Origin of the sequence: Streptococcus urinalis 2285-97, from assembly GCF_000188055.2 — a bacterium.
Taxonomy (GTDB): Bacteria; Bacillota; Bacilli; order Lactobacillales; family Streptococcaceae; genus Streptococcus; species Streptococcus urinalis.
The window spans coordinates 1,605,758-1,663,428 of sequence record NZ_AEUZ02000001.1; the positions used below are offsets into that span (position 1 = coordinate 1,605,758).

Annotated in this window: 58 protein-coding genes, 6 pseudogenes and 1 riboswitch (2 of these 65 running past the window's edge); of the genes and pseudogenes, 7 read left to right on the top strand and 57 right to left on the bottom strand. The window is 34.0% G+C overall.

What is annotated here, in order from left to right; genetic code table 11:
- Both STRUR_RS08195 and serC read right to left on the bottom strand, forming a co-directional pair.
- Nucleotides 1–376 carry the 5' portion of a GNAT family N-acetyltransferase gene (locus STRUR_RS08195; protein ID WP_006739342.1) on the bottom strand. It extends 164 nt beyond the left edge of the window, so only the first 376 of its 540 coding nucleotides appear in the window; its start codon is at nucleotides 374–376; the stop codon falls past the left edge of the window.
- 9 nt (nucleotides 377–385) lie between these two features.
- Nucleotides 386–1,477: pseudogene (gene serC / locus STRUR_RS08200) on the bottom strand (3-phosphoserine/phosphohydroxythreonine transaminase).
- A 124-nt stretch (nucleotides 1,478–1,601) separates the two neighbouring features.
- Here serC and STRUR_RS08205 point away from each other — a divergent pair.
- Nucleotides 1,602–2,234 carry a copper homeostasis protein CutC gene (locus STRUR_RS08205; RefSeq protein ID WP_006738872.1) on the top strand — a complete coding sequence of 211 codons (633 nt, stop codon included), beginning with the start codon at nucleotides 1,602–1,604 and terminating at the stop codon, nucleotides 2,232–2,234.
- Nucleotides 2,235–2,261: 27 nt separating this feature from the next.
- Here the strand turns inward: STRUR_RS08205 and rsmI are convergent, their stop codons facing one another.
- From rsmI to STRUR_RS08300, 18 genes and pseudogenes are all read right to left on the bottom strand, one after another.
- Nucleotides 2,262–3,134, bottom strand: a complete 873-nt coding sequence (rsmI, locus tag STRUR_RS08210; RefSeq protein ID WP_006739726.1) for a 16S rRNA (cytidine(1402)-2'-O)-methyltransferase — start codon at nucleotides 3,132–3,134, stop codon at nucleotides 2,262–2,264.
- Nucleotides 3,135–3,137: 3 nt separating this feature from the next.
- On the bottom strand, nucleotides 3,138–3,446 hold the full coding sequence (yabA, locus tag STRUR_RS08215) for a DNA replication initiation control protein YabA (protein ID WP_406874641.1): 309 nt from the start codon (nucleotides 3,444–3,446) through the stop codon (nucleotides 3,138–3,140).
- Nucleotides 3,447–3,534: 88 nt separating this feature from the next.
- Entirely contained in the window at nucleotides 3,535–4,407 is an 873-nt protein-coding gene (locus STRUR_RS08220; protein ID WP_196792588.1) for a DNA polymerase III subunit delta', read from the bottom strand.
- A 3-nt stretch (nucleotides 4,408–4,410) separates the two neighbouring features.
- Entirely contained in the window at nucleotides 4,411–5,055 is a 645-nt protein-coding gene (gene tmk / locus STRUR_RS08225) for a dTMP kinase (RefSeq protein WP_006739355.1), read from the bottom strand.
- 92 nt (nucleotides 5,056–5,147) lie between these two features.
- On the bottom strand, nucleotides 5,148–5,807 hold the full coding sequence (locus tag STRUR_RS08230) for a CBS domain-containing protein (RefSeq protein WP_006739671.1): 660 nt from the start codon (nucleotides 5,805–5,807) through the stop codon (nucleotides 5,148–5,150).
- Nucleotides 5,808–5,830: 23 nt separating this feature from the next.
- Entirely contained in the window at nucleotides 5,831–6,541 is a 711-nt protein-coding gene (locus STRUR_RS08235; protein ID WP_006740276.1) for an ABC transporter ATP-binding protein, read from the bottom strand.
- A gap of 2 nt (nucleotides 6,542–6,543) precedes the next feature.
- On the bottom strand, nucleotides 6,544–7,305 hold the full coding sequence (locus STRUR_RS08240; RefSeq protein ID WP_006739567.1) for an ABC transporter ATP-binding protein: 762 nt from the start codon (nucleotides 7,303–7,305) through the stop codon (nucleotides 6,544–6,546).
- Nucleotides 7,306–8,259: a branched-chain amino acid ABC transporter permease gene (locus tag STRUR_RS08245; protein WP_006740171.1), complete on the bottom strand. Its 954-nt coding sequence runs from the start codon at nucleotides 8,257–8,259 to the stop codon at nucleotides 7,306–7,308.
- Between the two features lie 3 nt (nucleotides 8,260–8,262).
- Nucleotides 8,263–9,132, bottom strand: a complete 870-nt coding sequence (locus STRUR_RS08250) for a branched-chain amino acid ABC transporter permease (RefSeq protein ID WP_006740055.1) — start codon at nucleotides 9,130–9,132, stop codon at nucleotides 8,263–8,265.
- 66 nt (nucleotides 9,133–9,198) lie between these two features.
- Nucleotides 9,199–10,365, bottom strand: coding sequence for an ABC transporter substrate-binding protein (locus STRUR_RS08255; RefSeq protein WP_006738514.1), 1,167 nt, complete (start codon nucleotides 10,363–10,365; stop codon nucleotides 9,199–9,201).
- A 151-nt stretch (nucleotides 10,366–10,516) separates the two neighbouring features.
- Nucleotides 10,517–10,765 (bottom strand): DUF2129 domain-containing protein, encoded by a 249-nt coding sequence (locus STRUR_RS08260; protein ID WP_006739380.1) that lies wholly within the window; start codon nucleotides 10,763–10,765, stop codon nucleotides 10,517–10,519.
- A gap of 114 nt (nucleotides 10,766–10,879) precedes the next feature.
- Entirely contained in the window at nucleotides 10,880–11,515 is a 636-nt protein-coding gene (locus STRUR_RS08265) for a hypothetical protein (protein ID WP_006739846.1), read from the bottom strand.
- A 291-nt stretch (nucleotides 11,516–11,806) separates the two neighbouring features.
- Nucleotides 11,807–12,604, bottom strand: a complete 798-nt coding sequence (locus STRUR_RS08270) for a hypothetical protein (protein WP_006739760.1) — start codon at nucleotides 12,602–12,604, stop codon at nucleotides 11,807–11,809.
- Nucleotides 12,605–12,728: 124 nt separating this feature from the next.
- Nucleotides 12,729–13,319, bottom strand: coding sequence for an ATP-dependent Clp protease proteolytic subunit (locus STRUR_RS08275; RefSeq protein ID WP_006738636.1), 591 nt, complete (start codon nucleotides 13,317–13,319; stop codon nucleotides 12,729–12,731).
- Nucleotides 13,320–13,419: 100 nt separating this feature from the next.
- Nucleotides 13,420–14,049 (bottom strand): uracil phosphoribosyltransferase, encoded by a 630-nt coding sequence (upp, locus tag STRUR_RS08280; protein WP_006739076.1) that lies wholly within the window; start codon nucleotides 14,047–14,049, stop codon nucleotides 13,420–13,422.
- Between the two features lie 69 nt (nucleotides 14,050–14,118).
- Nucleotides 14,119–15,294 (bottom strand): annotated as a pseudogene (locus tag STRUR_RS11355) (MalY/PatB family protein).
- A gap of 10 nt (nucleotides 15,295–15,304) precedes the next feature.
- A pseudogene (locus STRUR_RS08295) lies at nucleotides 15,305–16,399 on the bottom strand (cystathionine gamma-synthase).
- A 136-nt stretch (nucleotides 16,400–16,535) separates the two neighbouring features.
- Nucleotides 16,536–18,170 (bottom strand): putative polysaccharide biosynthesis protein, encoded by a 1,635-nt coding sequence (locus STRUR_RS08300; protein WP_006740234.1) that lies wholly within the window; start codon nucleotides 18,168–18,170, stop codon nucleotides 16,536–16,538.
- Nucleotides 18,171–18,256: 86 nt separating this feature from the next.
- Here STRUR_RS08300 and STRUR_RS08305 point away from each other — a divergent pair, with 86 nt between their 5' ends.
- The 5 genes from STRUR_RS08305 to STRUR_RS08325 all read left to right on the top strand — a co-directional run bounded on the left by STRUR_RS08305 (nucleotide 18,257) and on the right by STRUR_RS08325 (nucleotide 23,687).
- The gene (locus STRUR_RS08305) at nucleotides 18,257–19,723 is read left to right on the top strand and encodes a UDP-N-acetylmuramoyl-L-alanyl-D-glutamate--L-lysine ligase (RefSeq protein ID WP_006739649.1); all 1,467 of its coding nucleotides are present in this window, start codon (nucleotides 18,257–18,259) and stop codon (nucleotides 19,721–19,723) included.
- Between the two features lie 188 nt (nucleotides 19,724–19,911).
- On the top strand, nucleotides 19,912–20,694 hold the full coding sequence (locus STRUR_RS08310; RefSeq protein WP_006739293.1) for an ABC transporter ATP-binding protein: 783 nt from the start codon (nucleotides 19,912–19,914) through the stop codon (nucleotides 20,692–20,694).
- A gap of 20 nt (nucleotides 20,695–20,714) precedes the next feature.
- Complete coding sequence (locus STRUR_RS08315; protein WP_006738884.1) at nucleotides 20,715–21,644, top strand: iron-hydroxamate ABC transporter substrate-binding protein; 930 nt, start codon at nucleotides 20,715–20,717, stop codon at nucleotides 21,642–21,644.
- 16 nt (nucleotides 21,645–21,660) lie between these two features.
- Nucleotides 21,661–22,677: a FecCD family ABC transporter permease gene (locus tag STRUR_RS08320; protein WP_006740434.1), complete on the top strand. Its 1,017-nt coding sequence runs from the start codon at nucleotides 21,661–21,663 to the stop codon at nucleotides 22,675–22,677.
- Nucleotides 22,674–23,687, top strand: coding sequence for a FecCD family ABC transporter permease (locus STRUR_RS08325; protein WP_006738993.1), 1,014 nt, complete (start codon nucleotides 22,674–22,676; stop codon nucleotides 23,685–23,687). The genes STRUR_RS08320 and STRUR_RS08325 overlap by 4 nt, the downstream gene beginning before the upstream one ends.
- Nucleotides 23,688–23,770: 83 nt before the next feature.
- On the opposite strand, the gene STRUR_RS11360 is transcribed toward STRUR_RS08325, so the two are convergent.
- The 17 genes and pseudogenes from STRUR_RS11360 to STRUR_RS11550 all read right to left on the bottom strand — a co-directional run bounded on the left by STRUR_RS11360 (nucleotide 23,771) and on the right by STRUR_RS11550 (nucleotide 38,373).
- On the bottom strand, nucleotides 23,771–23,995 hold the full coding sequence (locus STRUR_RS11360; protein WP_006740756.1) for a hypothetical protein: 225 nt from the start codon (nucleotides 23,993–23,995) through the stop codon (nucleotides 23,771–23,773).
- Between the two features lie 32 nt (nucleotides 23,996–24,027).
- On the bottom strand, nucleotides 24,028–24,678 hold the full coding sequence (locus tag STRUR_RS08330) for a DUF1803 domain-containing protein (protein WP_006739062.1): 651 nt from the start codon (nucleotides 24,676–24,678) through the stop codon (nucleotides 24,028–24,030).
- A 71-nt stretch (nucleotides 24,679–24,749) separates the two neighbouring features.
- The gene (locus STRUR_RS08335) at nucleotides 24,750–25,685 is read right to left on the bottom strand and encodes a manganese-dependent inorganic pyrophosphatase (RefSeq protein ID WP_006738618.1); all 936 of its coding nucleotides are present in this window, start codon (nucleotides 25,683–25,685) and stop codon (nucleotides 24,750–24,752) included.
- Nucleotides 25,686–25,776: 91 nt separating this feature from the next.
- Nucleotides 25,777–26,565: a pyruvate formate-lyase-activating protein gene (gene pflA / locus STRUR_RS08340; protein WP_006740142.1), complete on the bottom strand. Its 789-nt coding sequence runs from the start codon at nucleotides 26,563–26,565 to the stop codon at nucleotides 25,777–25,779.
- Nucleotides 26,566–26,641: 76 nt separating this feature from the next.
- Nucleotides 26,642–27,976 carry a hemolysin family protein gene (locus STRUR_RS08345; RefSeq protein ID WP_006739612.1) on the bottom strand — a complete coding sequence of 445 codons (1,335 nt, stop codon included), beginning with the start codon at nucleotides 27,974–27,976 and terminating at the stop codon, nucleotides 26,642–26,644.
- Between the two features lie 82 nt (nucleotides 27,977–28,058).
- Nucleotides 28,059–30,106, bottom strand: a pseudogene (locus STRUR_RS08350) (cation:proton antiporter).
- Nucleotides 30,106–30,366, bottom strand: a complete 261-nt coding sequence (locus STRUR_RS08360) for a hypothetical protein (RefSeq protein WP_006740090.1) — start codon at nucleotides 30,364–30,366, stop codon at nucleotides 30,106–30,108. The pseudogene STRUR_RS08350 and the gene STRUR_RS08360 overlap by 1 nt, the downstream one beginning before the upstream one ends.
- A gap of 11 nt (nucleotides 30,367–30,377) precedes the next feature.
- Nucleotides 30,378–30,923, bottom strand: a complete 546-nt coding sequence (mnmM, locus tag STRUR_RS08365; RefSeq protein ID WP_006739832.1) for a tRNA 5-(aminomethyl)-2-thiouridylate-methyltransferase MnmM — start codon at nucleotides 30,921–30,923, stop codon at nucleotides 30,378–30,380.
- Nucleotides 30,924–30,935: 12 nt separating this feature from the next.
- A complete protein-coding gene (mnmL, locus tag STRUR_RS08370) occupies nucleotides 30,936–31,874 on the bottom strand; it encodes a tRNA modification radical SAM protein MnmL/YtqA (RefSeq protein ID WP_006739211.1) in 939 nt (312 codons plus the stop codon).
- Between the two features lie 54 nt (nucleotides 31,875–31,928).
- Complete coding sequence (locus tag STRUR_RS08375) at nucleotides 31,929–32,579, bottom strand: phosphatase PAP2 family protein (protein ID WP_006739125.1); 651 nt, start codon at nucleotides 32,577–32,579, stop codon at nucleotides 31,929–31,931.
- A 6-nt stretch (nucleotides 32,580–32,585) separates the two neighbouring features.
- Nucleotides 32,586–33,146, bottom strand: a complete 561-nt coding sequence (locus tag STRUR_RS08380; protein ID WP_006739292.1) for an ECF transporter S component — start codon at nucleotides 33,144–33,146, stop codon at nucleotides 32,586–32,588.
- A 77-nt stretch (nucleotides 33,147–33,223) separates the two neighbouring features.
- Nucleotides 33,224–33,355, bottom strand: a riboswitch (FMN riboswitch).
- A gap of 86 nt (nucleotides 33,356–33,441) precedes the next feature.
- Complete coding sequence (locus STRUR_RS08385) at nucleotides 33,442–34,218, bottom strand: serine hydrolase (protein ID WP_126430496.1); 777 nt, start codon at nucleotides 34,216–34,218, stop codon at nucleotides 33,442–33,444.
- A 6-nt stretch (nucleotides 34,219–34,224) separates the two neighbouring features.
- Nucleotides 34,225–34,605, bottom strand: coding sequence for a GBS Bsp-like repeat-containing protein (locus STRUR_RS08390; RefSeq protein WP_006740045.1), 381 nt, complete (start codon nucleotides 34,603–34,605; stop codon nucleotides 34,225–34,227).
- 42 nt (nucleotides 34,606–34,647) lie between these two features.
- A pseudogene (locus tag STRUR_RS12130) lies at nucleotides 34,648–34,713 on the bottom strand (hypothetical protein); the annotation flags it as partial.
- The gene (locus STRUR_RS08395; RefSeq protein WP_231288904.1) at nucleotides 34,686–36,485 is read right to left on the bottom strand and encodes a GBS Bsp-like repeat-containing protein; all 1,800 of its coding nucleotides are present in this window, start codon (nucleotides 36,483–36,485) and stop codon (nucleotides 34,686–34,688) included. The pseudogene STRUR_RS12130 and the gene STRUR_RS08395, both read right to left, overlap by 28 nt.
- A 101-nt stretch (nucleotides 36,486–36,586) precedes the next feature.
- Nucleotides 36,587–37,111 (bottom strand): tRNA (cytidine(34)-2'-O)-methyltransferase, encoded by a 525-nt coding sequence (locus STRUR_RS08400; protein ID WP_006739383.1) that lies wholly within the window; start codon nucleotides 37,109–37,111, stop codon nucleotides 36,587–36,589.
- A 197-nt stretch (nucleotides 37,112–37,308) separates the two neighbouring features.
- Nucleotides 37,309–38,373 (bottom strand): annotated as a pseudogene (locus STRUR_RS11550) (acyltransferase).
- A 286-nt stretch (nucleotides 38,374–38,659) separates the two neighbouring features.
- Here STRUR_RS11550 and serS point away from each other — a divergent pair.
- Nucleotides 38,660–39,937 (top strand): serine--tRNA ligase, encoded by a 1,278-nt coding sequence (gene serS / locus STRUR_RS08410; RefSeq protein WP_006740128.1) that lies wholly within the window; start codon nucleotides 38,660–38,662, stop codon nucleotides 39,935–39,937.
- Nucleotides 39,938–39,973: 36 nt separating this feature from the next.
- Here the strand turns inward: serS and ldcB are convergent, their stop codons facing one another.
- The 20 genes from ldcB to STRUR_RS08510 form a co-directional block, all read right to left on the bottom strand.
- On the bottom strand, nucleotides 39,974–40,666 hold the full coding sequence (gene ldcB, locus STRUR_RS08415; RefSeq protein WP_006739847.1) for an LD-carboxypeptidase LdcB/DacB: 693 nt from the start codon (nucleotides 40,664–40,666) through the stop codon (nucleotides 39,974–39,976).
- A gap of 95 nt (nucleotides 40,667–40,761) precedes the next feature.
- Nucleotides 40,762–41,532: an acetyl-CoA carboxylase carboxyl transferase subunit alpha gene (locus STRUR_RS08420; protein WP_006739078.1), complete on the bottom strand. Its 771-nt coding sequence runs from the start codon at nucleotides 41,530–41,532 to the stop codon at nucleotides 40,762–40,764.
- Entirely contained in the window at nucleotides 41,529–42,395 is an 867-nt protein-coding gene (accD, locus tag STRUR_RS08425) for an acetyl-CoA carboxylase, carboxyltransferase subunit beta (protein WP_006739659.1), read from the bottom strand. The genes STRUR_RS08420 and accD overlap by 4 nt, the downstream gene beginning before the upstream one ends.
- A gap of 8 nt (nucleotides 42,396–42,403) precedes the next feature.
- Complete coding sequence (locus tag STRUR_RS08430) at nucleotides 42,404–43,771, bottom strand: acetyl-CoA carboxylase biotin carboxylase subunit (protein WP_006739862.1); 1,368 nt, start codon at nucleotides 43,769–43,771, stop codon at nucleotides 42,404–42,406.
- A gap of 33 nt (nucleotides 43,772–43,804) precedes the next feature.
- Nucleotides 43,805–44,227 (bottom strand): 3-hydroxyacyl-ACP dehydratase FabZ, encoded by a 423-nt coding sequence (gene fabZ / locus STRUR_RS08435; RefSeq protein WP_006739746.1) that lies wholly within the window; start codon nucleotides 44,225–44,227, stop codon nucleotides 43,805–43,807.
- Nucleotides 44,224–44,703: an acetyl-CoA carboxylase biotin carboxyl carrier protein gene (gene accB, locus STRUR_RS08440; protein ID WP_006740350.1), complete on the bottom strand. Its 480-nt coding sequence runs from the start codon at nucleotides 44,701–44,703 to the stop codon at nucleotides 44,224–44,226. The genes fabZ and accB overlap by 4 nt, the downstream gene beginning before the upstream one ends.
- A 1-nt stretch (nucleotide 44,704) precedes the next feature.
- Nucleotides 44,705–45,937 (bottom strand): beta-ketoacyl-ACP synthase II, encoded by a 1,233-nt coding sequence (gene fabF, locus STRUR_RS08445; protein ID WP_006738813.1) that lies wholly within the window; start codon nucleotides 45,935–45,937, stop codon nucleotides 44,705–44,707.
- Nucleotides 45,938–45,977: 40 nt separating this feature from the next.
- Entirely contained in the window at nucleotides 45,978–46,712 is a 735-nt protein-coding gene (gene fabG, locus STRUR_RS08450; RefSeq protein ID WP_006739333.1) for a 3-oxoacyl-[acyl-carrier-protein] reductase, read from the bottom strand.
- Nucleotides 46,703–47,647: an ACP S-malonyltransferase gene (fabD, locus tag STRUR_RS08455; RefSeq protein WP_006739432.1), complete on the bottom strand. Its 945-nt coding sequence runs from the start codon at nucleotides 47,645–47,647 to the stop codon at nucleotides 46,703–46,705. Before fabD ends, fabG begins: the two co-directional genes overlap by 10 nt.
- Entirely contained in the window at nucleotides 47,634–48,608 is a 975-nt protein-coding gene (gene fabK / locus STRUR_RS08460; protein WP_006739497.1) for an enoyl-[acyl-carrier-protein] reductase FabK, read from the bottom strand. Before fabK ends, fabD begins: the two co-directional genes overlap by 14 nt.
- A 105-nt stretch (nucleotides 48,609–48,713) precedes the next feature.
- Nucleotides 48,714–48,938: an acyl carrier protein gene (locus tag STRUR_RS08465; protein ID WP_006740169.1), complete on the bottom strand. Its 225-nt coding sequence runs from the start codon at nucleotides 48,936–48,938 to the stop codon at nucleotides 48,714–48,716.
- A 59-nt stretch (nucleotides 48,939–48,997) separates the two neighbouring features.
- Nucleotides 48,998–49,969 carry a beta-ketoacyl-ACP synthase III gene (locus tag STRUR_RS08470; RefSeq protein WP_006738493.1) on the bottom strand — a complete coding sequence of 324 codons (972 nt, stop codon included), beginning with the start codon at nucleotides 49,967–49,969 and terminating at the stop codon, nucleotides 48,998–49,000.
- The gene (gene fabT, locus STRUR_RS08475; protein WP_006739777.1) at nucleotides 49,969–50,403 is read right to left on the bottom strand and encodes a fatty acid biosynthesis transcriptional regulator FabT; all 435 of its coding nucleotides are present in this window, start codon (nucleotides 50,401–50,403) and stop codon (nucleotides 49,969–49,971) included. Before fabT ends, STRUR_RS08470 begins: the two co-directional genes overlap by 1 nt.
- Before the next feature lie 76 nt (nucleotides 50,404–50,479).
- Nucleotides 50,480–51,271, bottom strand: coding sequence for a trans-2-decenoyl-ACP isomerase (gene fabM, locus STRUR_RS08480; protein ID WP_006739446.1), 792 nt, complete (start codon nucleotides 51,269–51,271; stop codon nucleotides 50,480–50,482).
- A 140-nt stretch (nucleotides 51,272–51,411) separates the two neighbouring features.
- The gene (gene dnaJ / locus STRUR_RS08485) at nucleotides 51,412–52,563 is read right to left on the bottom strand and encodes a molecular chaperone DnaJ (protein WP_006738761.1); all 1,152 of its coding nucleotides are present in this window, start codon (nucleotides 52,561–52,563) and stop codon (nucleotides 51,412–51,414) included.
- A gap of 129 nt (nucleotides 52,564–52,692) precedes the next feature.
- On the bottom strand, nucleotides 52,693–54,522 hold the full coding sequence (dnaK, locus tag STRUR_RS08490) for a molecular chaperone DnaK (RefSeq protein ID WP_006740173.1): 1,830 nt from the start codon (nucleotides 54,520–54,522) through the stop codon (nucleotides 52,693–52,695).
- A gap of 65 nt (nucleotides 54,523–54,587) precedes the next feature.
- Nucleotides 54,588–55,130 (bottom strand): nucleotide exchange factor GrpE, encoded by a 543-nt coding sequence (gene grpE, locus STRUR_RS08495; RefSeq protein ID WP_006739104.1) that lies wholly within the window; start codon nucleotides 55,128–55,130, stop codon nucleotides 54,588–54,590.
- 24 nt (nucleotides 55,131–55,154) lie between these two features.
- Nucleotides 55,155–56,189 carry a heat-inducible transcriptional repressor HrcA gene (gene hrcA / locus STRUR_RS08500; RefSeq protein ID WP_006740370.1) on the bottom strand — a complete coding sequence of 345 codons (1,035 nt, stop codon included), beginning with the start codon at nucleotides 56,187–56,189 and terminating at the stop codon, nucleotides 55,155–55,157.
- Between the two features lie 133 nt (nucleotides 56,190–56,322).
- Nucleotides 56,323–56,910: a glycoside hydrolase family 73 protein gene (locus tag STRUR_RS08505; RefSeq protein WP_006740392.1), complete on the bottom strand. Its 588-nt coding sequence runs from the start codon at nucleotides 56,908–56,910 to the stop codon at nucleotides 56,323–56,325.
- A gap of 57 nt (nucleotides 56,911–56,967) precedes the next feature.
- Nucleotides 56,968–57,671: the 3' portion of a histidine phosphatase family protein gene (locus tag STRUR_RS08510; RefSeq protein WP_006739958.1), read on the bottom strand. It continues 4 nt past the right edge of the window; only the last 704 of its 708 coding nucleotides appear in the window; the start codon falls outside the window, past its right edge; it ends in the stop codon at nucleotides 56,968–56,970.

Genomic DNA, 57,671 nt, shown 5'->3' on the forward strand with positions numbered 1-57,671 from the left:
ATCTAAAATCATCAAAGTCCAGACTTTCTATCAAACCTTGTAAAAAGGTTAGTGCAATATGCTTACCTTGCCACTTTTGTGAAACAGCTATTCTATGAAAAGTTAGGTATTCTTTATTACCTGTTTGCCACTTCCCATCATAAATATGATTATAAGCTTCTTCATTACCAAAAATAGCAGCACAGTAAGCAACAATTGTTTCTTCAACAATGGCAACATAGCCTTGGCCTTTTAAGATATCTTCTTCAATGACTTGAGCATTAGGATAACCATCTTGCCATTGGTCACTGCCATAGGCTGCAATAGTCTGTCTAGCTTCTTCAATAATTTCCATTATCTGGTTAATTTCATTTGGAAATGCTAATCTTATTTCCATTGTAGTCTCCTATTTGTTTTTAGATTCAAATGATTGCATAAAATTAATGAGATCAAGGACACCTTGTCTTGGAAAGGCATTGTATAAGCTTGCTCTCATACCACCGACACTTCTATGTCCTTTGATATTTTTGAAGCCATGTTGGTCTGCTTCCTCAACAAATTTAATATCTAATTCCTTTGAAGGCGTTACAAATGGAATATTTGCAAGAGAACGATCTTTGAGGTCGACAACTGGATTTGAATAAAAGTCAGATTGATCAATATAATCATAAAGTAAATGAGATTTCTCACGATTATAGTCTTCCATTTTATCTAGACCACCAAGTTCTTTAACCCACTCAAAGACTAATTTTGCAATATAAATACTATATGCAGGTGGTGTATTGTAAAGAGACTGCGCATCAGCTTGAATCTTATAATCTAGCATACTTGATAAAGTGGGTTCTTGATTTAACAAATCATCTCTAATAATAACAACTGTAACACCTGCAGGACCAATGTTCTTTTGAGCACCAGCATAAATCATGCCAAATTGTTCAACTTGATACCTTACCGCTAAAATATTTGAAGACATATCAGCTACAATAGGTACCCCATTAGTATCTGGTAAATCATAAATTGCTGTTCCTTCAATAGTGTTATTCGTCGTTATATGCACATAAGCAGCTTCTGGATCTATCTGAGAAGCTTCAAATTTTGGTATGTGATTAAAGTGATTTTCTTCAGATGAAGCTAATAGAATAGGTTCAAATGAAACTGTTTTAGATAACTTTACAGCTTCTGTATAGGCTTTTTTACCTCAAGAACCTGCAACGCAATAATAAGCTTTTTTTCCTTTTGCAAGGTTTAGTGGTATCATCGTAAATTGAGTTGAAGCACCGCCTTGTAAAAATAAAACTTTATAATTATTAGGGATAGCCATCAATTCTCTTAATAATGATTCAGCAGATTTTATAATATCATCAAAAGCTTTGGATCGGTGCGACATTTCTAGTACACTCATGCCAGTTGATTGGTAATCAAGTAATTCACTTTGTGCCTGTAATAGCACAGGTTTTGGCAATACTGCAGGACCTGCAGAGAAATTATAAATTGTCATATCAACACCTCCGTATAATTATAGAGATTATACAAGATATTATTCTTTTTGTAAAGAATTTTCAGGTAATTCAGTCAATCAAATTCGTTTTTCATGTTACAATAGATTTAATAAAGGAGACAATATGTTTATCAAAGAATTTTGTGCTGAAAACTTAACCGAACTTTTTTCCCTAACTTCTGAAAAAGTTCAACGTGTGGAACTATGTGATAACTTAGCTGTTGGTGGAACCACACCTTCTTACGGTGTTATTAAAGAAGCAGCACGACACTTACATGAAAAGAATATCACCGTGGCAACTATGATTAGACCCCGTGGTGGCAATTTTGTTTATAATGATCTTGAATTAAGAGTTATGGAAGAAGATATCCTTCAAGCTGTGGAACTTGAAACTGATTACCTTGTACTAGGCTTACTAACGAAAGAAAATTTACTAGATCATGATGGTATTCAATTTTTATTACCAGCTACTAAAGGATTGCCTTTAGTCTTTCACATGGCATTTGATTCTATTCCAAAAACTCATCAAAAAGAAGCAATTGATGAATTGATTGAATACGGATTTACGCGTATTCTATTGCATGGATCAGATGAAAAAAATGACATTTTTAATAACATTGATCATTTAAATGACCTTATTAATTATGCAGATGGTCGCATTGAACTCATGCTTGGTGGTGGCGTAACTGCTGAAAATTGTAATGATTTAGTAAAAAAAACAAAAGTTACTGCTGTTCATGGCACTAAAATAAACTAAAAAAGATTGTGAAAAACACAATCTTTTTTAGTTTATGTCATGAAAGATAGTATACACATCTTGTCTGTTAAGTTTATAGTTTTTTGCAACTTGCTTAATTGCTTGATTTGGTTTTAGACCCTGATCAATCAAATCACTGACCAAATCTTTTATGTCTATTTCTGATAATAATTCTTTGTCATCAACTTCTTGTTTTGTAAATCCCTCAACAATAATAAGGCATTCACCTTTCAGAGTATTTTCATGCAGATAAGTAATCAGTTCTGAAATGGAGCCTCTTTGATACTCTTCGAAGACTTTCGTTAATTCCCTAACCAAACATATTTGACGATCACCGTAAACTGAGATCATATTTTCTAAAGTGTCTAGAACTCTAAATGGTGATTCATAGAAAATCTGTGTTTCTTCATAATGTTTCTTTGACGTAAAAAAATCTATTTGTTGTCCTTTTTTTCGTGGCAAAAAACCATAAAAAATATGTGGCTGTGGCATAATACCACTGGCAATTAAACCTGTAATGCCAGCTGATGCTCCTGGTAATGCGACTACAGAAATAGCTTCTTTAACTGCTTCTTTCACTAAATCTTGTCCAGGATCTGAAATAGAGGGCATTCCTGCATCTGATACTTGTGCTAAATCAAATCCTTGCTTTAACAAATCTATTAAATCTGGAATCTTACTTTTTGAATTGTGTTCATGAAAACTAATTTGTTTTGTTTTAATATCAAAATGTTTGAGTAATATACCTGTATTTCTAGTATCTTCAGCACAAATAAAATCAACTGACTTTAATGTCTCAACACTTCTAAAAGTCATGTCCTGAAGATTCCCAATTGGAGTAGGTATTAAATAGAGACAACCACTTGTCTTTTCGTCTTTAAAGCTTTTTTGGATTTGCATGATTTACTTTCTATCTAATAATTCCCTGCAGAATATACAGTCTTCATCGTTCTCACGGCGTTGCCCATAAAAATCGTTGCAAATATGAAAACCTTCGTCATAGATGCCCTCTAAGTGAACCTTACCCTGACCCGGTGAGACCTTAACATGATTTTCATGATCATGACGACTAAGTCGATCTCTTAATTTCATGTTTTCAAGTCGAAGTGTCGTATTTTCCTCTACTAAAGATTGCACTTGTTTTTTTAATGCTTCAATGTCTGCTAAAGTAACTAATAAATTTTGAGATAAACCATCAAATGCATCAAACATATCTCTTTTATCCAAAGGTCTCAACCTCCTTTTTATTTTATAGGGTAGCTTCTAAATTAATTGATTGAAAATCATACTGATATAATAGTCAAGATAAAATCATATATTCAAGTGCATTTTGAAAACTCACATAGTTCATCCACATTTGTTGAGCATTGTAAATTTTTTCTATCCAAATCAAATCTTCGTTTCCTTCTATCTGCTTAGAAAAAATAATCATTAAAATCTGAAACACCATTTCTTGTTCAAACTTATCTGTTGCTTGTTGAACTAGTTTTGAAATTTCTAAGTATGCTTGATCTGAGTCTCTTTTTAGAAGTGCTACCCATTTTTGACAAGTTTGAATTAATTGTGATGCCTTTGAATCTAATTTTTTTTCTAAATCTTTAGGATCTTTAGAGATTTCAACTAAAATATCAGCTTGAGTTTTTAAAAGTCCTTTTTGTAATGCATATTCAAGTAAGACTGATCTGTTTTTGGGGAAATGAAAAACTTGTGTTCTACTTTTTATTGTTGGAAGAACTTTATTGTCATCACTTGTCAATAAAAAAATATAAGACTGACTTTGAGGTTCTTCGATGTATTTTAAGAGACTGTTGGCAGCATTGATATGCATTTTGTCACAATCACGTATAATAAAAACTTGTTTCTCACCCTCAAGTCCAGTTTTTGTGAAGTCTTTCATGACTTCTTTGATAACTTCAGTTTTAATAATTTGTCCTGAAGGTTCAATTATTTTTAAATCAGGAAACTCCCCTTTATCAATAAGCCTACACACTCGACAAGTCTGACACGGTAAATCATTAAGTTTGGACTGACAAAAAATGCTTTTAGCAATATATATAGCCATATCTAAACTAGCAAAATCACCTGAGAAAAGATAAGCATGATTTAAGCGTCCAGATTGGATAATATTAGTAAATGTCTCAAAAAGCTTTGGTTGTAGTTCTTGAATCGTCATCATCTAAATTTTATTACTTTCTAAATAGGGAAGTAATATATCAAGAACATCTTGAATGACCTGTTCAAAAGGTTTCGTAGCATCAATTTTCTTTATCCGTTGACTTTCTTTTTGAGCAAGTTCTTGATAACCTTCTCTAACTTTTTGGTGCATTTCTAATTTTTCAAGGTCAAGACGATTCACTTCTCTATCATCACTTAACGAAATCCGTTTTAAACCAATTTCTGAGGGAACATCAAAGAAAAAAGTTAAATCAGGTTTTCGATTATCAGTAGCATATTGATTTAACCAATTAATTGCTTCAACATCTAAACCTCTACCAAATCCTTGGTAAGCAACTGAACTATCAATAAAACGATCCATGAAGACTAATTGTCCTTTATCTAATGCTGGAAATACTTTTTCCACCATATGCTGACGTCTAGCTGCGATATAAAGTAAGAGTTCTGTCTTGTCATCCATTTGTGTGTGATGAATATCTAAAATAATATCTCTAATTTTTTCAGAGATTTGAACACCACCAGGTTCTCGACTGATAACAATATCTTGTTTCTGATGTTGTGAAATAATTGGGATTATGGCTTCTAAAACACTTGTCTTTCCTGCACCATCTGGCCCCTCAAAGGTAATCAATTTCCCTAAACGCATCGTTACTTCCAAACTTTTTTTTAATATATACTTCTTTATTTTACCAAAAATTCACTAAAAAAACACGACTAAATCTCTTTAGTCATGTTCTTTTATAAGTCTGCTTTTGCTTCTGTTTGTTCTATAGATTCTACTAAGATATGTTCTTGTTCAAGTTTTTCTCTTAACTGTTTTGGTTCAACTTTACCATCCAATTGAATCTCGATAACAACCTTACCTGTTTTTCGAGTTGCGACAACTGTTCTATAAATATTGACATTTTCTTTAGAAATAATATCTGCGACTTTTGCTAAGACCCCTATGGTGTCTTCTGTTTCAACGATAACACGTGTCCCTTCTTCACCATATCCAGAAACTTGTAAAAAGACTTTAAAAACATCTCTATCAGTGATAATACCATAGACTTGGTCATTTTCAACTACTGGTAAAACACCAACTTTATGTTTCATCATTTTATAGATAGCATCTTCTAATCGAGCATAAGGTGAAATGGTGATAACTTCACGAATCATAATATTTCTAATTTTCGTTTTATTGAGAAGATAATTCATTTCATAAATCGAAAGTCTAGTTGCTTTTGATGGTGTTGCATCCGCCATTGTTCCTTCAGTAACTAGACCAACCAAATGATCATTTTCAACTACTGGTAACCGTCTTAATCCTTGATCTCTCATAATATCAGCCGCATGTGCAACACTAGTTTCCGGTGAAACATAAACAACCTTTTTAGTCATAAAATCTTTTACTGCCATTTTGACTCCTTTTACAAGACTTTTTAACCACCTAAATAAGCTTTACGAACTTCATCTGAAGCTAGTAAGTCACTACCACTACCAGATAAAACAATTTTACCAGTCTCAAGAACATAACCTCTATCAGCTATAGATAAGGCCTTATTCGCATTTTGTTCAATCAGCAAAACCGTAGTGCCTTGTTTTTGAATGTCTTGAATAATATCAAAAATCTCCTGAATGAAAATAGGCGCTAGACCCATTGAAGGCTCATCCAGCAAAAGTAATTTTGGTTTACTCATTAAGGCGCGTCTCATTGCCAGCATTTGCTGTTCTCCGCCTGATAAAGTTGCAGCACCTTGATTTTTACGTTCTTCAAGTCTTGGGAAACGACTAAAAATATGAGATAACATTTTTTGATTCTCATCTCTATCTTTTTGTAAAAATGCTCCCATTTCAAGATTTTCTAATACTGATAAGCCTGAAAAAACATGTCGTCCTTCGAGAACTTGAGATAAGCCTTTTGAAACAATTTTCCTCGCAGGTACTTTTTGAATCTCCTGATCTAAAAAGGAAATAGTTCCACTACTTGGTTTAACTAAGCCAGAAATTGTTCTAAGAATTGACGTTTTTCCAGCACCATTTGCACCAATAAGCGTAACAACTTCACCTTGATTAACTTCAAACGAAACGTTTCGGACAGCCTCTATGGCACCATAAGAAATGGATAAATTTTCAACTTTTAACATACTCATCCCTACTCACCTCCAAGATAGGCTTCAATTACACGTTTATTCGTTTTAATTTCTTTTGGAGTCCCATGCGCAATGAGACGACCATACTCAAGAACGTAAATACGCTCTGTTACTTCCATAACAAGACTCATATCATGCTCAATTAGAATAACTGTGATGCCAAAATCTTCTTTAATTTGACGAATTAGTGCTGTCAATTCTGCTGTTTCTTGCGGATTCATTCCAGCTGCTGGCTCATCTAAAAAGAGAATTTTGGGTTCTGTAGCAAGTGCACGAACAATCTCTAAACGACGCTGCTTTCCATAAGGTAAATTTTTGACCAAAGTATCTGCATATTGATCAAGATCAAAGATTTTTAAAAGTTCTAGAGCTTTTTTTACAAGTTCATCTTCACTTTTATAATGATTCGGTAACCTAAGTAAGCTTGAAAAAACATGCATTTTATGATGATTATTCATGCCTAACAAAACATTATCTAACACTGACATTGATTTGAAAAGGCGAATGTTTTGGAATGTTCTAGAAAGTCCTAGTGCAGCAATTTTATAAGGTGATTTTCCATTTAAAACTGTTCCATCTAGAGTAATCGTTCCTTCCGTAGGAACATAAACACCAGTTAAAAGATTGAAAAGAGTTGTTTTACCTGCACCATTTGGTCCGATAAGTCCAACTAATTCACCAGGATTCAACTCCATAGTGACATCACCAACTGCTGTTAGTCCACCAAAATTTTTGGTTACATTTTTGACTTCAAGAAGTGCCATTTAGTTGACCTCCTTTGTTTTTTTCTCAAATAATTTACTTAATGATAATTCTTTTGTTCCTAACAAGCCACCTGGTTTAAATACCATCACTAAAATCAATGCTAATGAATAGATTATCATACGCACTTCTGAGAAGTTTTGAAGGTACATATTTAGACCACCCAGTACGAGTGCAGCAACAATCGTACCAGTCATTGATCCTAAACCACCTAATACTGCAATAATGAGATAATCAATTGAGCGCATGATGGTAAAATCCTTTGGCACGACAGTCCCAATATAGCCAACATAGAGTGATCCTGCAACACTTGCTGTCATCCCTGCAAAAGCAAAAGTTGCTACCTTAATAACAGTTGTATTCACTCCCATTGATTCTGCGGCAATTTCATCTTCACGAATTGAAATAACTTGTCTACCGACTGGACTATTTAAGAAATTTAACATCATAATAGCAATAAAAACAACAAATGCATATACGACAGGCCAGGTTGTATATTGAAGGACACCTGTTAATCCTGCTGCTCCATTTGTTAAATCACCACCATTTACAATCGCTATACGAATAATTTCAGCAATTCCAAGGGTTGCAATTGCAAGATAGTCTCCTTTTAATCTTAGGGTTGGAAAACCAACAATAATTGCAATAATACCTGCAATCAAAATACCTAGTACCATGGACACATAAAATCCTAAATAAGTTGGCATAGCTTTAGTAACAATTGCTGTAGAATAGGCACCAATTGCCATAAAACCAGCTTGTCCAAGAGGAAATTGTCCAGAATAGCCTAGAACTAGGTTTGTCCCCATTGCCATAATAATAGAAATACCAATTCCCATCAGTATTTGAACATAATAAGGTCCAAGGATTCCTTTTCCAATTAGTAAGTTAAGGACTAAGAAAATGGCAACAATGATAACCAACCAAGATAAGATGGATTTACTATTTTTTTTCATCTCTTATACCTTTTCCTTCACATTTTTTCCAAGAAGTCCAGCTGGTCTAATTAGTAGGATAATAATTAAAACAGCATATACGACAATATCACGGTAACTTGAAAGTCCAATAGCAACTGAGAATGTTTCCAGCAAACCAATCAAGAAACCACCCAAGGCAGCACCAGGTATAATTCCAATACCTCCTAATACTGCGGCAATGAATGCTTTAATCCCTGGTGTCATTCCCATTAATGGATTTATTGAATTATAATAAAGTCCGATGAGGACGCCACCATCTCCTGCCAAAGCAGATCCTAAAGCAAATGTAAAACTAATTGTTGAGTTGACATTTATTCCCATTAATTCTGCTGCGTCACTATCAACAGAAACAGCACGCATGGCTTTTCCCATTTTTGTTTGCTTAACAATAAATTGAAGCGCAAGCATTAATAAAATTGAAATAACCAAAATAATCAACTGAACATTTGTCACTGTAACTGGACCAAGACTATATTTAACAACTTTCAAAGCTTGTGGAAAAGATCTCGCATCAGCTCCTACAAAAAATACCATTGTATATTCCAGCAAAAATGATACCCCAATTGCGGTAATTAATGCTGCAATTCTAGTAGAGTGCCTTAGAGGACGATAAGCTAAAAATTCAATCACAACACCGAGAGTTGCTGTAATTACCATTGTTAAAACTAATGTCACAAAGAAATTTAAATGCAGGGTATTAATCATATAATAACCAATAAATGCCCCCATCATATAGATATCTCCATGGGCAAAGTTAATTAATTTGATAATCCCATAAACCATTGTGTATCCTAACGCTAGTAAAGCATAAACACTTCCTAGGATTAGACCATTTACAAGTTGTTGGATCATATATACTCCCAATCTTTATACATAATAATATGGGGAAACTTAGCTTCCCCATATTGCCATTCCCTATTAGTCAGCTTCTACTGGTGTTGTTGATGATTCAGAACCATTTGTTAAACCAACAATAGAGACAGATTTAACAGGGTTATGTTTTTTATCAATTGTCATTGTACCAGTTACGCCTTTAAAGTTTTTGATATTTGCTAGATTTTCAGAAATATCAGCAGATGTTTTTGCTTTTTCAGAAGCCTTAGCTGCCATATAAACAGAATCATAAGCTAAAGCTGCAAACATTGATGGTTCACTACCATATTTTGCTTTATAGTCTGAAGCAAATTTTGCGGCTTTTTTAGAGCATGATTTAGAGAAGCCTGAAATGTAATAAACATCATTTACATTTGATTTTCCTGCAAGTTCAACAAGTTTATCATCGGCAAATCCATCAGGTCCTAAGATTGGAGCTGTAATTCCCATTTCACGTGCTTGTTTAATAATAGTTCCAGCTTCTTGATAGTAACCTGGCATAACAATAGCATCATAATCTTTATCTTTAAATTTTGTTAAAGCAGATTGAAAATCTGTATCACCTGATTGGAAAGTTGCTTCAGTAACAATGTCACCTTTGTAGACTTTCTTAAAGCGTTTTGCAATTCCTTTTGCATAATCACTTGAGTTATCATAGAAAAGGACAACTTTTTTCGCTTTTAGGTTTTCTGTTGCATATTTTGACAAAACATCACCTTGATAACTATCGACGAAGATGGTACGGAAAACATCTTTTCTTGTTTTACCGTCACTTGTCAGTGTCAAATCATCTTGTGTAGCAGAAGGTGTAATTAATGGAACACCAGCTGATGAAGCATTTGGTGCTGCTGCAGTCGCACCTGATGTTGCTGGTCCTACAATAACATTAACTTTACTTTCAGTTGCAAGACTTGTTGTAACAGAAGAAGCTTCAGAATTGTCAGATTTGTTATCTTTTGTAACAACTTTTAATTTTTTACCATTAACGCCACCATCTTTATTGATTTCGTTAATTGCGAGTTGAGCACCATTTTTCTCAGCATTACCGTAAGCAGAAACGGCACCGGTTAATTCTAAATTAATCCCTACTTTTATGGTGTCGCCAACTTTAGTACCAGAAGAATTACTTGATCCTGTTGGTGCTGAACTACATGCAGCAAGTGTTACTGCACTAAAAAGTGAAACTGTTGCTAATAGAAAACGTTTATTCATCTTTTTCTCTCCCAAAACTCTTATTGATATGTTTATTAGAATACAGAATTATCTGAAAATTGTCGATACTTTTTTTAATTTTTTTCTTTATTCTAAATTTTTCTACTTTTTTAGAACTAAAAATAAAAAAAGTAGCTTTTTAAGCTACTTTTTATCTGGTTAAAATACCTACAAAATCCTGGTCGATATCTTCAAAATAAGACGGTTTTACAGCTTTTACAAATTTTAATTTGGCAATTTCATCAGCTGTTTCTTGTAAATGATCTTCATTTAGATATAAAAGAATATACCTCATTTTTCTTGAATGATAATGAAAATCACCGTATTTTTGAAGCTTTCTGGCATCACGATTATAATAAAGGTAGACGATTAAACCTACCCGTTTTGTCTTTTCAAACATTTTTTCTCTCTCTCTTGTTTCTGTCTCTTTTTACTAGAAAATTTCCATTTTAGAAATGGTTTTATTAATATAAATTATATCATACTATTGAAAGACACACATCACAAAAAACAGTTAGCCTTTCTGATATCTTAAAATACATGAAAGTAAAACAACCATCAAACTCATATAGCCTGCAAATATTAAGATAGTTGGGCTTTCTTCACCTGTACTTGGAAACTTAGAAGTTGTTTTTTTCTCAATACTTGAACTACTTAGCAGTTCAGAATTAGGATTAGATTTAGATTGATTGGAAGAATTTAAACGAGATGACATTTGTGAAGATGATGGCCTTGTACTTGACATACTAGATTGCGTTTCTTCACTAGATAATGAAACAGACGATGATGTTGAACTGGTATTTATCTCAAAAGATGTGGTAGGAATAAAGATACCAATCCCACTTGCTGTAAAGGTAGAAACCGATCCGTCTGTGTGATAAGTCACATAAAGACTACTTCCATCATTTTTTTGATAGGTTACAACAACATTTCCAGATGCATCTTGTTTGCGCGAAATTTCTTTACCATAATCAGATGAATTTGATATGGATGGTTGCGTTTGATTACTTGAACTACTTACCTGAGATGAAATAGTTGTCGTTTGGGTAACACTAGGACTCAAACTTGTATCAGCATAAACACCTTGATGTGTAAAAATTGCTAAGCTAAGAAATAGACTTATTTTTATAACTAAAGATCTATTAGACATGTCTGAGTCCTTTTTATTTTTATTATACCACTCAAGTTAAATTGTTCAATATTTCTAATTATTTAATGCCATCTCTTTTGCATTTAACTGAATTTAAATGGATAACACTTAGCAATATAAAATTTTATTTGATTTACAGTTTTTGATTGAATTTTATTTAAAAATCCATTAGAATAATTACCAGATGAAAATTTTATTTTTCATTGTAAAACCTCGGTCATCGGAAACGATGACCTTTTTTTATCTTAAAAAAACAATTTAGATATCCTAAATTGTTTTTATTGTATCATTTTAATGACTCAAATGTCTTTTATGTTTTAATCCTCTAATCCCTTTTCCTACCATTGAGAATTGTTTCAGATTAGGGTTTACATTTAGATTGAATATTATATTGATAAACCAAATAAATGATAATAAAACGAAAATAGGGATCAAGCAAGTGGTTACAATTAATACTGCAACAGCATCAATCATTCTACTTAAAATAGTTTCGAATTTTTTACTAAGAGACACTGAAGTTGATGTTACTTTTTTCTTTAATTTTTCCCAGTAACTAGTTGATTTGTTTTTGGATTTTGTTATGTTTCCTGCTTCTGAATCTGCTTTGTCAACTGTTCTTTGAATTGATGTCTGATATTGATTTTCAATAGCATTTGATAACTTAACACTCGCTGGAACAATACCAAAGAGTAAAACTGAAAAAAGCGCTAATTTGACTGCAAGTTGCTTAAAAATGTGTGCTGGTTTAAATAAAAAAATAATAAACAATAACAGAGCACTTGGTATGAGATATTTGAATGCCATTATGCCAGTTAAGCCGATTAAAAATTTTTGAAGCCATATGGAAGCAACCACTATCAAAAGATAATCACTAATATCAGCTAAATTTTCAGCAATAGGTTGGCCTACATCGCCTGGAATCAAAGTAATTGCCGTAGAGGCTACTGCTGAAGCAGCTGACAATTTTAAAGCAGTCACTTTTGTCTTTTCAAGAGATTCTACTGTCTGCTCATTTAGATTTGTCACTGGTTTTGAAGTTGGCACTATCGTAAAACTAATGACAGCCAAAACAATAAGAACAATCGCCATTATCATTTTTTATACTTTGTAAAAACCATTATTAAAACTCCAATTTTTTATCTTATTATAGCAAAAACCTTAATGAAGCTTCAATACAAAAAAACCCTAGTGATAACTAGGGTAATCATAATGATTATTTTAATTCATTATTTTCCATAATTTCATCAATGAAACCATAAGTTAAGGTTTCTTCTGCACTCATCCAATAATCACGTTCAGCATCTTTATGAATTTGTTTTAAGGTACGTTTTGAATTATCAGCAAGAATTTTTTCTAAACGGTTACGTGTTTTCAATAAATGTTCAGCGGCAATAGCCATATCACTTTGTTGTGTACCACCACCTGTACCACCCATTGGTTGGTGAATCATGTATTCTGCATTAGGAAGCATGAATCGTTTTCCTTTTGTACCACTAGATGCAATGATAGTACCCATTGATGCGGCCATACCCATAACAATTGTTTGGACATCAGCTTTGATAAAATTCATAGTATCAACTATTGCTAAACCTGCTGAGACAGAGCCTCCTGGTGTATTCACATAGAGGTAAATATCTTTTGTACTATCTTGGGCATCTAAGAAAAGAAGTTGAGCAATAATAGAATTTGCCATATTATCTTCTACTTGTCCAGTCAACATGATAATGCGATCTTTTAACAGGCGAGAATAGATATCATAAGAGCGTTCGCCACGACTAGTTTGTTCAATAACTACAGGAATCATAAAAATTCTCCATTCATACATTGTTCTTGATTGTCATTATAGACTATTGGTCAAAAAAGGTCAAATAAAAAACTCCAATTCGTCTGGAGTTTTTTATTAATTATTTTGTGCCAAACAATCTATCACCCGCATCACCAAGACCGGGAACGATATAACCATTTTCATTTAAATGATCATCTAAGGCTGCTGTATAAATGTCAATATCAGGATGTGCATCTTGTAATTTTTTAACACCTTCTGGAGCTGCAACCAGACAAACAAATTTAATATTTGTAGCACCACGTTTTTTAAGTGAATCAACACCTAGGATTGCAGAGCCACCTGTAGCAAGCATTGGGTCAACAAGAAAAATTTGACGTTGATCAATATCTTCTGGTAATTTTACAAGATATTCAACAGGTTCAAGTGTTTCTTCGTTACGATACATTCCAATATGACCAACTTTTGCAGCAGGTACTAAACTCAAAAGACCATCAACCATACCAATTCCAGCACGTAAAATAGGAACGATAGCTAATTTTTTACCTGCCAATTGTTTTTGAACAGTTTTGGCAACTGGCGTTTGAATTTCAACATCTTCTAATGGTAAGTCACGCGATACTTCATAACCCATCAACATAGCAATTTCATTGACTAACTCACGAAAATCTTTAGTTGAAGTGTCTTGACGTCTTAAGATAGACAACTTATGTTGGATCAATGGATGTGAAATAACTTGAAATTTTCCCATGTTTCAATACTTCCTTTATTATTATTTTATCCATTATATCAAAATTTCTTAAAAATAGCTTGGTAATTTTTACTTGATGTCAAGATTATTAAACGTCTTAGCTATTCTTTGACAAGCTTCTTTGACAGTATCATAAGGAGTCGCCACATTTAATCTAAAGAATAATTTACCTTCATTTCCAAAAGTAATGCCATTATTTAGAACAACTTTAGCTTCTTCTTTTAATAATTTATCAACTTTTGAAACATCCAGACCATAAGCAGAAAAATCTAGCCAAAGTAAATAAGTTCCTTGTGGTTTCATCACCTTTATGTTGGTTTCGGCATTTAAATAATCATAGACAAATTGACTGTTCTTTTCCAAAACTTTCTTTAGTTGATTTAACCATTCTTGACCTGATTCATAGGCAACTTGAGTCGTTATTAATCCTATAGTTGGTATTTCGTGTTGATTATTTTTAAGTTGTTGTCTTTTAAATGTGTCTCGTAGTTCTTTATTTTCGATGATAGCAAAACTATTTTTTGTTCCTGCGATATTAAAAGTTTTTGTTGCTGACGATAATACTAATGAAAAGTGTTTAAAGCTTTCATCTACAGTATTGAAAGAATGATGTTTATTGCCAAAGAGTGTCAAATCTTGATGAATTTCATCAGAGACTAAAATAATGTTATATTTTTGACAAAGTTCTCCTATTTTTTTTAATTCTGTTTCAGTCCAAACTCTAGAGCCCGGATTATGTGGATTACATAAAATGTATAGCTTTACATCATTTTCAACAATATCATTTTCCAGTTGTTCAAAATCAATCTGATATTGATTATCTTTATTGACTAAACTATTCGTTACAAGTTGACGATTATTTAATGAAATACTTCTAGCAAATGGTGGATAGACAGGTGTATTAATGAGAACAGCATCTCCTTAACGAGTATATGACTGAATGGCAATAGATAAAGCTGGAACGACACCTTCAATCAAAACGATATCTTCTTGTTTGATAAGGTATTGATGATTCGTTTTTTCCCAGTTAATAATAGCTTTATAGAGGTCATCACTAGGATAATTATAGCCAAAGATATGATTTTCACCATAATCAATAATTGCTTGTCTTAATTCAGGTAAGGGTTCAAAATCCATATCTGCTATCCATAGTTGTAATAAATCAGGGTCCTGTTCACTTGTTTTCCATTTAATGGAGTGTTGATTAAGTCTATTTGGTCTCGTCGTAAAATCATATTCTGTCATTAGGTTCCTCCTAAGCTTGTAATGCTTGTTTTAAATCATTAATTAAGTCATCTACATCTTCAATCCCTACAGACAATCTCAATAAATCATCCGTCAAACCATAGGATTCTCTCATTTCTTTTGGAATATCAGCATGTGTTTGTGTCGCTGGGTATGTGATTAAACTTTCTACACCACCAAGACTTTCCGCAAATGAAATAATCTTAAGATGATTTAAAAATTCTGGAATATGCTCAATTTCTTTGATTTTAAAAGAAATCATTCCACCTTTTCCAGTATAAATGACATCATTAATAGCATCATTATTTTTCAAAAAGTCAACAATTTTCTGTGCATTAAAAGTGGCTCTTTCCATCCTTAATTTAAGTGTTTTTAATCCTCTTAGTACTAAGTAGGAATCAAAAGGTGACAGTGTCGCACCAGTTGTATTCAATTCATACAATAATGACTGATAAGTTTCTTCATTATTTGCTATGACCACACCAGCTAGGACATCATTGTGACCAGATAAATATTTGGTAGCTGAATGAATGACAATATCTGCCCCTAATGTGATAGGTTGTTGATAGACAGGACTATAAAAAGTATTATCGACAATGAGGACAGCACCATTGTGATGTGTGATTTCTACAATTTTTTTAATATCAAATTCGACCATCATAGGATTTGTAGGGGTTTCAAGATAAACTATATCTGTTTTTTCATCAATCTCAGACATTAATGTTTCTTGGTTTTGACAATAGGAAAAATAAAATTGTCCTTTATTTTCTTGGTCATTAAACCAACGATATTATTCACCATATAAATCACGCGCAGCAACCACTTTTGAACCCCGAGGAAAAATAGAAAATGCTAAGACAATTGCACTCATTCCAGAACTTGTTGCTAAAGCATAAGGAGCTGCTTCTATTTTTGCCAGTGTCTCCTCTAAGACAGATCGAGTTGGATTTTTTGTTCTTGTATAATCAAAACCAGTTGATTGACCAAATTGGGGATGTTGATAAGTTGTTGAAAAATGAATGGGCGTTACTAAAGCACCCGTTCTCTCATCAGATTTAATACCCGCTTGAGCTAAAAGTGTATCTAAATGTCTTTTATCTGTCATCTCTTGCCCTCAATTCTTTCTTTCCTGTTATTGTAGCACTTTTTAATCTTTAAAAATGGCTTTTTGCTATACCAATTTTTGATGACAGTCTATTATAAAAAGCTATAACAAAAAAACAGACATTTTTGTCTGTTTACTAACGTACCTTAAATCTTAACCTTAATTGAGCTGCTTTTTGACCAATAAATTTATCAAGAAGTCGTGTTAATAAAGCTAAGTAACCATAAATACCAATACCTAGTGATCCCAATATCACTAAGTAAAAAACACTGATATAACGATTTGTTACTGGTAATATTAAACCTAGTAAAAAGTAGCCCAATGTCACAACAAGCGCCATAATAGCTGTTAAAATCAGAATCAATAAGCTCGTTCTTCTTATAGGAACCCTATTAAAATGAGTCACTTGATGAAGTCGCTTGTACATAAGATAGATCGGAACGCCCATAGCTATTGCTGTTGATAACAGTGGCCCATATGCATGGAACAAATAGATAAATGGTATTTGAAGTATTATCTTAACAATTAAGCCATAGGCAAAATAAAGCATAGCCTTACGATTTTCAAATAAAGCTTGTAGCATTGGTGCAAGTAAAGTATAAAATCCTAATATCAATGCTTCAATTAGGACGACTATAAATAATCGAACAGCTAAAGGTTCAGCAATACCATAAAAAACAGCATAAAGCGGTTTAGCCAAGATTACAGCCCCTGTGACCGCAGGCAATAAAAAGACAAGAAGCATCTCAATATTATGAATAATCAGTTTTGCTGCTGCCTTCATATCTTTTTTAACAAAATTTTCAGTTAAAAGCGCGATACCAACACCACCAATTGAGCCTGCGACAGCAATTAAAATCATGGTGATTTTTGATGGGTTAGCACTGAAGTAACCAAACATGACCCATAACTCACGACGTGAAAAGTTTGTGAATAGGCTCATTGTGTTGACAAAAGTCCACTGATCAATAATTTGAAAAGCTTGTATAGCACTCCCAATAATAATGAATGGAATGGATTCTTTTAATGTTTCCAGTAATAATCCTTTTACATCTAAATTTAGATTTTGATCACTTTTTTTTAAAATGTTTGCTAATAGATTATTCTTTTGTAAGTAATAAAATAGAACAATTAAACTAGCAATCATCCCAATAAAGGCTGCAAAAGTAGACTGAGTAACAGCTGTAATATAATTACCAGAACCTAATTTCATAATCATAAATGCTGTAAGCAGCATCCAAATCACGCGAACAATTTGTTCTGCTATTTGACTTAAAGCAAAAGGCTGCAAATCATTATAACCTTGAAAAACGCCTCTAATAACGCTCATTGCAGGAAAGACTAATACTGCAAGAGATAGACTATGCATTATTGGTACAAGGTCAGACCCACCACCTGATAATCCAGCAAAAATAGGAGAACCAAAGAACATAATTGCTGCAAAGACAAGTCCTAGGACAAGCATTAGTTTCAATGTGCTCCTAATTAATTGGTAACTTCTTTCTTCTTGACCCATTGAGTTATATTTAGCTACCTGTTTTGCAATAGCAACATTTAACCCAGTAGTTGAGATAAGTAAAAAGTAAGCGTAGATATTATATCCCATATTAAACAAAGCATTAGCTTCAGTGGCATGTTGTCCCATCCAAGCATACCAAGGAATAATATAGAGAGCTCCCAATAAACGACTTACAAAATTTCCAGCTGTCGACCAAGCAGTCCCTTTTACCATCTGCTCTTGTTGACTCATTTTAGATTTTGTCTCTGGCATATTTCCTCTTCCTATCATGTATTCAATTTATTATAAACTTTTGCATGTGACTTGTAAAACAGGAACTGAAAGACTAAAATAGTTATATGATTACAATTGAGAAAATATTAAACATATTAAAAGCGGACCAGAATTTTAGAGAAGTCATCGATAATGATTACTATTATTTCAACTACAAAGGACTAGTATTTCATGATTTAAGTTATGATAGTCGAGAAATTAAAGAAAATACTTTATTTTTTGCAAAAGGCAATCATTTTAAAGCTAGTTTTCTTGAAGATGCCATCCAAAAAGGATTAACATGCTATGTCTCTGAAATTGATTATGGAGTAGCAATTCCAGCAATTATTGTTAATGATGTTAAACATGCTATGAGTTTAATTGCTATGTCTTTTTATGACAATCCTCAAGAAAAACTAAAATTATTAGCTTTTACGGGAACCAAAGGTAAAACGACAGCTGCTTATTATGCTTACAACATCTTAAGTTTATCTCATAAACCAGCTATGTTATCAACAATGAATACAACACTAGATGGGAAAACTTATTTTAAATCAGCTTTAACAACACCAGAAAGTCTGGACCTTTATAAAATGATGGCTCAAGTTGTTGAAAATGGTAGGACACATCTTATCATGGAAGTTTCAAGTCAAGCTTACTTAGTTGGTCGAGTTTATGGATTGACTTTTGACGTTGGGGTTTTCTTAAATATAAGTCCCGATCATATTGGTCCCATTGAACATCCAAGCTTTGAAGATTATTTTTATCATAAACGACTTCTAATGGAAAATAGTAATGCCGTTATCATTAATAGTGATATGGCTAGATTTAATGTTCTAAAAGAACAGGTTATCTCTAAAGAACATGATTTTTATGGCAGTCAATCTGACAATCAAATCCATCATTCTAAGGCATTTTCATTTGAAGTTACTGGCAAATTAGCAGGCCAATACGAAACACAATTAATAGGTTATTTTAATCAAGAAAATGCCTTAGCAGCTGCATTAGCAACATCACGATTAGGTGCTACTTTACCTGATATTCAAGAAGGAATTGCAAAGACAAGTGTTCCTGGACGTATGGAAGTATTTACTCAAGTAAATGGCGCAAAAGCCTTTGTTGATTACGCTCACAACGGTGACAGTCTCGAAAAATTAATCACTGTTGTAGAGGAACATCAAAAGGGAAATATATGGCTTATTCTTGGTGCTCCTGGTAATAAAGGGGAAAGTCGACGTGCTGATTTTGGTCACGTGATAAACAATCACCCACAGCTAAATATTATTTTGACAGCTGATGATCCTAATTTTGAAGATCCTAAAGATATTTGTTCAGAAATAGCGAATTCTATTACCAGACCAGTGTCCATTGAAATCGATCGTGCAACAGCTATCCAACAAGCACTCAGTCTCACGAAAAACGAAAATGACGCTGTCATAATTGCAGGAAAAGGCGCTGATGCTTATCAAATTGTAAAAGGTCAAAAATCAGAATATCCTGGTGACCATATGATTGCAAAACATTTTATTGATTTGGAAAAAAGTGGTAAATAATAACCATTCTAAAGGCTATTTTGAATGATTCTAAATAAATGCCATACAATTCAAATAATTCTAAAAAATTCCTAATAAGGCTTTTGAAAGCCTTTTTTCTATGCTATAATGACCTAAGACTTTCAACAAAAACTCAATAGGTCTTTCAATTTGACTTATTAATAACACATCAATAGAAAGGAGATATTTTGACAGAAGTAAAGGCAGAAAAAATCAGTGTTGGCTATCAAAATGAAAAAATTATTGATCATTTAAGTCTGACTTTAAGGAGCCGTGAAATCACTACTATTATTGGTGCTAACGGTTGTGGTAAATCAACTTTACTAAAAGCTCTAACAAGAGTTCATCCTATTATGGATGGACAACTTCTCATTGATGGTAAAAGCATCAAGACCATGTCCACCAAAGAAGTTGCTAAAAAAATAGCACTTTTACCTCAAGTTTTGGAAGCTACAGATGGCATTACTGTTTACGAACTTGTTTCTTATGGTCGCTTTCCTCATCAAAAATATTTAGGCAACTTAAGCAGTGAAGATAAAGATAAAATTCATTGGGCAATGGAAGTCACTAGTGTGGTAGCTTTTGCAAATATGCAAGTTGATGAACTTTCTGGTGGGCAAAGACAAAGAGTTTGGATTGCAATGGCTTTAGCCCAGGATACTGACACTATTTTTTTAGATGAGCCAACAACTTACCTTGATATGAATCATCAATTAGAAATTCTTGAATTACTCAGTCAACTCAATCAGACTCAAGGAAAAACAATTGTTATGGTACTTCATGATTTAAACCTATCTTCTCGATATTCCCATAACCTGATTGCCATGAAAAATGGAAATATCAAATATCAAGGAAATGCAAAAGATGTCATGACACCAGATATCATAAGAGATATTTTTAATATCGAAGCACAACTCATTGATGATCCTATCTATCATAAACCAACGTTATTAACGTATCACTTATTATAAACCAAAGGGAGAAAAAGATTATGAAAAAGAAAATTAGCCTACTTATGCTGATTTTATCCATTTTTACATTAGCCGCTTGTACATCACAAAATAAATCTAAAGAGAATAACCAAAAAGTAACTATATCTAAAATGCCTAAGATTGATGGCATAGCATACTATGGCAAGGTTCCGGAAAATCCAAAACGCGTTGTCAGTTTAGCTTCATCTTATACTGGTTATTTAGCTAAACTTAACTTTAACCTTGTTGGTGTCACTTCTTATGATAAAAAGAATCCTGTTTTTAACAAATACATTAAATCATCAAAAGAAGTTTCAGCTACAGACTTAGAAGCAATTACAGCACTAAAACCTGATCTTATTGTAGTTGGTTCTGAAGAAGAAAATGTGAAACAATTATCTGAAATTGCACCAGTTGTCACTGTTGAGTACCGTAAACATGATTACCTTCAAGTGTTTAAAGACTTTGGTAAGATCTTTAACAAAGAAAATGAAACTAAGAAATGGCTTACTAATTGGAATAAAAAAACAAAAGAAACAGCTACACAAGTTAAGAAGGTCACCGGAAAAGACGCTACTTTTACAATAATGGGACTCTTTGAGAAAGAAATTTATCTATTTGGAAAAGATTGGGGTCGTGGTGGTGAAATCATACACCAAGCTTTTGGTTACAAAGCACCACAAATTGTTCAAGACCAGGTCTTTAAAAAGGGTTATCTTTCCGTTTCTAAAGAAGTTGTTCCTGAATATGTTGGTGATTATGTTGTTGTCGCTGCTGAAGATAAAAAAACAGGTTCTGCTTTATACGAAAGTGATATTTGGAAGTCAATTCCAGCAGTCAAAAATGGCCATGTCATAAAAGTAAATGCCAATACCTTTTATTTTACTGACCCTATCTCACTAGAATATGAACTAAAAACACTTAAAAAAGCAATACTTGAAACAAAATAGAGACAAGGAGTAAGCAATGACTTCACAACATTTTAAAAAGATAAAAACGAAACAAATCATCTTTAGCTATTTTGTTGTTGCTAGTCTTTTTCTGCTTGGTTTCTATTGTGCCTTAAGATTTGGTGCAATTAATTTATCAAATCATGATTTGGCGAACACCTTAAAGCAACCTTTTCAACAAACCAAATTACAAGATATTATTATTGATATCAGACTTCCAAGACTTATAGCTGCTATTTTGGTAGGTGCTGCTCTTTCTGTAGCTGGTGCCCTTATACAAGGTGTTACCAGAAATCCAATAGCTGATCCTGGGCTACTTGGAATCAACGCTGGTGCCGGACTTGCACTAGTCATCGCTTATGCTTTTTTTCATCATCTCCACTATAGTATGATATTGTTAGTATCAATGTTCGGAGCAAGTTTGACAGCCATCTTAATTTTTATTATCGCTTATCAACCAAAACATGGCTATAATCAAATGAGGTTAATTTTGACTGGAGCTATGATTTCCACTCTCTTTTTAGCTATTGGTCAAGGCATTACCATTTATTTCACATTATCAAGAGATGTTATTGGATGGCAAGCAGGTGGATTAGTTTCTGTTAATTGGGAAATGTTAGCCATTATTTCACCTTTTATCCTAATTAGCTTAATTATCGCTCAATTATTGGCTCATCAATTAACCATCTTAAGTCTAAATGAAACAATTTCACGAAGTTTAGGACAAAATACTCTTGTGGTTACCATTTCCTTATTAGTTATTGTCTTATTACTTTCTTCTGCTGCTGTTGCCATTATTGGTTCTATATCATTTGTTGGACTTATTATTCCTCATATTGCAAAACTTTGCTTACCCAAAAATTACCGTTATATTATTCCTTTCTCTGCTTTCTTAGGTGCTACATTTTTGCTTTGGGTAGACCTTGTATGTCGGACATTAAATCCCCCCTATGAGACACCAATAAATGCTCTTGTTAGTATTGTTGGACTTCCATTCTTTTTATGGCTGGTTCAAAAAGGAGATAATAAATGATTTTTGAAAAGACACAAAAAAGAGTCCTCTTGATATTAATCATTAGTTTAGTGTTCGTGTTTTTGATTTCTTTGGCTATTGGTCAATCTTCTTTTTCGATACAAGACCTTATTGACGTTTTGTTTGGAAATAGCAATAATGCCATGATTTTTATCATTACTAAAATTAGATTGCCAAGACTCTTGGCAGCTAGTATTGGTGGCGCTTCATTAGCTTTATCTGGACTACTTTTACAAACCTTGACCAAAAACCCACTGGCTGACTCAGGTGTTTTAGGAATCAATACAGGTGCCGGAATGATCATTACTTTAGTGATAACTTTCTCTCAAATTGATAGCCCCAAAATGATCCAGTGGTTACCTTTTTTATCAGCTGTTGGTGGATGTTTAACAATTTTATTCGTTTATTTTATGTCACGAAAGAAAAATCATGGTATGAACCCTGTTCGATTAATCATTACAGGTGTTGGTGTTTCAACTTTACTTTCAGGCTTGATGGTTTCGCTCATTGGAAATGTGAATCAATACAAAATGGATTACATTGTTAATTGGCTGAGTGGACGGATTAGTGGTGATGACTGGCAAACACTCATCATAATTTGCCCAATTCTTCTTATTTTTTGGTTATTATCATTTAGTCGAAGTCGTTTTTTGAACATTATGAATCTAAATGATGAAACAGCATTAGCTCTCGGATTAGATTTGCAAAAAGAAAGACTCATTCTTCTTATTTTAGCTACTATTCTTTCAGCTATAAGTGTTATATTAGTAGGTAATATTACGTTTTTAGGTCTCGTTAGTGGCCATATTACTAGACAAATTTTGGGAAATGACCATCGTATAACTATCCCTTGTTCTCTCATGATTGGTGCTATGATTTTACTGATTGCTGACAGTCTCTGTCGTGTTTTATTAGTTGGTACGGACATTCCAACCGGCATTCTTGTTTCAGTAATTGGTGCACCTTACTTTATTTACTTACTGACAAAAATGTCAGTAAAATCAACTTAATAAAAAGTCTCTATTGAAATCAATAGAGGCTTTTTAAAATAAATAGATACATTTTACTAAATAACTCTTACTTCTTTTTCAATTTACATTATCCAATTAAGAAGTAAATAGTAAGAAATCGCAAAAAGAATAAATAGCAATGATTTAGGAAGCGTAATTCTCATCAGATTCATTAAACTAATCTGATAAGACTCTGAAGCCACAGACAGACAAACGTATGTTGGCGAAATTTGACTAGCAGCATGTGCAGAACACATTAGAAGCATCATTAACAAAAAAGTCAGAAATAAGAATATTAATTTTATCATTTTACCCTTTTATTTTATGACACATTTTAAATTCACTTTTTAAAAACTAGATTTTCTTTATCAAAATCCAATAATAGCTCATACTTTCCATCTTCATCTTGTTTGATATAATTTAACACAAGCATTGCTTTGACAAAAATATCTGTCCGTTTTTGGACGACTTTTGGCTTACGATTAAATTTGAGTAAGAAACTGGTCATATACTTAAGAGCATATTCAGGATTGACATCTCCAAGAATTTGGTAGAGTTCTTTTTGTTCTTCGGTGAGATGATAAGCATGTTTGAGTCGATAAAAATAATTAGATAGCGTTAAGGATTCTCTTTGAAAATCTGTTTTTTCTTCAAGAATAACCTGATTGGTTTTATTACTTAGCTCCGTTTTAAAATAGAGTTGCTTTAACGAATTGTATAGCGATGATTGGTCATCAATAAAGGTTAATCGATCAAATGAAAATTCTTCTTCTTTTTTTAAATAAGGAATGTTAGCTTGGTAACGTTTATCTTTACGTTCAATATAACCAGCTTTTATGTATTGATCGATAAAGTGATCCTTTTTGGCTACTTCTGGAAAGTGTGCTTTAATTGCTCTTAAGGTTTGATTTGGATTTGCTTCTAAAAAAACAATTAAATCATAAAAAAAAGGATAACCTGTTAAGCGGTCTGGATTGATAATTGTTAACATAATCTTATTATATCAGATTCAAGGTTATTTTAATTAAAAAAATAAAAAGACAGCTAAACTGTCTTTTTTATTTAGGCTCCAAAACTTTCAGTTAGTTGTGGAACAACTTGTTTTTTACGAGATACCGCACCTGGTAAGAATGCATGATTGTTATCTAGTACAAAATCAAATGCCGCTTCTACTTTTGCTGTATTTGTTCCTAAAGCGAGAATTTCAGAGTTTGAGTTAACAATATCAGTTATCATCAATACAAAGTCAGAATAGCCTTCTGTTTCCATAGCATTTTCAATAGCTACTTCAATCTCTGATTGGCGTTCTAAAACCTCAGCAATATCAACAGTATTGACTTGAGCAACACGAACCTTTGAACCATTTAATTCAAAAGTTTTAGCATCGATATCAATTAATTCGTCAGCTGATTTGCTTGCTAAGTTTGTTCCTGCTTTCAATAAAGAGAGTCCATATTCTTCTAAATTCACACCAGCAATTGCTGCTAATTCTTCAGCTACTTTAGGATCTGTCATATGAGTTGTTGGAGATTTTAATAATAAAGTATCAGAAATTAGTCCTGATAATAATAAACCAGCAATGTCTTTTGGTACTTCAAGGCCATTTTCTTTAAATGAACGATAAACAATAGATGAGGCTGATCCAACTGGTTCTAAACGCATAAATAAAGGATTGGCAGTTTCAAAATTAGCTACGCGGTGATGATCTACGACACCATAAATCTCGACATCACGAATATCTGAAATAGATTGTTGAAACTCATTGTGATCTGTCATAATAACTTGTGTCACACCTTCGGCAGTAGCAGATTCTACAATGCGTGGTGCAGTTACTCCAAAATAATCTAAAGCAAATGCTGTTTCTTCATTTGGTGTACCAAGTGCAACAGTTTCAGTATCTAAGCCGTATGCTTTTTTTGCTAAGTATGCATAAGCATATGATGATGCAATGGCATCAGTATCTGGATTTTGATGTCCGAAGACGAATATTTTTGACATGATTCTACCTCTATTATTCTTATTGACTTTATTGTAACAAAAAAAAAATCTAAAATCAAAAGAGTCAAATAGACTCCCTTAATCTTAGACCTTACCCATGTACACGATTCATATATTCAGTGTAACTTTCTGTTTTCATTAATTTTTTAGCATTTTCAACACGATCTTTTGTTGGTGGCTTAACCCCGGCTAAAGGATACGGTATTCCTAATTCACGCCATTTAAATTCACCCATTGTGTGATAAGGAAGAATTTCAAATTTATCAACATTTTCAAGAGTTGCAACAAATTCACCTAGTTTTTCTAAATGATCATCAAAATCTGTCAATCCTGGAACTAAAACATGTCTAATCCAAACAGGGATTTTCTTATCAGATAGATACTTAGCAAACGATAAAATATTACGGTTTGGTTGACTCGTTACAAATTTATGTTGTTTAGGATCAATTTCTTTAATATCAAGTAAAACTAAATCCGTTACTGCTAACAGTTTATCTAAAATCTTATGATAGGCTTCAGTTGGCCTATAAGTAAAGCCACAAGTATCAAGAGTACAGTGTATCCCTAGTTTTTTTGCTTCTGTAAAGAGGGCTGTTATAAAATCTATTTGAAGCATTGCCTCTCCTCCAGAAACTGTAATACCCCCATTTTTTCCCCAAAAATGCTTGTATTGAAGGGCTTCTTTTAAAACATCATTAACTGTACGGACTGTTGAATTATTTGTTTCCATTTCCCAAGTATCAGGATTATGACAATATTGACATCTCATTTTGCAACCTTGCATGAAAATAATAAAGCGAATCCCTGGGCCATCAACAGAACCAAAACTTTCTGTAGAATGAATCATTCCAGTTACTTGTCCATAATCAATTTCAGTCATTTTAGGCACCTTCTTACTTTGTAAACGTTTTTATATTTCATTATATCATTTTTCAATAAAAAGACTAGGGGGTACCCTAGTCTTCTTCAATATACTGTTCTATATCAGAAACGATAAGTTTTAATTTAGTAATACGACCATCTTTTACTTTATCGTTGATAAGCGTTAAATGCTTTTCTTTACTGTCAAATTCAAAAGATTCTTTTTGAGATTGACTTGGAATAGCGCCAACTCCTGTCAAATAGAAACCAGCAATGGTATCAACATCATCGCTTTCTAATTCTGTATCAAAATATTCGTTAAACTCGTTTAAAGTCATTGTCCCAACAACAAAGTAGGTACTATCGTCTATTTCATGAACAAAATGTTCAGCTTTATCAGTCTCATCATCAATCTCACCAACGATCTCTTCTAATAAGTCTTCTAATGTAGCTAAACCTGCAACACCACCATACTCATCCAAAAGTATTGCCATTTGGTTTTGTGTATTTCGTAATTGTCTTAACAAATCATCAATAAATATGGTTTCTGGAACAAATAAGGGTTCTTGTAAAATTTTTCTAAGGTAAATATTGTCAAAACCATTTTGAAAACCAGCTTCTAAGAGGCGTTTAGTATGAATAAGGCCAATAATCTTATCTTTATCACCATCATAAACTGGAATTCGCGAAAAACTTTGTTTTAAGATTTCTTGAATATTTTCTTTAGTGTCATCATTTATATCTATCATAAATGCGTCTGTACGAGGAACCATTACTTCTCTTGCCATTAATTCATCTAGTGAAAAAATACCTTGAAGCATTTCAATTTCTTCTGCGTCAAGTGTTTCCTCACTATTTGTTAACATGTATTCAATCTCGTCTCTAGTCATCTTTTCATCGGCATCATCGAATTCCATTGGTGTGATTCGACTCAATAAATTGGTAGATGCTGACAACAACCAAACAAAGGGTGAGACTATTTTTCCTACGATTATGATAATTGGAGCTGAAACTACTGCTAGTCTATCCTTAAGATTCATGGCGATCCGTTTTGGATAGAGTTCTCCTAAAACAATTGAAATATAGGTTAAAAAAACAAGTGAAATGATACTACCAGCTGTTTGAGCAGTCTCTGAACCACCCAACCAATTGGCAACCACTTTACCTAGAGAAGCAGATAAACTTGCCCCTGATAAAAGGCCAATGAATGTGATACCAACTTGAATTGTTGATAAAAAATTATTGGGTTCATTAAGAACACTTAATAATCGGACATACTTTTTATCCCCTTCTGCTGCTTTTTGCTCAACTTTTGAACGATTAAGAGATACCAAAGCCATTTCACTAGCTGAAAAGAAAGCATTAAAAAGGGTTAAAATAAGTAGAATAAGAAATTGAATTAATAAGGACTGACTCCCGGGGTCTTCCATTGATTTACTCCTAAAATGATATAGTATGATTATTATAGCATAATTTAATCATAAGTTGATAGAAATGGCAAGCAAATTTAGTTTAGAGAGCCTCTCTCCTCGCAGTGCGTTCACTAGCATCTCTAAGTGAAAATAATTCCAGTTCATTAACTTCTTGTCGCATTTTTTGTGCTTCATGTGGCGTAATGCGTTTATCTTTTTCAAATTCAGCAATAGTTCTTCTTTCCAGATAATATCCCCAAAGTAATTCATCGGTACTTTCAGGTGAAATATTGGCCAGTATCCGATCAACAAATAATCCAGATTTTATCAAATCAGCATCACGAAGGCGTTCGTTTTGAATAAAGTCAACCAAGGTTGCATTATAATAGCCTTCAAGGTCTTCTAGAGCATCCAAAATAACTTCGGTATTATCTAAGAACAAATTAGAAAGGTTATCACGCATTTCTTCATTTAGAAAAAGATCATGTTGGTTTTTTAAGAACCAAAGTCTTTTTAAATTTTTAAAGGTGTAAAGTTCATGAAACACACCTCTAATAACCCGACCTAAAATAATGAAACTATAGGAAAAACTTGACGTAAAACTTCGATTAACTTGTCTTTCTAAAAGTTTAATATATTGCTGGTAAATACGATATTCTTTAATATCAATCTGCTTTTGAGCAAATGCATTTTCCAAACCATCACTCTCAATACCAATCATCCAAAGTTGAAGTTCTGCTAAATCCTTTTTAACTTGATTTGATTCTTGTTCTAGAATTAAACTTTTAATTCGTGTGTTATAGTTATCCATGACAGCATAATAAGTCGCTTTTGTGGATTGATCATAGCTATCGTTTTGCAATGTATCAAGAACTTGTGAGAAAATTGAAATTTTTAATATATTATCAACGACTTCACTATGATTTGGTGCCAATCTAGGAATCATAAAAAGGCCAATCATGAAACTTAGAAGAGACACTGAACCAACAATAAATAATATGATACTGTATTGTTTAGATGGTAATTTTGGTAATAGTAGAATAGTCGCAATAGAAACACTACCTTTAACACCTGAAAATGTAAGTAAGAGAATATCATGCCAATATTTTTTGAGGTGTTTGCGAAATTTGAAACTTCGATAGGCATAAAATGTTGTGATGAAGACAAATCTAGTTAGAAACAATACCATAGTCAAGAAGACAACAATTACCAATAATTGAACATTACTATAAATGGTTTGTTTGATAGCTGGAGACAAAATTGAAGGCAATTCCGCACCAAAAATTAAGAAGACAAAACCATTCAACATAAAACTAACCGTTCGCCATAAAATAGTTGTTACTCGATCCACTTGATCATCAAATAATCTTGCTTTTTTCAAGCGACTAGCCTGTAGTAAACCAGCAACCACTACTGCAATAATCGCCGAAAAATCTAAGATATTAGCAATAAAATAAGCAACAAAAGGGAGAGCCAATTCAAGTAATAATGCACCTGTCACATCTGCCGCATCAAATTTTTCTAAAACTGCTAAGAAAAACCGGTTTAAAAGGGCAAAGAATAACCCAACACTAATGCCACCAATAATGGCTAATAACAGTTGAGAACTAGCTTGAAAGATAGAAAAATACCCAGTAGTCAAAGCAGATATAGCAAATTGAAAGGCGACAAGGCCACTTGCATCGTTCAAAATCCTTCAAGTTTTAATATATTTTCGACCCGCTTTGGGAAATGAAAACGTTTAGACATCGCAATGAAGGCAACAGCGTCAGTTGGTCCTAAAGAAGCACCAAGCGCAAAACAGGCTGCCAAAGGTAATTCAATCGGTAGTATACTTTTTGCTACCAACCCTATCACAATTGTTGTTAAAAAAACTCCTGGTAAAATTAAATACAGGATCATAGACCTGTATTTTACTAAACTTTTAAAATGTGTTTCTTGACCTTCACGAAAATTTAAGGGGGCAATCACAAAGGCCAAAAAGAGTTCCGGATCAACACTAATGCGGTTCCCATTATTCATAAAACCAAATGCAAGTCCAAAAACTAATTGAATAAAAGGTAGAGGAATTTTAGGAAACATTCGATTAATCACATTAGAAATAATCAAAGCAAATAAGAAGACGATAATTAAAATTGCTAGATTCATTACCCCTCCTTCTTATTTGCTATCAATTGTTTAAATTGGTCCTTTGTTTCTTTTATCTTCTGGTAAATTGCTTGAATATCTTTTTTCTCAAAACGTTTTTGACATCTTTCTTTTTCAAGCATCATTAATTTTTTCTTTAATTTGGCAATTTGTTTTTGATTGCCATTTGATTGAAAGGTTAAATCTTGTGATTCACAAGGATTGTATAAATAACGTTGACGTAATTGTTCAATACGATCTGTAACAGTAGTATTAGTCATTTTCTTTTCCTTTATCCTAATTTTTCAATCATTACCAAAAATGGTGGTGTGTTTTTTTGATTGAGTGGTGCATAAGAACTAACAGCAAATTGCTGTTGATCTAAAGAAGACACAAATTCTAAAACAGCTGACTTCTCATCATTTCCACCTTCATGTCCATAATACACCATAACAGAGACTCTTCCTCCTATCTCAAGTAGTTCTAAAATAGTGGAAATAGCAGTAATTGTCGTATCTGATTGTGTAATAATTGATTTATCTGCATTTGGTAGATAACCTAAATTAAAAATAGCTGCTTTTATCGGTCTATCAATATAATTACTGATATTCTCATGACCATCACGTATTAGTTTAACATTTTTTAAGCCAAGATTTAATAATTTTGTATTGGTTTTTTGGATTGCTTCTTCTTGAATATCAAAAGCATACACATATTTTGAAATGGCTGCTAAAAAGGCAGTGTCATTGCCATTTCCCATCGTTGCATCAACAACAATGCTTTCTTTATCAATCACTTGACTTAAAAAATCATGTGACAATTGAAGAGGACGTATCACTCTAATTTCTCCTTAAATAATTTCACTATCTGCTATACGACAACCTTGATAACTATCTCTTCTTTCCATTTCTTTATCAATGGCGTTAAGAACTTCCCATTTATTTAAACTCCACATAGGACCAATGAGCATATCTCTTGGTGCATCACCAGTAATTCTATGAATAACAATGGATTTTGGGATAATTTCCAGTTGATCACAAATGATTGAAACATATTCTTCTTGACTGAGTAGTTGTAATCGACCTTCATGGTAATCACGCTGCATTCTAGTATTTGTCATCAAATGCAAAAGATGTAATTTGATACCTTGAATATCATTATCTGTTACACATCTTCTAACATTTTCCAACATCATTTCTGGTGTTTCCCCAGGTAAACCATTAATGAGATGTGACACAATTTCGATTTTTGGAGCCATTTGACGAACACGCTTAACTGTTTGAACGTAAAGTTCATAGGAGTGAGCACGATTAATTAATCTTGATGTTTCTTCAAAAGTTGTTTGTAGCCCAAGTTCAAGTGTTACGTGCATGCGATCACTTAAACTTGCTAAATAAGCAATCGTCTCATCTGGCAGACAGTCTGGTCTTGTTCCAATATTAATACCAACAACTCCAGGCTCATTAATAGCTTGCTCATATCTCTCTCTAATCACATCTACACGTTCATGAGTATTGGTGAAATTTTGAAAATACACCAGGTATTTTCTAACTTCTGGCCACTTACGATGCATAAAATCAATTTCATGATAAAATTGCTCTCTGATTTGTGCGTCTGGTGCAACAATGGCATCTCCTGAGCCAGAAACTGTACAAAACGTACAACCACCATGAGCTACAGTTCCGTCCCTATTTGGGCAATCGAACCCAGCATCAATTGGTACTTTAAAAGTCTTTTCACCAAATAATTCTCTGTAGTAGTCATTTAAAGCATTATACCGTTTTTTCATATATTATATTTTAACATAAATTAAAAAATAAAAAACAACTCAAAGAGCTGTCTTTTAAGGTTGTTTTCCTCTGAATCGCCAATTAAAGCGTCGCTTATCATAGTAAGGAAATCCCAAACAGAGAACACCATAACCAAGAATGAAACCACCCAAAACATCACTTGGGAAGTGTACACCTAAATAAATTCGTGAAAGGCCAACTAAGGAAATCAATAAGCCTAATAAGCATTCAATAGCAAATCTTAAGATTCCTTTTTTCAATCTCTGATGAACTACAATAATAAGTGTTCCTATTATGATCATGCTTCCCATTGAGTGTCCACTTGGAAAAGAATAGCCTCCAGCAAATACAAGATGCGTAATGGTTGGTCTTACGCGTTGATATAAAAGTTTTAAAGTCATTACGAGTAAACCAGCTACTACTCCATTAATTGCGACATAGGCTGACTCAACATACCATTTTTTGAGATAAAAGAAGATAGCTAAAATAACAACAATTCCAAATTGAGTAGCCACATTTCCTGTAAGTGTAATCAGTTTAAAAAATTGTGTCACATTTGCTGGTAAATCTGCTCTAACTTCTGTTTGAATACTTGTGTCAAATGAAACTAAACTCTCAGGGTAAAATTTAACCAAATAACCAAGTAAAACAAAAAGTAAAAAAGCAAAGGAAGCCTGTAATAAATAGATTTGTTTTTTTTGCATATAATATTAATGATATCTTTCTAAAATGGGTTTTATTGCCATATACACAAAATAGAAAACTATTGCAAATATCAGTCCTTCAATAAAGTTAAAAGGCAGCACCATTGTAAAGAGGTACTTGCTAAGACCAATAAATTTAGCAATGTCAAAATTTGCAAATTTTGCGTAAAGTGGCACAGCATAAAATAGATTTAAGAGCAACATCGCTAGTGTTAATAATGCTGTTCCAATAATACTGGCTGTCATGTAGTGTGATTTTGTCTGTGATTTTTTCCAAAATAAGGCAAAAGCAAATAAAAATAGAGCAATAGCAACAATATTCATGGGTAAACCAATAAAATCATTAACACCTTTTCCATCAAGCAATATCTTTAAAAGACTTCTAAAGAATAAAACAAGATAGGAACTTTTGAGATCAAACAAAACCAAAGCGGCTAACATTGGAATAATGCTAAAATCTATTTTCAAAAAGCTGGCTGCTGGCATAATCGGAAAATTAAACAGCATAAGAATAAATGAAATGGCTGATAGACTTGCTATAATAACCATTTTGCGTGTATTTGTCATAAAAAAATTCCTCCAATTTTAACAAATTGAAAGAAGTTCCTTCGTATTAGATGTCACAAAAAAAGACAGCTAAAAAACCCGGTCTCCTCCCATCCAGACTTTACTGTCGGTTGTGGATTTTCACCACATCAGCTTTTGCTCGCGGACTTTTGACTTTTATGATATCAATCACCGCCGGTCGGGAATTTCACCCTGCCCTGAAGACAGTTTTAGCATATCAAATTTATCACAATCAATCAAGTATTTTATACTAAAAAAAAGACGCTAAGCGTCTTTTAATATTTCATTTTTAAAGCTATGCCATAACCGTAACAATTGATTTACCAAAGTTAGCAAACACTCCTGTATTACTAACACCATTACTTCCAGTATGTTGTGTCAAAACACCTACAATATAAGTTTTACCATTTACTTTGATTGCAGCTATATCATTTTCAACACCAAAAGTACCATCATTTCCTGGTTTATCCCAAGTTTGTGCTTGACTTTGAATACTTGCTGGTAACCATAATTTATAGTAATTATTTGATAAGTCAGCTAACATTGTTGGTTCTGCAGTTGTATTTTGAAGTGTATTATTGTAAATATTTTTCAAAAGGTCAACAGCTTCATGAACATTAATATAATTTTCTAAACCGGCATCAATCTGAGATTGAATCCTCATATATCGATTTAGAGTTGTTTGAGTATAACCCATGCGCCTAATTTCAGCATTAACAGCAGAAACGCCACCAATTGCACTAATCATGATATTTGTCGCTGTGTTATCAGAATATTGCACCATAAATCTTGCTATAGTATCAAGACTATATGTTTGACCAGCTGAATTTGCTAAAGCAGTTGAAGCAACAACAATATCTGATGATTTAACAGTGTAATTACTTGACATATTAAGTTCACCTCGTTGAGCTTTTTCATAGGCTGAAGTCAAAATAAAGAGCTTTATCGTAGATGCTGAACGTTGTGATACTGTTTCTCTTGATGCAGCATACTCTACACCATCTGAAGATGTAATGAAAAATGATTTATCACCACCAAGATTTCCAAATTGCTTATTATATAATGCTAAAATAGCATTTTATTCATTCTGAACATCAATTCTCACTGTCTTAAGTTTAACGGTCGTTGTTTTTGCTGTTAAACCTTTCAAACCATTATTAGTATCATAATAGACGTGAACATTATAGAGACCAGGTAAGTAAGAATGACTTGATAATCTGGTGATAATTTTATAAGAGCCATCTGATTGTTTACTTGCATTTTGCCATTCAATATCATCTTGACCATTTGCTTCATTCCATACCACCACTTTAACTGCTTTTAAGCCATCTTTTGTTGCCGCATTAGTAATCGTAGTCGTAAAGGTATAGTCACTGTTATCGATATCAGAAATCGTTACAGTTCCTGTTATTTGTGGCGTTTCAGCAACAGCAAATGATGTTGTTGTTAAGCCAACCAATTGGTTATTACCAATTAAACTATTTCCATAGATGTGAACAACATAATTCCCAGTTTCTAAATTATGATCAGCTAAATTAATTAATGCTGTATAAGACCCATCTCCTTGTTTTGTAGCTTTCGTCCATTTAATATCATTCTGACCATTTGCAGATGTCCAGACTGGTACAATGTGATGTATTGCGGCGTCTCAGTTACTGTTACTTGATAATGTGTACTATCAGTTTGCTGAACTGATACTTTTGCACTCGGATTAGGAATGGTCACTGTACTACTCTTTAAGCCATGGCTACCATTTTCAAAACTATAGGTATCAATGCGATAATCGCCATAACCTTTATGATTGGTAAATGGAATGAAAGCCTTACCTGTCGCATCTGCCTGATACCACTTAAGATCATCCTGACCGTTGACAACTGACCACACGGCAAATTTAACCTTTTGATAATTGGTGACCATATTCGAAGTGACCTTAACATTTATTCCACTATCAGTCATTTGTGTATCCACTTCAGTCTTAAGACTTGGTTTTGTGATTTGGTAGGCACCTAGATTTGTTCCTACTTGACTACCATCACTGTACTGCGTATAGACATGAACACGATAAAGATCTGTAGTATTACTCAAATCTGCTATATTAATAACTTGACTAGCTTGATTATTCTTAAGAACTGGTGTGTACCATTTAAGATCATCTTGACCATCAGTCTCTGACCAAGCTGCGATACTCACTTTGGTAATTGTTTTGGTACTACTTGTTCCTGTGACTTGGACGGTAAAGCTCGTCTTATCTTGTGCATAGTCAACAATGCTAACTTGTGCATTTGGTCGTGTATCCACATTATCATAACCAGTTACGGTTAAACCAACTTGACTGCCTGTTATCGTACTTTGGCCATAGATATGAATATTGTAATGACCCATTTCATTATGATGATCAGCAGTATTGACTGTTACTTGGTAATGGCCACTAGCTACTTGTATCGCTTGATACCATTTGAGGTCATCTTGATTATTTTGACTTGTCCAAACAGGGATACGGACTGCTGTGATAGTAGAAGGAACTTGAGTGACATCAATTTGAAATTGGGTGTCAGATAGTTTCGTCACCTCTGCACTGACTTGTGGTTTGGGAAAACTAAGTGTCAAGGCACTGACACCTGTCATTTGACCATTGGTCCTTGTATAAGTATTAACATGATAAAGACCGTATTCTCTATGCTTAGTTAAATCAACATAAGCTGCGCCTAAATCTGAGGCTTTATACCAAACCAAATCATTTTGAGCATTTTGGTCTCCCCAAACTGCAAAAATAACGTCGGTTCCTGCAGTCATTTCCTTTTGGTAGGTGATGTGTAGTGTCTTATCACCTTCTATGGTTGCCGTCACTGGAGCTTGAACTGGTTCTGTCGCTTGTGCTTGAGGACTTGTCGCTAAGACACGAGCTTTCACAAAACTTTGCGTTTGACTATTAATAGCACTAGAACTAGCTGTTTCTGAAGTGACTGTGTTAGCTCCTAAATTAACCTTGTCATCATTAGCCGTTTCGGAATCAGTAAGAGTTTGAGATTGACTCTCAGCACTACTCGTAGACGTTTCCCTACTATCAGAAGTGACACTCGCCATTTCTTCAGAACTTGTTGTCACTTCAGAAGAATGATCTGTCGTCACAGCTGTTTCATCACTTTGACTTGATGAAATCGTTGAAGTCTGCTCGCTACTTGGTGTACTTGCACTGGATTCTGTAGTTGTGGGATTAATCATCGTAGTATCACTACTGTCAGCTAAAATAGTAGCTTGGTGTGTTCCTAATATCGCAACCGTTGCAACACTGGCAATCACCCAGTGTTTTTTTGACTTATACATTTTCTTTTTTATCATTAAATACTCTAAACTTTTAATTATCTTTAGTTTAACGATTTTTAAAGTTTCTGTCAATTTCATTTTACTGCTAGAAAAAAAGCAAGATTTTCATCTCGCTTCTACTTTAATTTATCTTTGGCATAGGTATGACTGAGTTCCAAATTTGGAAACGCCTGTTGTCTCAAAGCCTCATAAACAATCATACATACAGTATTTGAGAGGTTTAAACTTCTAACATGTTCATCATTCATCGGAATTCGGATAGCTTCTTCAGCATGTTTTCTCATAAATCCTTCAGGAAGTCCCGTATCTTCACGGCCAAATAGAAAATAGTGGCTTTCACCATCATTATAATCTTCTTGACTATAAACATGCTCTGCAAATTTACTCACTAAATGAAGTTTTCCATCAACCGTTTTGATAAAATCATCGAGACTATCATAATAAGTAATGTCTAGCTTATCCCAATAATCTAGTCCAGCACGCTTCATCTTTTTATCATCGATTGGAAAGCCCATAGGCATAATAATGTGAAGTGGTGTATTGGTTGCAGCACAAGTTCTTGCTATGTTACCAGTATTTTGTGGAATTTGAGGTTCAAAAAGAACCACATGATTTTGAATTGATTCAACATTCTGAGACATTAGTTTTTCCAATCTATTTGCTTTTTCAAAATAAAAACCACACTGCTCGGAGTCTAGCTCAGCAAACAATGTGGTTAGCGGTGATTCGCAACCTTAAATCATAACAGGTTTGATTTAAACTAACGAATGCTTATTTGTTATTATAACACTATAATATGAATTGTCAATGCTTAAACCATTTCTTTCTTAATGATATCTTAAATATCTTGAAAAGGTATTTTGTCATCTAACCAGTTCAAAAGTTTATCGACTTTAATCACATGGAAGAATTTTTGTCTTAAGAATTCAACGACAAATGCGACAAAATAGATAGCCAATGCAGATCCTAGAATAGTTAGTGGATAAATAAAGATAGATTGATTGACAAATGGTTCAGCAAAATCACGCATGTAATATTTAACCAATAAAGGATGTAGGTGACATAAATAGACGCCCAGAGTTGCTGGTGCAAGAGTCACTATAAATCGATGCCAAAAACCTTAAGGTTTAATATTAATTTTTGCAAATAAAATGAACAGGCAAGTAGCACCAATTGTTAGTGTTGGTGAAACATACCAATACCAAATATCACCAACATTAAATTTCATGATAAAAGTAGCTATAAGTGACACAAAATAAACTAATCAAAGTTTTTTGACTGAAAATTTGTCTAAATCGATTCTTTGAAGATAAGCACCAATAATATACAAAATAATAAGCCAAGTCATTTCAAAACCTTTACTCAAGGAAAACCCATCAACTCTATTATTCATCAAAGCAGGTGATATAGAAAAAACGATAAAAAGTAGAAGAGCGGTTTGCTTCAATTGTTTATCACTTAAACTATTAATCCCACGATTAATAATTGGCATAAATATAAGTAAGCCAAAGTAAGCAGTGATATACCAATATTCTTGTGAAACAATTGGGAAAAAAGCATGTTTCCAGTTCGTTAAAGTTACTGGAAACCCTGAAAATGTGAAGATACTTGTAACACTAAAAGTGTAAAAAAAGACTTGAAGCCAAATTGAAGCTATTTTAGAATAACGATACCTTGAGTGAACACCAACATAACCACTAATCAAAGCATAACAATTGACAGCTCCATAAACCAAGACTTGGATGATCCAAGTGACAACAAAATAAGCATCTGTGTCACCTTCAACACTACTTCTTAAACCACCTTTACCTAAAACGTGCGTAACAACAATCATAAACATGGAGACAATTCGTAGTAAATCGAGACCATAATTTCTTTTTTGGGAAAATGTAAGATTCTTCATATGGCTATTATTCTAGCATAAGATATTATTTTCCACCAGAAATCTATTTAGTTGGAGCTTTTATTTTTTATTTTTTTCTGATATAATTAGCCTAACGGATAAGTAATCTTTTAACTTTTTCAGAAAACTTGCGGATGCTGTGAGCAAGTATGGTGACAAGATGAAATTCTACCGTTTTATTATTTTTGATACCAAATAAAGTGCACGACAAGTGAAGCTGGATGGAACCGCGCAATAGCGCTCCAGCAAATACTTGTCGTCTTTTTTTAAAAGGAAGGATAATCTTATGCTTGATTTAAAACGCATTCGTACAGATTTTGACCAAGTTGCTAAGAAATTAGCAACAAGAGGTGTCTCACAAGAAACACTTTCAACATTAAAAGAATTAGATGAAAAACGTCGTCAACTTCTTATCAATTCAGAAGAATTGAAAGCTAAACGTAATACAGCATCAGCTGCTATTGCTCAAGCTAAACGTAACAAAGAAGATGCTAGTCAACAAATTTCTGAAATGCAAACTGTTTCATCTCAAATCAAGACTGTTGATAATGAACTAGCTGATATTGATGATAAATTAAAAGCTATGGTAACTGTACTGCCAAATACTCCTCATGATTCTGTACCAGAAGGTGCTGACGAAGATGAAAATGTGGAGGTTCGTCGCTGGGGAACTCCTAAAGAGTTTACTTTTGATGTCAAAGCTCATTGGGACCTTGGTGAAGACTTAGGTATTCTTGACTGGGAACGTGGTGCAAAAGTCACTGGTTCACGTTTTCTTTTTTACAAAGGGCTAGGAGCACGTTTAGAACGTGCACTATACAGCTTTATGTTAGATGAACATGCTAAAGAAGGTTATACAGAAGTTATCCCACCATACATGGTTAATCATGATTCTATGTTTGGTACAGGTCAATACCCAAAATTTAAAGAAGATACCTTTGAATTACAAGATTCTGATTACGTCCTCATTCCAACAGCTGAAGTTCCATTAACAAATTACTATCGCAATGAGATTATTGATGGTAAAGAATTACCAATCTACTTTACTGCAATGAGCCCATCATTTCGTTCTGAAGCTGGTTCAGCAGGCCGTGATACACGTGGCTTAATCCGTCTACATCAATTCCACAAAGTAGAAATGGTCAAATTCTCAAAACCCGAAGATTCTTATGATGAATTGGAAAAAATGACTGCCAATGCTGAAAATATTCTTCAAAAATTAGAATTACCTTATCGTGTTATTACATTATGTACTGGAGATATGGGCTTCTCAGCTTCAAAAACTTATGACTTAGAAGTATGGATTCCAGCTCAAAACACTTACCGTGAAATCTCATCATGTTCAAATACAGAAGATTTCCAAGCACGTCGTGCTCAAATTCGTTACCGCGATGAAGCTGATGGTAAAGTTAAACTTTTACATACCTTAAATGGCTCTGGACTTGCAGTTGGTCGTACAGTTGCCGCAATTTTAGAAAACTACCAAAATGAAGATGGTTCAGTATCTATTCCTAAAGTTCTCCAACCTTACATGGGTGGCGTTGAAGTTATCAAACCTAACTAATTATAACTAAAAAAAGAAGGCATTTGCCTTCTTTTTTTAGTTATAATTGCCTCCAGTTATACCATAGTATTCTTCTAAACTAAGTCCACTTTTTGCAATTGCTTTAGCTTCTTTACCAATATAACGTAAGTGCCAACTTTCAGCTTGATAGCCTGTAATGGACTCTTTAGATTTTTGATATCGAACAATAAAGCCAAAATCTGAAGCATGCTCTAGTAACCATTTTGAAGCATTTGTTTCCTCAAGAAGATTTCCTTCATTATCAATCAAATCAAATGCCAATCCTGTTTGATGTTCACTATAACCTGCTCTTGCAGAATAGGTATCCGCTTGCTCTTTACCATCTTTATTAACATAAGATTGATAAAGTTGAGTCTGTGTTTCATAGCTTCTATAACCACTGTAATTCTGACTCACATCATATCCCAAGGATTGCATTTTTGAGATAAGTTCCATAAGAGCTGCTTTGGCAGTTGCATTTTCTCCAGGTGCATAATCAGCAGATAATGGATGTTTTTTATTAACAATAATGATTTCTTGACCATATTTATTGGTTAAACTATAATAAGAACCTTTTTTACTTAGTTTATACTTCTTGTTTGTGGTTGAGGTTCGACTTGATTGACTAGTACTTGATTCTTTATGTTTGGTTTCAGTAGATGTATTGTTTTGACAAGCAGATAAAATTAGGGGTATAAGTACTAATAAAAGTCGTAAGTATTTCTTCATTTTTTACTCCAATTTCAATATAGTGTTTTTATTATAGCACTTTTTTTAATCTAACTCTTAAAAAGTCATACAAAAAAGCCCTTTTTAGGGACTCTTTAAAATTTTCTAAAACGTTCATAACGTTTTTCAAGTAATTCATCTAATTCAAGTGCTTTTAAGCTAACTAATTCTTCTATCAAAGCTTGTTTCATCATATCGACAATTTCACTTGAGAAGTAACCATGTTCAGGAATTACTTTATCAACAACCTTCATATTATAAAGTTCAGAAGCTGTTATTTTCATTAACTCTGCTGCTTCGGTTGCTCTAGAGCCGTCTTTCCAAAGAATTGATGCAAATCCTTCAGGACTTAATACAGCATACATAGTATGTTCTAACATCCAAACCTTATCAGCAACTGCTAGTGCAAGTGCTCCACCAGAACCACCTTCACCTATGATAATAGAAATGATTGGGACTTTTAAATCACTCATTTCAAGTAAATTCTTAGCAATAGCTTCGCCTTGTCCTCTTTCTTCAGCACCAACACCTGGATAAGCACCAGCTGTATTGATAAATGTTATCACTGGTCTTTTAAACTTTTCAGCTTGTTTCATAAGTCTCAATGCTTTTCGATAACCATCTGGATTCGGTTGTCCAAAATTACGTTTCAAATTGTCTTGAAGATTGGATCCTTTTTGAATCCCTACTATTGTCACAGGTTGTCCATGCAGTTTTGCAATGCCACCAACGATTGCACCGTCATCTGAAAAATGACGGTCACCATGTAATTCCATAAAATCATCAAAAATTAAATCTGCATAATCTAAAGTTGATAGACGGCTTTGATCGCGAGCTTCTTTTAATATTCTTGCGACTCCACTCATTTTTCACCTCCATGAAATGCTAGAAGTTTTCCGATAACTTCAGGTAACTCTGTACGTTTTACTATTGAATCAACAAAGCCATGCTCTAATAAAAACTCTGCTTTTTGAAAATCTTCGGGTAAGTTTTCACGAACAGTCGTTTCAATAACACGTCTTCCAGCAAATCCAACCAAAGCTTGCGGTTCAGATATGATAATATCCCCTTCCATGGCAAAGCTTGCGGTAACCCCACCAGTAGTTGGGTCAGTTAGTACCGTTAGGTAGAAAAGGCCTTGATTAGAATGCTTTTTGACAGCTGCTGAAACTTTTGCCATTTGCATCAAACTCATAATACCTTCTTGCATACGAGCACCACCAGATGCCGTAAAAATAACAACAGGAAGTTTTTCATGAATGGCTAACTCAAATAATCTCGTTATTTTTTCACCAACAACGGTTCCCATACTAGCCATGATAAAATGAGAATCCATAATAGCTAGGGCTACTTTTTGCCCTTTAATAAGAGCTTTCCCAGTTAAAACAGCTTCATCTAGGCCCGTTTTTTCACGTGTCTTAGCTAATTTTTCTTTATATCCTGGAAAATGAAGTGGATCTTTTGTTTCAATGCCTGTAAATAATTCTTCAAATGAATCCTCATCAACAGTAATTGCCAATCTTTCCTGTGCTGAAATTCTAAAATTATAAGAACATTTTGGACAAATTTTTGCTAACCCAAGATCTTTTTGATAAATCATATGCTTACAAGCTGGGCATTTAGCAAATAATTCGTCTGGCACTTCAGGTGTCTCACGTGGTGTTGATTGGTATATAGAGTTGTTAGGCGTTATTCTGATATACTTATTTTTATTATTAAATAAAGCCATCATGCCTCCTAATCTTGATTATGATAATTGGGTAAAAATGTTTCCATTAAAAATGACGTATCATAATCACCAGCAATCACCTGTTTATCTGAAATCAAATCCATTTGGAAATTTGTGTTTGTCACCAAACCTTCAATTTCAAGTTCGTAAAGTGCTCTTTGCATTTTCATTAATGCGTCAAATCGATTTTCACCATGAACAATAATCTTAGCAATCATACTGTCATAATATGGTGGAATGGTATAGCCACCATAAACAGCAGAGTCCACCCTTAATCCAACACCGCCACTTGGTAAATAAAGATCAGTAATCTTACCTGGACTTGGAGCAAAGTTAAAAGCAGGATTTTCTGCATTTATGCGACATTCAATAGCATGCCCACTAATGTTGATGTCTTCTTGACTGATTTCTAAAGGAATACCAGCAGCTATTTTTATTTGTTCTTTGACAATATCAACACCAGTGACAAATTCTGTTACGGGATGTTCTACCTGAACTCTAGTATTCATTTCCATAAAATAAAATTGTCCAGATTTTTCATCTAATAAGAATTCAATTGTACCAGCATTTTCATAAGCAACAGCTTTTGCGGCTCTTACAGCAGCATCTCCAATTTCTTTTCGAAGTGTGTTACCAATTGCCACTGAAGGGCTTTCTTCCAGTACCTTTTGATTATTACGCTGTAACGAACAATCTCTTTCTCCTAAATGAATGATATTACCAAAACTATCACCTAAGATTTGTACTTCAATGTGTCGCGCAGGGTAGACTACTTTTTCAATATACATAGCACCATTGCCAAATGCTGCAAGAGCTTCTTGAGAAGCGGATTCAAAAGCCGGTTCTAACTCATCTGAATTTTGAACTTTACGAATACCTTTTCCACCTCCACCAGCAGATGCTTTCAACATAACTGGATAGCCTAACTTATTCGCCACTTCAAGGGCTTCTTGAGCTGTATGAACTTCACCATCTGATCCAGGAATCACTGGTACATTTGCTTTTATCATCTCAGCACGCGCATTAATCTTATCACCCATTTTATCCATAACAGATCCATCTGGTCCGATAAACTTAATATGCATTTCTTCACACATAGTAGCAAATTTTGAGTTTTCACTCAAAAAGCCAAAACCAGGATGAATAGCTTCTGCACCGGTAACAATAGCAGCAGACAGAACGGAATTCATATTAAGATAGGATTCTGTTGATTTTGCTGGTCCTATACAAATAGCTTCATCAGCCAAAATAGTATGTAAGGACTCCTTATCAGCCTCAGAATAAACTGCAACTGTTGAAATACCTAACTCTCTAGCCGCACGAATAATACGCACTGCTATTTCCCCACGGTTAGCAATTAATAATTTTTTAAACATAAGGTTGAATTCTCCCGAGTTTTGATTTGCTTCCTAGCTTCCTATAGCAAATGTTAATACTCCACTTGCAGCTAGTTTGCCATCAACTTCTGCTTTTGCTTCAACAACAGCAATTGTTCCTCTGCGTTTGATAAATTTAGCAGTCATAACAAGTTGATCACCAGGAATAACTTGTTTTTTAAATTTTACTTTATCCATCCCAGCATAAAAAACTAATTTTCCACTATTTTCTTCCTTAGCTAATTCAAGGACACCAGCAGTTTGTGCTAGAGCTTCCATGATAAGAACCCCTGGCATTACAGGATAATCTTGGAAATGACCATTAAAAAATGGTTCATTAATAGTGACATTTTTTATTGCTGTGATTTGGTCATCTGATACTTCTAATACTCTATCAACGAGAAGCATTGGATAACGATGAGGTAAAGCTTCACGAATTTTTGTTATATCAATCATTTAATTCTCACCAATCCTTGTCCAAATTCAATAACTTCTTCATTTGATACTAGAATTTCAGTGACAACACCATCCATAGGTGCTGGTACTTCATTCATGACTTTCATGGCTTCAATGATAACTAATGTTTGACCTTTTTTGACAGTATCACCTACTGACACAAAATTTGGCTTATCAGGTCCAGCAGCTAAGTAGGCTACTCCTACAAGCGGACTTTCAATGATTTCACCACTAATTTCTTCTTGAATAGATTCAGAATCAGTCTTTATTTCTTGATTTGAATTTGTTTCAACATGGCTTACTTTTTCAAAAACTTCTTGAGTAGGCAAGACAGCTTGATTTTGAACTTGTGGTTGCATGACAGGTCTGTCATTTTTACTAAAAGATAATTCTGAATCAGCGGTTTTAAAAGAAAACTCCTTCAAACTTGACTGATCAAATTGAGTCATCAGATCTTTGACTTCATTGATATTCAATTTAGGCCTCCCAACGTTTAAATGCAACTACGGCATTATGCCCACCAAATCCAAATGTATTTGAAATAGCATAATCTATTTTAGCATCTTTACCTTGACCAAAAATAACATTTGCTTCGATATCCTCAGAAAGTTCTTTTGTTCCAGCAGTCATTGGAATAAATTGATTTCTGATTGCTTCAATAGTTGCAATAGCTTCTACAGCTCCTGCCGCACCTAGTAAATGACCCGTAAATGATTTCGTTGATGAAACTGGTACTTCTTTACCAAGTACAGAAACAATAGCTTGACTTTCGCCTTTTTCATTAGCTTGTGTAGAAGTCCCATGTGCATTAACATAATCAACTTTTTCTGGAGCTATGTTAGCTTCATTAATTGCTAATTTAATAGCTTTAGCAGCACCAGAACCATCAGGAGTTGGTGTTGTCATATGGTAAGCATCACAGTTAGAACCATATCCAACAATTTCTGCTAAAATAGTTGCACCACGCTTCTCAGCATGTTCTAGGCTTTCAACCACAAGAACACCTGCACCTTCACCCATAACAAACCCATTACGATCTTTATCAAATGGAATAGCTGAACGAGTTGGGTCTTCTGTAGTTGATAAAGCAGTTAGTGCATTAAAGCCGCCAATACCAATTCTAGTGATTGAAGCTTCTGAACCACCAGCCAAGACAACATCATGATGTCCATATTTTATCTCGCGGAAGGCTTCCCCAATGGCATCGTTTGCAGATGCACAAGCAGTTGTGATTGATTTACATACACCATTTGCTCCAATTTTGAGGGCAATATTTCCAGCACCCATATTTGATAATGCTTTTGGAATAAACATTGGTTTTATCCGTTTCATTCCTTTTTCATGCATTCTAATAATTTGATCTTCTAGCTCTTGTAAACCACCAATACCAGATGAGACAATGACACCTGTACGGTCACGATCAACAGAATCCATATCTAGACTAGCATTTTCTAGAGCTTCCATAGCAGCATAAATAGCATAAAGAGAATAAGTATCCATGCGGTTTTTATCTTTTTTGACAAAATACTTATCAAATGGAAAATCTTGTATTTCACCTGCGTTATATACTGGTATTTCAGAAGGATCAAATTTTGTGATTGGTTTAATTCCAATTTTTCCTTCTTTAAGACTTGTCCAAAAATCTTCTGGAGTATTTCCAATCGGCGATGTTACACCATAGCCGGTTACAACAACTCTACGTTCTGTCATTTTCTCTCTCCTTATCATGCAGTCATTTCGTTGATGTCTATTATTGCATTGTCATTCCACCATCTACGGCAATAACTTGCCCTGTAATATAGTCGTGTTTTGCAAGAAATACTGCAGTTTCTGCAACTTCTTGTGTTTTTCCAATGCGTTTAACGGGTATTTTTGTCAAAATAGCATCTTTCATCTTATCGGATAATGCATCAGTCATATCTGATTCAATGAAGCCTGGTGCAATAGCATTGACTTTTAATCCTCTTCCTGCTACTTCACGTGCAACTGATTTTGTAAATCCAATAAGGCCTGCTTTTGATGCAGCATAATTAGCTTGACCAATATTTCCTGTCAAGCCAACAACACTAGTGATATTTATAATAGCGCCTTGTCTTGCTTTTGTCATCGGTTTTAAGACTGATTGTGTCATATTAAAAGCACCTGTTAGGTTAATTTTTAGTACCTTTTCAAAATCATCTTGTGTCATTTTTAGCATAAGTTTATCATTTGTGATACCTGCATTATTAACTAAAACATCCACACTACCAAGTTTTTCGATTACTTGATCAATCATTCGTTTTGCATCATTATAGTCTGACACATCTCCACTAATAGCCATAACAGTCACACCATATTCAGAAAATGAGTCTATTAATTCTTGACTAATAGGAGAACGGCCATTTAAAACAATATTTGCACCTTGTTTGGCAAATTCATGTGCAATTGCTAATCCAATACCACGGGTTGAACCTGTGATAAACACGTTTTTTGATTTTAATTCCATATAGTTTCCTTATTTTTTAATAGTTGTTCAAACGTTTCAACATCTTCAACATTAGAGATAGCTATACTTTTATCAATTTTTTTAACAAAACCACTCAAAACTTTACCGGATCCAATTTCAACAATCTTATTGACTCCCATTTTCTTCATTAATTCGATTGATTCATAGAATCTAACGGGTTCCATAACTTGTCGTTCTAGTAATGTTTTGATTTTTTCTTTAGGCATTAATTTAGCTTCTGTGTTCCCAATAACTGGAATGTGACATTTAGAAATTGAAATCATTTCTAATTCTTTTGCCAATCCAAGACTTGCATCTTTCAATAAAGCGGTATGGAAAGGACCAGATACATTTAAGGGGATTAAACGCTTGACACCAGCAGCTTTTAATTGCTCAACAGCTTCATTTACTGCTTTAGTGTCTCCACCTATAACAATTTGTTGTGGTGTATTATAGTTAGCAGGTCTTACATAACCAAACTTAGAAGCTTTCTCACAGATACTTTCAATCAAAGACACATCTGTATTTAAAACAGCAACCATTTTACCACTACCTTTTGGTGCTGCTTTTTCCATTAGAAAACCTCTTTTAGCAACTAATGGCACAGCATCCTCAAATGATAAAGCACCTGAAGCCACTAAAGCCGAATATTCTCCTAAAGATAATCCTGCCATAACCTCTGGTTTCATTCCATTTGCTTCAAGCAGACGATAGATGGCTAGTGAAGTTGCTAATATCGCTGGTTGTGTGTATTGTGTTTGATTTAATTTTTCTTCATCGTGATCGATTAATTGTCTTAAATCATATCCTAATAATTGGCTTGCCTTATCAAAGGTCTCTTTAACTATTGGGAAAGCTTTATACAAATCTTTTGCCATTCCTAATCGTTGTGCACCTTGACCGGCAAATAAAAAAGCAACTTTAGTTTCTGTCATCCTCAACATCTTCCCATTTTTTCGCTTGTGCATTAATGACTTTGGCAGCACCATAATAGATATCTTCAAGTATTTCTTGACACGTTTCTTCTTGTTTAACTAGACCAGCAATTTGACCAGCCATAACTGAACCATTGACAACATCACCATCGACAACAGCATTTCTGAGTGAACCTGCTCCTAATTCATCAATACTTTGAGCATCAATATTGCCTTTTAAGAAGTCTTTTTCTGCTGCAGTATAAGCTGATGTTAGTTTATTTTTTATTGCTCTTACTGGGTGTCCAACAACTTGCGCAGAGACAACTGTATCAATATCTTTAGCTTTTATCACTTTATCTTTAAAGTTTTGGTGTGCATTTGATTCTTTAGCAACAACAAATCTTGTTCCAACTTGAACAGCTTCTGCACCAAGCATAAAGACAGCTGCGGCACCCGCACCATCACCAACTCCACCTGCTCCAATAACAGGAATAGAAATTGCTTCAACAACTTGACGAACGAGTGTCATAGTGGTTAATTTACCAATATGTCCACCAGCTTCCATACCCTCAGCTATAACCGCATCAACACCTAATTTTTCCATACGTTTTGCTAAAGCAACACTTGGTACTACAGGAATAACTGTAATACCTGCTTCATGGAAACGTTCCATGTATTTACCTGGATTTCCAGCACCAGTTGTTACAACTTTGACGCCTTCTTCAATAACAAGGTCAACAATATCATCAACAAATGGAGATAATAACATAATATTCACACCAAAAGGTTTATCTGTAATAGACTTCACTTTATCAATATTAGCCTTTACAACTTCTTTAGGGGCGTTACCGCCACCAATAATTCCCAAACCTCCTGCGTTTGAAACTGCTCCCGCTAACTCTCCATCAGCTACCCAAGCCATCCCACCTTGAAAAATAGGGTATTTGATATTTAATAACTTTGTAATTTTCGTTTCCATTCTAATAACCTTCTATATTTAACGACCAATCATTTAATTTGACAATCAAACTATCCTAATAAGAATAGAGAATACTCTTTTTAAGAATACTCTCTATTGTCTTTTTTATTTTGTTTTTTCTTCAACGTATGCAACTAAGTCACCTACAGTGTTTAAGCCTTCTTCAGTTTCGATTTGAATATCAAATTCATCTTCGATTTCTGAGATAACTTGGAATACATCAAGTGAATCTGCATCTAAGTCTTCAAAAGTTGTTTCTAATTTTACTTCTTCTGGTTCTTTACCAAGTTCTTCAACAATAATTTCTTGTACTTTTTCAAATACTGCCATTTTAATTCTCCTTAAGAAATAGATATGTATTTTATAAATGTGCAGAGCACATGATATAACTAAATTTTAACAATTAGACTTCCCCATGTCAAACCTCCACCAAAACCGGATAAGAGGATTGTTTGAGAGCCATCAAAAGAAATGCGACCATCAGCAACGCATTCAGAAAGTAAGATTGGAATACTTGCCGCACTAGTATTACCATATGACATCATATTGGCAGGAAATTTTTCCCTTGGAATGCCAATTTTTTTAGCCATTTTATCTAGAATACGATTATTTGCTTGATGTAAAAGTAAATAGTCAATTTGATTTGCTTCAATTGGAGCAGTCTCTATAATGTTAGAGATACTTTTTGAAACATCTCTAATCGCAAAATCAAAGATTGAACGACCATCCATCTGAAGGTAAGGTTGATCAACTGATTCTACAGAAAATGGTGATTTTAAAGCTGTTATTCCTGAACTGAGTCCACCCTTACTTCCATCTGAATTAAGCGATTCAGCTAAAATATACGGTTCTTCACTAGTTTCCAGTAAAACACCACCAGCACCATCTCCAAAAAGGACTGCAGTTGTACGGTCAGACCAATCAAGTGTTTTTGATAGGGTTTCAGCACCAATTACGATACCACGACTATATTGACTTGATTGAATAAATTTATCGGCTGTTGAAAGTGCAAAAACAAAACCACTACATGCTGCTGTTAAGTCAAATACAAAAGCATTCTTTGCACCGATATTTGCCTGAACTATCGCAGCCGTTGAGGGCATCATAGAATCTGGTGAAATGGTTGCTACGATAATAAAATCAATATCTTGTGCATCATATCCAGATTGCAATAATAGTTTTTTAGCAACTTCTGTAGCTAAATCACTTGTTTTTTCAGTTTTAGAAATACGTCTTTCTTCAATACCAGTACGAGATTTTATCCAATCATCACTAGTTTCCATTATCTGAGACAAATCATCATTTGTAACGACTTGTTCAGGTAAATAATGAGCTACTTGACTTATCTTACTATAACTCATCAGACTAACTCCTCAAGGAACTTATGCAAACTTGCTAATCCTCTAACTAGAGCATCCAAATCTTCATCACACATTTCAGAAGTTACATGAGTCACCATGTTACGATGAAACTTACTATGCAACCGATCTAAAAGACGTCCTTTTTTGGTTAAAGATAAATAAACGACACGGCGATCTGTTTTAGATCTCGTTCTTTCGATATAACCTTTTTTCTCTAATTTATTTAAGCTTGTCGTCACAGTTCCCAGAGTAATCATTAATTCACGAGCAATATCACTTGGCGTTACATTTTTATGTTTGCCAATAATTTCAATTGTGTGCATTTCTTTTAAGGAAACATCACTAAATTGACTAGTCTTAAGACTCATTTCTTCAATGACTAATATTCTGTTAAAAATATCAACTAGATAGCCATTAATTTGATGATATTCCAAGTTGATTACCTCCTATAAACTTTGACAATCAAAGTATATCAAACCTCAAAGTATTTTGCAAGGTTTAACTCCTTTTTCATTCTCCTGTAAATTGTGGACGCCTTCTTTCAGCATGTGCTCTGACACCTTCTTTGAAATCCTCTTTAAAAGCTAAACTCTCTTGAAGTTGTAATTCAAGTGATGCATATTTTTCCCAAGATTGAAAGAAACTTTCCCAAATTAGTTCTTTCATAGCACCATAAGAGTTTTTAGATCCACGTCTTAATTTTTTGAGTAAATTGGCAACTGTTTTTTCTAATTTTTCAGATTCACAGCTTTTATAGACAAAACCCAATTGCTCTGCTTTTTCTGCAGAAACAGCTTCACCTGTCATCACTAAATGTGTTGCTTTTGAAAGCCCAACAGCTCTTGTCAATAAATATAAACCACCTGCATCAGGTGCTAAACCAACATTGACAAATGCTTGTATAAACTTTGATTTTAATGAAGCAATACAGAAATCAGCAGCTAATGCCATATTAAAGGCTGCACCGGCAACCGCACCGGCAACTGCAAAAATAACAGGTTTTGCTAATTGCTTCATTTTAAACGATATTTCCTGAACAAGATGTGCAATATCAACGAGAGAAGTGATATCATCTTCGTTCACAACTCTTTGCATTTCAACTAGATCTCCTCCTACTGAAAAAACAGAGCCTTCTCCTTTAAAAAGGACAAATGAAACCTTAGCATTTTCTTTAGCTTTTTCAAGTGCAGATAAAATTTCTTGACACATGGGGATGTTAAAGCCATTATTAACTTCAGGTCTATTAAATGTAATTGTTACAACCTCATCTTCTTCAAGATAAGTGATGTATTGAAAAGTCATAGTTCACCTCTTTTTCAATAAAGTAGTTTGGTCGTTAAATAATTTGATTATCAAACTACATTTAACTATTCTACACTAGAAAAATTAGCTTTGCAAGTTTTTTCTGTAAAAAATAAAAAACCAGATATCAATCTGGTTTTTTAAATATCGTCTAAAGCATCCTTCACTTTATCAAAAAATCCTTTTTTCTTTTGTGGTGCAACGCTTTCTCCGCTTGCATTTGCAAAAGCGTTTAAAGCTTCTTTTTGCTCAGGATTCAATTTTGTAGGGGTTACAATAGTTACAGTGACATGTTGGTCACCTTGACCATTGCCTCTTAATTTTGGAGCACCCTTTCCTTTTAGACGGAAGGTTTTTCCAGTTTGTGTTCCAGCAGGAATAGTCATCTCAACATCACCATGTACAGTTGGTATCTCGACGGTATCACCTAAAGCAGCCTGAACAAAACTAATATTCATATTGTAATAAATCGTTGGTCCATTGCGTTCAAACTTCTTACTTGGTAAGACATTAATGATAACAAATAGGTCTCCATAAGGTCCGCCATTAATACCAGCTTCACCTTGACCTTGAAGTCTGATTTGTTGTCCTGTTTCAACGCCTGCTGGGATTTTGACTGAAACTTTGTGTGCTTTTTTCTCATGTCCAGTACCGTGACATGTTGGGCAAGGTTCTTTTATTTCTTGACCTGTACCATGACAAACATCACACGTTACTTGTCTTCTCATCATACCTAGAGGTGTTTGTGTATCCACATTTATAACACCTGATCCATGACATTTTTGACAAGTTACTGGACTCGTTCCCGGCTTAGCACCTGTACCAGAGCATGTTGAACATGAAGCTTCTCTATTATAGACAACTTCTTTGTCAGCACCAAAAACAGCTTCTTCAAATTCTAAGTTAACACGGTATTGAAGATCATCCCCTTGTCGAGGTGCATTTGGATTTCTACTGGCACCACCCCCAAAGAAACTGGAGAAAATATCTTCGAAACCGCCAAAACCGCCACCATTTCCGCCGAAGCCACCAAAACCGCCACCATTTCCGCCGAAGCCACCAAAGCCACCTTGAGCTCCAGCTTCACCATATTGATCATAGCTAGAACGTTTTTGTGGATCGCTTAAAGTTTCATAAGCTTCTTGAACTTCTTTATATTTTTGTTCGGCATCTGCAGCTTTATTGATATCAGGATGATACTTCTTAGACATTTTACGATAAGCTTTCTTGATTTCGTCTTGTGAAGCATCTTTAGAAACGCCAAGACGTTCGTAAAATTCAGTATTATTCATCTTTTTTCCTCAATTTTAAGTCATTTTTTGATTGAAAAATTAGACGAAGCTTTGGCCTCGCCTAAGATTTCCAAAATAAGTTAGCCTTATGATTTTTCCATACCTAAAATAGGATTATTATAAGCTATATTATTTTTCAGTGAACTCGCCATCCACAACGTCATCACCATTATTAGATGAATCAGTTGATTGAGCACCTTCAGCACCTTGGGCTGCTTGCTGTGCTGCAGCAGCTTGTTCGTACATTTTAACTGCTAAAGCTTGAGCTTTTTCATTTAAAACTTCCAATTTAGCTTTCATATCTTCAAGGTTTCCAGATTCTTGAGCAGATTTTAATTCATCAAGTGCTGATTGTGCAGCATCACGTTCTGTATCAAATCCTTTACCTTCAGTTTCTTTGATTGTTTTTTCAGTTGCAAAGATAGCTTGGTCAACTTCATTTTTAAGGTCAACTTCTTCTTTACGTTTAGCATCAGCTTCTGCGTTTGCTTCTGCATCTTTCATCATTTTATCAATTTCTTCGTCTGTTAAACCAGAATTGGATTGAATAACAATGTGTTGTTCTTTTTGAGTACCAAGGTCTTTTGCCTTAACAGATACAATACCGTTTTTATCAATATCAAAAGTCACTTCGATTTGTGGGATTCCACGAGGTGCAGCAGGAATATCTGTTAATTGGAAACGTCCAAGTGTTTTGTTATCTGCTGCCATTGGACGTTCACCTTGAAGAACATGGATATCAACGGCTGGTTGGTTATCTGCTGCTGTTGAGAAGACTTGTGATTTAGAAGTTGGGATAGTTGTATTTCGGTCAATCAATTTCGTGAAGACACCACCCATTGTTTCAATACCAAGTGATAATGGTGTGACATCAAGAAGTACAACGTCTTTAACATCACCAGTAATGACACCACCTTGGATTGCAGCACCCATAGCTACAACTTCATCAGGGTTAACTGATTTGTTTGGTTCTTTACCAGTTTCTGCTTTAACAGCTTCAACTACAGCTGGGATACGTGTTGAACCACCAACTAAGATAACTTCATCAATTTCAGATAATGAAAGTCCTGCATCTGAAAGTGCTTGACGAACTGGAGTCTTAGTACGTTCGACAAGATCACGTGTTAAATCATCAAATTTTGCACGTGAAAGACTCATTTCCAAGTGAAGAGGACCTGCGCTACCAGCAGTAATAAATGGTAAGCTGATTTGTGTTTGTGTTACACCTGAAAGATCTTTTTTAGCTTTTTCTGCTGCATCTTTCAAACGTTGTAGAGCCATTTTATCAGTTGATAAGTCAATGCCGTTTTCTTTTTTGAATTCTTCGACTAACCAATCAATGATTTTTTGGTCAAAGTCATCACCACCAAGTTTGTTATCACCAGCAGTTGCAAGAACATCAAAGACACCATCACCTAATTCAAGAATTGAAACGTCAAAGGTACCACCACCAAGGTCAAAAACTAAGATTTTTTCATCTTTATCTGTTTTGTCTAGACCATAAGCAAGTGCAGCTGCTGTTGGTTCGTTTACAATACGTTCTACTTCAAGACCTGCAATTTTACCAGCATCTTTTGTTGCTTGACGTTGTGCATCGTTAAAGTAAGCTGGTACTGTGATAACAGCTTTAGTTACTTTTTCACCTAAATAATCTTCAGCATAACCTTTGATATATTGAAGAATCATCGCTGAAATTTCTTGTGGTGTGTATTCTTTGCCATTAGCAGAAGCTTTTTCAGATGTTCCCATTTTTGATTTAATAGAAATGATTGTTTCTGGATTTGTTACTGCTTGACGTTTTGCGGCATCACCAACAATGATTTCACCATTTTTGAATGATACTACTGAAGGTGTTGTACGGTTACCTTCTGGGTTTGCAATAATTTTACTTTCAGTTCCTTCAAGAACTGCTACTGCTGAGTTTGTTGTTCCTAAGTCAATACCAATAATTTTACTCATTTTATGTACCTCTATTTTATTACAGAATAATAGTTTTACGTCATTACGGACAATCCATCTTAATCTTAATTATAAACAACTACCATTGCAGGTCTTAAAATGCGTTCGTGCAACTTATAACCTTTTTGGAAGACTTGAGCTATGCTATCAGCTGGATGGTCCTCATCAGCTGGCATGGTTTGAATAGCCATATGCAAATTATGGTCAAACTCTCCATCAGCTGGAATTTCCTCAATACCTTCAGCTTTTAAAGCAGCAATAAGACTTTCCTGAGTCATTTCTAAGCCTTTTTTAACATCATCTGTGAGACCTTCTACTGCTAAAGCTCTTTCCAAATTATCTAGAGATGGTAAAATAGCCTTCCCTAAATCTTGTGAACGATATTTTTGTAGATTTTGTCTTTCCTCATTTGCACGACGTTGAATGTTTTGCATCTCAGCATGTGCGCGAAGGTATTTATTTTCAAACTCTTCTGCACGTTCATTTGCCATTTCTAATTCAGAACGTTCAGTCGTTTCTTCCTGGATTACTTCTTCAGTTTTTTCTTCAGTAGCCATCTCTTCTACGACTTCTTCAGGAGTAACCTTTTCATTTTCTTTTTTTGACAAATCCTTACCTCCTAGTAGGTATAATTAATTTACTTCATAATGATTGCTATTCAAATAGCGATAATAATCTCTTAACTTGAATGCTAATACACGACCGATAACATTTACTAAACTAACACTCCATTTATAATTCATATCAATTGGACCAATTAAACTTAATAATCCAAAACCACGATAAGGAATTAAAAACTTATGATTCAAGACTGTAAGGTCAGACAATGCTATTTCTTTGTTATCAGCTACTTGAACACTTGCCATTTGATTCGCATCAAGTGAATTTCTCAGTACAAGTGCTAACTGTTGTTCTTGGTCTAAAAACTGGTAAGTTTCTAAACTTGAAAATTCAAGAGCATTAACCTTTCCAGATACAAAAACAGTCTCTTGAAACAGATTATCAAAAATATAATCAAATAAGTCTAAAACATTGTCTGTCACGGAGAAATATTTTTGTAAAATCTGAGGAATCTCAGTTCGCAATTTGTAATGCACTTCCATGACTGTATTTGATTTCAATCGTTCATCTACAATTTCTTTAAGCGTTAACAAATCACGTCTCAAAAAGTTTTTTGGAATAGCAAACTGTACTGTTGTCGGTTTTGAATCGTCTAAAGTTAGCACTGCTAAAGCATCATGATTTGAAAGTTGAACAACATCAAATGCAGTTAATTTTTGTAAAGCTGGTTCCACATCTAAAATAACCGTTGTAAAACCTGTCATTTCAGATAAAATTTGACTTGCTTTTTTCAAAATATCCTCTGGTCTGAATGCTTCAAAATCAAATGCCTTAATGACTTGATAGACATCATCTTCATTCACGCTTTCAAGATTTAGCGAATGATCAACAAAGTACTTAAAACCAGCTGGACTTGGCATCCGTCCACTCGAAGTGTGTGCTTTTTCCAATAAACCTAACTTTTCAAGCTTAGCCATATCATTTCTAATAGTAGCACTACTAGAATCGATACTAGCTTGTAAAGCCTTTGAACCAACAGGCTCATGTGTTTGTGTAAAAAGTTCTATGATTAAGTTAAGAATGTCGTTTTGTCTTTTAGTTATCAAAAGCAATCACATCCTTTCTTTAGCACTCTTTATATCCGACTGCTAAATTATAATTCTATTATACTCCTAAAAAAATGACTGTCAAGAAAAAAACTCAAAAAATTAGCACTCATTTAAAAAGAGTGCTAATTTTTTATTTATCGTATTTTGTTAACCGATTATCATTAATCATAAGTTTTAGTTTATTGGCATAATTGGGATCTGTATTAAATGAATAATATTGAAGTAATTGTGCCGCTTCGCTGTCATCTTTAGCCAACACCAGTTGCTTGTATAAAGCTTTATCAAGATAACGACCTGTTCTTAAAGCATTCAAATAATCAATTGTAGACTCTGTCCAGTTATGATAAACACTAAAACGCATATCTTCATTTGCCCAAGAGCCTGATCGATAAATAGGCGTTTTTAAATCAATATAGTTTTGGTTGGACTTTGTCGGCAATGAATATAGATTATGATATTTACTTGCTAATAAGGTCCTACCATACTGTGATTCCAAGAGTGCTTGTCCAATGATTAAAGAAGGCTTCAATCCATAAGATTTTGCTACTGGTTTAATCTCAGAAGCCATTTTTTTCATAACTTCTTTTTTATTATATGGAACTGGTCGAATCTCAGTAGAAAGTGCTTTTGTGCCATAAAAAAATAAAGGAAGAAAAATAAAGAGTGAAATTAAGGCCATTATAACTTCAAAAACTTTTAACTTAAATCTCGCTCGCATTCATATTACTCCTCATTATTTTTCATAAATACCGGGATCATTGGATGACTAACTAAATTAGATATCACTGACTTTTCCTTCTAAAATCTCTTGTCCACGATAAATATAACTCATATCACCAATTGTTTTTACCGTAAATTTACCATCTTCAAATTCAACAACAGTGATACTACCGTTACCAATATATTGTTTTTCTTGATTGTGATCGATTAACCATAAAAATGTACCAATGGTCATTCCATGACTAACTACAACGGCATTACCGCCACCAGAATTTTGGATAGACAGAGCTATCGCTTCAAAACCATCATAAATACGTTTACTTAATACATCCCAAGGTTCTGCCCAATTAGCTGTATCAACTTGAACAATACTTTCAGCTAATTCAGAATAAGGGACTTCACGCATACTATTTCTATTTTCAAAAGCTTTCGTTCTAGGTAATACACCTAGAAATAGTTCTGAATCATAGGCACCATCTAAACTTCCAAAACACCACTCACGTATACGTTTATCTCTTGTATATGGGAGGAATTCATTTTCCGTTTCTCTTAAAATAATTTCCATGGTTTGCATGGTCCTTCCAGAGTCACTAGAAAAAGCTGCTTTAAACGGGATATTGGCATCTTTTAATCCAATTCCAAGTTGTCTAATACCTTCTTCACCAAATTTTGTTAATGGTGTATCACTCCAACCTTGAGCACGACCAATAGTATTAAACATTGTTTTTCCATGTCTAGCAATATAGAGTCTTGTTTTTG

Excerpts from the sequence above, each read along its gene's own strand:
- STRUR_RS08325 (WP_006738993.1), top strand. The coding sequence starts at position 22,674 with ATGATTTTTGAAAAGACACAAAAAAGAGTCCTCTTGATATTAATCATT.
- STRUR_RS08300 (WP_006740234.1), bottom strand. The coding sequence starts at position 18,170 with ATGCCAGAGACAAAATCTAAAATGAGTCAACAAGAGCAGATGGTAAAA.
- STRUR_RS08240 (WP_006739567.1), bottom strand. The coding sequence starts at position 7,305 with ATGGCACTTCTTGAAGTCAAAAATGTAACCAAAAATTTTGGTGGACTA.
- fabZ (WP_006739746.1), bottom strand. The coding sequence starts at position 44,227 with ATGATTGATATAACAAAAATTCGTGAAGCTTTACCTCATCGTTATCCA.
- rsmI (WP_006739726.1), bottom strand. The coding sequence starts at position 3,134 with ATGCAAATCCAAAAAAGCTTTAAAGACGAAAAGACAAGTGGTTGTCTC.
- STRUR_RS08255 (WP_006738514.1), bottom strand. The coding sequence starts at position 10,365 with ATGAATAAACGTTTTCTATTAGCAACAGTTTCACTTTTTAGTGCAGTA.
- STRUR_RS08265 (WP_006739846.1), bottom strand. The coding sequence starts at position 11,515 with ATGTCTAATAGATCTTTAGTTATAAAAATAAGTCTATTTCTTAGCTTA.
- fabF (WP_006738813.1), bottom strand. The coding sequence starts at position 45,937 with ATGACAGAACGTAGAGTTGTTGTAACCGGCTATGGTGTAACATCGCCG.
- STRUR_RS08375 (WP_006739125.1), bottom strand. The coding sequence starts at position 32,579 with ATGCAAAAAAAACAAATCTATTTATTACAGGCTTCCTTTGCTTTTTTA.
- upp (WP_006739076.1), bottom strand. The coding sequence starts at position 14,049 with ATGGGAAAATTTCAAGTTATTTCACATCCATTGATCCAACATAAGTTG.
- STRUR_RS08430 (WP_006739862.1), bottom strand. The coding sequence starts at position 43,771 with ATGTTTAAAAAATTATTAATTGCTAACCGTGGGGAAATAGCAGTGCGT.
- STRUR_RS08230 (WP_006739671.1), bottom strand. The coding sequence starts at position 5,807 with ATGGCAGTAAAAGATTTTATGACTAAAAAGGTTGTTTATGTTTCACCG.
- STRUR_RS08260 (WP_006739380.1), bottom strand. The coding sequence starts at position 10,765 with ATGTTTGAAAAGACAAAACGGGTAGGTTTAATCGTCTACCTTTATTAT.
- STRUR_RS08330 (WP_006739062.1), bottom strand. The coding sequence starts at position 24,678 with ATGTTAACAATTATCAATCCAGACCGCTTAACAGGTTATCCTTTTTTT.
- STRUR_RS08320 (WP_006740434.1), top strand. The coding sequence starts at position 21,661 with ATGACTTCACAACATTTTAAAAAGATAAAAACGAAACAAATCATCTTT.
- ldcB (WP_006739847.1), bottom strand. The coding sequence starts at position 40,666 with ATGAAGAAATACTTACGACTTTTATTAGTACTTATACCCCTAATTTTA.
- STRUR_RS08420 (WP_006739078.1), bottom strand. The coding sequence starts at position 41,532 with ATGAGTGGAGTCGCAAGAATATTAAAAGAAGCTCGCGATCAAAGCCGT.
- STRUR_RS08245 (WP_006740171.1), bottom strand. The coding sequence starts at position 8,259 with ATGAAAAAAAATAGTAAATCCATCTTATCTTGGTTGGTTATCATTGTT.
- tmk (WP_006739355.1), bottom strand. The coding sequence starts at position 5,055 with ATGCGTTTAGGGAAATTGATTACCTTTGAGGGGCCAGATGGTGCAGGA.
- fabM (WP_006739446.1), bottom strand. The coding sequence starts at position 51,271 with ATGACTTTTCAATACATCACTTATCTTGAAGAAGATGAGGTTGTAACA.
- accD (WP_006739659.1), bottom strand. The coding sequence starts at position 42,395 with ATGGCTTTATTTAATAATAAAAATAAGTATATCAGAATAACGCCTAAC.
- STRUR_RS08395 (WP_231288904.1), bottom strand. The coding sequence starts at position 36,485 with ATGATAAAAAAGAAAATGTATAAGTCAAAAAAACACTGGGTGATTGCC.
- fabD (WP_006739432.1), bottom strand. The coding sequence starts at position 47,647 with ATGACAGAAACTAAAGTTGCTTTTTTATTTGCCGGTCAAGGTGCACAA.
- STRUR_RS08380 (WP_006739292.1), bottom strand. The coding sequence starts at position 33,146 with ATGACAAATACACGCAAAATGGTTATTATAGCAAGTCTATCAGCCATT.
- STRUR_RS08305 (WP_006739649.1), top strand. The coding sequence starts at position 18,257 with ATGATTACAATTGAGAAAATATTAAACATATTAAAAGCGGACCAGAAT.
- dnaK (WP_006740173.1), bottom strand. The coding sequence starts at position 54,522 with ATGAGTAAAATTATTGGTATTGACTTAGGAACAACAAACTCAGCAGTA.
- STRUR_RS08470 (WP_006738493.1), bottom strand. The coding sequence starts at position 49,969 with ATGAGTTATAGTAAGATAAGTCAAGTAGCTCATTATTTACCTGAACAA.
- STRUR_RS08275 (WP_006738636.1), bottom strand. The coding sequence starts at position 13,319 with ATGATTCCTGTAGTTATTGAACAAACTAGTCGTGGCGAACGCTCTTAT.
- yabA (WP_406874641.1), bottom strand. The coding sequence starts at position 3,446 with ATGTTTGATGCATTTGATGGTTTATCTCAAAATTTATTAGTTACTTTA.
- dnaJ (WP_006738761.1), bottom strand. The coding sequence starts at position 52,563 with ATGAATAATACTGAATTTTACGAACGTCTTGGCGTTTCTAAAGATGCT.
- fabK (WP_006739497.1), bottom strand. The coding sequence starts at position 48,608 with ATGGAAACGAAAATTACAAAGTTATTAAATATCAAATACCCTATTTTT.
- STRUR_RS08235 (WP_006740276.1), bottom strand. The coding sequence starts at position 6,541 with ATGAGTATGTTAAAAGTTGAAAATTTATCCATTTCTTATGGTGCCATA.
- STRUR_RS11360 (WP_006740756.1), bottom strand. The coding sequence starts at position 23,995 with ATGATAAAATTAATATTCTTATTTCTGACTTTTTTGTTAATGATGCTT.
- serS (WP_006740128.1), top strand. The coding sequence starts at position 38,660 with ATGCTTGATTTAAAACGCATTCGTACAGATTTTGACCAAGTTGCTAAG.
- STRUR_RS08505 (WP_006740392.1), bottom strand. The coding sequence starts at position 56,910 with ATGCGAGCGAGATTTAAGTTAAAAGTTTTTGAAGTTATAATGGCCTTA.
- STRUR_RS08250 (WP_006740055.1), bottom strand. The coding sequence starts at position 9,132 with ATGATCCAACAACTTGTAAATGGTCTAATCCTAGGAAGTGTTTATGCT.
- mnmL (WP_006739211.1), bottom strand. The coding sequence starts at position 31,874 with ATGAAAAAACGGTATAATGCTTTAAATGACTACTACAGAGAATTATTT.
- STRUR_RS08465 (WP_006740169.1), bottom strand. The coding sequence starts at position 48,938 with ATGGCAGTATTTGAAAAAGTACAAGAAATTATTGTTGAAGAACTTGGT.
- STRUR_RS08220 (WP_196792588.1), bottom strand. The coding sequence starts at position 4,407 with ATGACGATTCAAGAACTACAACCAAAGCTTTTTGAGACATTTACTAAT.
- STRUR_RS08400 (WP_006739383.1), bottom strand. The coding sequence starts at position 37,111 with ATGTCTCAGAATGTTGAATCAATTCAAAATCATGTGGTTCTTTTTGAA.
- pflA (WP_006740142.1), bottom strand. The coding sequence starts at position 26,565 with ATGACTGAAATTGATTATGGACAAGTAACTGGAATGATTCATTCTACA.
- STRUR_RS08270 (WP_006739760.1), bottom strand. The coding sequence starts at position 12,604 with ATGGCGATTGTTCTTATTGTTTTGGCTGTCATTAGTTTTACGATAGTG.
- STRUR_RS08345 (WP_006739612.1), bottom strand. The coding sequence starts at position 27,976 with ATGGAAGACCCCGGGAGTCAGTCCTTATTAATTCAATTTCTTATTCTA.
- STRUR_RS08315 (WP_006738884.1), top strand. The coding sequence starts at position 20,715 with ATGAAAAAGAAAATTAGCCTACTTATGCTGATTTTATCCATTTTTACA.
- STRUR_RS08335 (WP_006738618.1), bottom strand. The coding sequence starts at position 25,685 with ATGTCAAAAATATTCGTCTTCGGACATCAAAATCCAGATACTGATGCC.
- fabG (WP_006739333.1), bottom strand. The coding sequence starts at position 46,712 with ATGGAATTAAAATCAAAAAACGTGTTTATCACAGGTTCAACCCGTGGT.
- STRUR_RS08360 (WP_006740090.1), bottom strand. The coding sequence starts at position 30,366 with ATGACTAATACTACTGTTACAGATCGTATTGAACAATTACGTCAACGT.
- STRUR_RS08205 (WP_006738872.1), top strand. The coding sequence starts at position 1,602 with ATGTTTATCAAAGAATTTTGTGCTGAAAACTTAACCGAACTTTTTTCC.